Annotated in this window: 61 protein-coding genes and 1 pseudogene (2 of these 62 running past the window's edge); 35 read left to right on the top strand and 27 right to left on the bottom strand. The window is 44.2% G+C overall.

Translation table 11 applies throughout. The features are described from left to right. The 7 genes from AXF12_RS07040 to AXF12_RS07010 form a co-directional block, all read right to left on the bottom strand. A protein-coding gene (locus AXF12_RS07040) for a TonB-dependent receptor (protein ID WP_066429611.1) crosses the window boundary here: on the bottom strand, window positions 1–1895 show its 5' portion. The gene continues 430 nt to the left of window position 1, outside the view; only the first 1895 of its 2325 coding nucleotides appear in the window; its start codon is at window positions 1893–1895; its stop codon lies off the left edge, out of view. A gap of 231 nt (window positions 1896–2126) precedes the next feature. Then, window positions 2127–2423: a hypothetical protein gene (locus AXF12_RS12535; protein WP_394336606.1), complete on the bottom strand. Its 297-nt coding sequence runs from the start codon at window positions 2421–2423 to the stop codon at window positions 2127–2129. 198 nt (window positions 2424–2621) lie between these two features. Beyond that, window positions 2622–4106, bottom strand: a complete 1485-nt coding sequence (cysS, locus tag AXF12_RS07030) for a cysteine--tRNA ligase (protein ID WP_066429606.1) — start codon at window positions 4104–4106, stop codon at window positions 2622–2624. A gap of 59 nt (window positions 4107–4165) precedes the next feature. Further along, entirely contained in the window at window positions 4166–5107 is a 942-nt protein-coding gene (locus AXF12_RS07025; protein ID WP_066429601.1) for a glycosyltransferase family 2 protein, read from the bottom strand. Between the two features lie 4 nt (window positions 5108–5111). After that, window positions 5112–5591: a PIN domain-containing protein gene (locus tag AXF12_RS07020; RefSeq protein WP_066429599.1), complete on the bottom strand. Its 480-nt coding sequence runs from the start codon at window positions 5589–5591 to the stop codon at window positions 5112–5114. Window positions 5592–5597: 6 nt separating this feature from the next. Next, complete coding sequence (locus AXF12_RS07015) at window positions 5598–5870, bottom strand: hypothetical protein (protein ID WP_143324991.1); 273 nt, start codon at window positions 5868–5870, stop codon at window positions 5598–5600. A 77-nt stretch (window positions 5871–5947) separates the two neighbouring features. Continuing rightward, the gene (locus AXF12_RS07010) at window positions 5948–6550 is read right to left on the bottom strand and encodes a thioredoxin family protein (protein WP_066429596.1); all 603 of its coding nucleotides are present in this window, start codon (window positions 6548–6550) and stop codon (window positions 5948–5950) included. A gap of 90 nt (window positions 6551–6640) precedes the next feature. On the opposite strand from AXF12_RS07010, the gene AXF12_RS07005 reads away from it, so the two are divergent. Next, window positions 6641–7153, top strand: coding sequence for an NUDIX hydrolase (locus AXF12_RS07005; protein ID WP_066429593.1), 513 nt, complete (start codon window positions 6641–6643; stop codon window positions 7151–7153). A 20-nt stretch (window positions 7154–7173) separates the two neighbouring features. Next, a complete protein-coding gene (locus AXF12_RS07000; RefSeq protein WP_066429590.1) occupies window positions 7174–8469 on the top strand; it encodes a pentapeptide repeat-containing protein in 1296 nt (431 codons plus the stop codon). A gap of 67 nt (window positions 8470–8536) precedes the next feature. Here AXF12_RS07000 and mgtE read toward each other — a convergent pair whose 3' ends face one another. Continuing rightward, window positions 8537–9850, bottom strand: a complete 1314-nt coding sequence (mgtE, locus tag AXF12_RS06995; protein ID WP_066429587.1) for a magnesium transporter — start codon at window positions 9848–9850, stop codon at window positions 8537–8539. 729 nt (window positions 9851–10579) lie between these two features. On the opposite strand from mgtE, the gene AXF12_RS06990 reads away from it, so the two are divergent. The 13 genes from AXF12_RS06990 (at window position 10580) to AXF12_RS06935 (ending at window position 24292) form a co-directional block, all read left to right on the top strand. After that, window positions 10580–11350 carry a Rossmann-like and DUF2520 domain-containing protein gene (locus AXF12_RS06990; RefSeq protein WP_066429583.1) on the top strand — a complete coding sequence of 257 codons (771 nt, stop codon included), beginning with the start codon at window positions 10580–10582 and terminating at the stop codon, window positions 11348–11350. Then, on the top strand, window positions 11331–11840 hold the full coding sequence (locus AXF12_RS06985; protein WP_066429581.1) for a KdsC family phosphatase: 510 nt from the start codon (window positions 11331–11333) through the stop codon (window positions 11838–11840). Before AXF12_RS06990 ends, AXF12_RS06985 begins: the two co-directional genes overlap by 20 nt. 69 nt (window positions 11841–11909) lie before the next feature. Next, complete coding sequence (locus AXF12_RS06980; RefSeq protein WP_066429578.1) at window positions 11910–12854, top strand: polyprenyl-phosphate transporter; 945 nt, start codon at window positions 11910–11912, stop codon at window positions 12852–12854. 21 nt (window positions 12855–12875) lie between these two features. Then, the gene (locus AXF12_RS06975; RefSeq protein WP_066429575.1) at window positions 12876–14198 is read left to right on the top strand and encodes an MFS transporter; all 1323 of its coding nucleotides are present in this window, start codon (window positions 12876–12878) and stop codon (window positions 14196–14198) included. A 244-nt stretch (window positions 14199–14442) separates the two neighbouring features. Further along, window positions 14443–14565 (top strand): hypothetical protein, encoded by a 123-nt coding sequence (locus tag AXF12_RS12655; RefSeq protein ID WP_257721642.1) that lies wholly within the window; start codon window positions 14443–14445, stop codon window positions 14563–14565. Then, window positions 14553–14903, top strand: coding sequence for a hypothetical protein (locus AXF12_RS06970; protein ID WP_066429572.1), 351 nt, complete (start codon window positions 14553–14555; stop codon window positions 14901–14903). The genes AXF12_RS12655 and AXF12_RS06970 overlap by 13 nt, the downstream gene beginning before the upstream one ends. A gap of 45 nt (window positions 14904–14948) precedes the next feature. Next, window positions 14949–16916: a leucine-rich repeat domain-containing protein gene (locus AXF12_RS06965; protein WP_143324992.1), complete on the top strand. Its 1968-nt coding sequence runs from the start codon at window positions 14949–14951 to the stop codon at window positions 16914–16916. Between the two features lie 16 nt (window positions 16917–16932). Further along, a complete protein-coding gene (locus AXF12_RS06960; RefSeq protein ID WP_066429566.1) occupies window positions 16933–17154 on the top strand; it encodes a hypothetical protein in 222 nt (73 codons plus the stop codon). Between the two features lie 110 nt (window positions 17155–17264). After that, complete coding sequence (locus AXF12_RS06955) at window positions 17265–18179, top strand: LLM class oxidoreductase (RefSeq protein WP_066429560.1); 915 nt, start codon at window positions 17265–17267, stop codon at window positions 18177–18179. Window positions 18180–18218: 39 nt separating this feature from the next. Continuing rightward, complete coding sequence (locus AXF12_RS06950) at window positions 18219–19160, top strand: hydrogen peroxide-inducible genes activator (RefSeq protein WP_066429558.1); 942 nt, start codon at window positions 18219–18221, stop codon at window positions 19158–19160. Window positions 19161–19262: 102 nt separating this feature from the next. Beyond that, window positions 19263–21359 (top strand): carboxy terminal-processing peptidase, encoded by a 2097-nt coding sequence (locus AXF12_RS06945; protein WP_066429556.1) that lies wholly within the window; start codon window positions 19263–19265, stop codon window positions 21357–21359. A gap of 86 nt (window positions 21360–21445) precedes the next feature. Beyond that, window positions 21446–23215 (top strand): mechanosensitive ion channel family protein, encoded by a 1770-nt coding sequence (locus AXF12_RS06940; protein WP_066431851.1) that lies wholly within the window; start codon window positions 21446–21448, stop codon window positions 23213–23215. Between the two features lie 24 nt (window positions 23216–23239). After that, window positions 23240–24292 carry a heparan-alpha-glucosaminide N-acetyltransferase domain-containing protein gene (locus AXF12_RS06935; RefSeq protein WP_066429549.1) on the top strand — a complete coding sequence of 351 codons (1053 nt, stop codon included), beginning with the start codon at window positions 23240–23242 and terminating at the stop codon, window positions 24290–24292. Between the two features lie 64 nt (window positions 24293–24356). On the opposite strand, the gene AXF12_RS12530 is transcribed toward AXF12_RS06935, so the two are convergent. From AXF12_RS12530 to AXF12_RS06885, 14 genes are all read right to left on the bottom strand, one after another. Then, a complete protein-coding gene (locus tag AXF12_RS12530) occupies window positions 24357–25169 on the bottom strand; it encodes a TerD family protein (RefSeq protein ID WP_231909926.1) in 813 nt (270 codons plus the stop codon). Window positions 25170–25190: 21 nt separating this feature from the next. Beyond that, window positions 25191–26114 (bottom strand): hypothetical protein, encoded by a 924-nt coding sequence (locus AXF12_RS12525; protein ID WP_231909927.1) that lies wholly within the window; start codon window positions 26112–26114, stop codon window positions 25191–25193. After that, the gene (locus AXF12_RS12520) at window positions 26084–26644 is read right to left on the bottom strand and encodes an RING finger protein (RefSeq protein ID WP_231909928.1); all 561 of its coding nucleotides are present in this window, start codon (window positions 26642–26644) and stop codon (window positions 26084–26086) included. Before AXF12_RS12520 ends, AXF12_RS12525 begins: the two co-directional genes overlap by 31 nt. Before the next feature lie 298 nt (window positions 26645–26942). Then, window positions 26943–27824 carry a bifunctional 5,10-methylenetetrahydrofolate dehydrogenase/5,10-methenyltetrahydrofolate cyclohydrolase gene (locus AXF12_RS06925; protein ID WP_066431847.1) on the bottom strand — a complete coding sequence of 294 codons (882 nt, stop codon included), beginning with the start codon at window positions 27822–27824 and terminating at the stop codon, window positions 26943–26945. A 73-nt stretch (window positions 27825–27897) separates the two neighbouring features. After that, window positions 27898–28494: a hypothetical protein gene (locus AXF12_RS06920; protein WP_066429547.1), complete on the bottom strand. Its 597-nt coding sequence runs from the start codon at window positions 28492–28494 to the stop codon at window positions 27898–27900. Between the two features lie 21 nt (window positions 28495–28515). Further along, window positions 28516–28824: a hypothetical protein gene (locus AXF12_RS06915; RefSeq protein WP_143324993.1), complete on the bottom strand. Its 309-nt coding sequence runs from the start codon at window positions 28822–28824 to the stop codon at window positions 28516–28518. Next, entirely contained in the window at window positions 28821–29036 is a 216-nt protein-coding gene (locus AXF12_RS06910; protein WP_066429542.1) for a PIN domain-containing protein, read from the bottom strand. Before AXF12_RS06910 ends, AXF12_RS06915 begins: the two co-directional genes overlap by 4 nt. A 53-nt stretch (window positions 29037–29089) precedes the next feature. Next, the gene (locus AXF12_RS12280) at window positions 29090–29263 is read right to left on the bottom strand and encodes a hypothetical protein (protein WP_159429703.1); all 174 of its coding nucleotides are present in this window, start codon (window positions 29261–29263) and stop codon (window positions 29090–29092) included. Then, a complete protein-coding gene (locus AXF12_RS12275) occupies window positions 29260–29433 on the bottom strand; it encodes a hypothetical protein (protein ID WP_159429704.1) in 174 nt (57 codons plus the stop codon). The genes AXF12_RS12280 and AXF12_RS12275 overlap by 4 nt, the downstream gene beginning before the upstream one ends. A 1-nt stretch (window position 29434) precedes the next feature. Continuing rightward, window positions 29435–29692, bottom strand: a complete 258-nt coding sequence (locus tag AXF12_RS06905; RefSeq protein ID WP_074860677.1) for a CPCC family cysteine-rich protein — start codon at window positions 29690–29692, stop codon at window positions 29435–29437. A gap of 20 nt (window positions 29693–29712) precedes the next feature. Beyond that, the gene (gene ffh / locus AXF12_RS06900) at window positions 29713–31044 is read right to left on the bottom strand and encodes a signal recognition particle protein (RefSeq protein WP_066429533.1); all 1332 of its coding nucleotides are present in this window, start codon (window positions 31042–31044) and stop codon (window positions 29713–29715) included. Window positions 31045–31451: 407 nt separating this feature from the next. Next, entirely contained in the window at window positions 31452–32330 is an 879-nt protein-coding gene (locus tag AXF12_RS06895; protein ID WP_066429530.1) for a Ppx/GppA phosphatase family protein, read from the bottom strand. A 23-nt stretch (window positions 32331–32353) separates the two neighbouring features. Continuing rightward, window positions 32354–33406, bottom strand: coding sequence for a 4-hydroxythreonine-4-phosphate dehydrogenase PdxA (pdxA, locus tag AXF12_RS06890; protein ID WP_066429525.1), 1053 nt, complete (start codon window positions 33404–33406; stop codon window positions 32354–32356). Between the two features lie 35 nt (window positions 33407–33441). Continuing rightward, entirely contained in the window at window positions 33442–34365 is a 924-nt protein-coding gene (locus AXF12_RS06885) for a leucine-rich repeat domain-containing protein (protein WP_066429524.1), read from the bottom strand. 66 nt (window positions 34366–34431) lie between these two features. Between AXF12_RS06885 and AXF12_RS06880 the strand changes: the two genes are divergently transcribed. Beyond that, window positions 34432–35385: a GYDIA family GHMP kinase gene (locus AXF12_RS06880; RefSeq protein ID WP_066429522.1), complete on the top strand. Its 954-nt coding sequence runs from the start codon at window positions 34432–34434 to the stop codon at window positions 35383–35385. A gap of 99 nt (window positions 35386–35484) precedes the next feature. Here the strand turns inward: AXF12_RS06880 and bshA are convergent, their stop codons facing one another. The 4 genes from bshA to AXF12_RS06860 form a co-directional block, all read right to left on the bottom strand. Beyond that, entirely contained in the window at window positions 35485–36603 is a 1119-nt protein-coding gene (gene bshA / locus AXF12_RS06875) for an N-acetyl-alpha-D-glucosaminyl L-malate synthase BshA (RefSeq protein ID WP_066429520.1), read from the bottom strand. Between the two features lie 14 nt (window positions 36604–36617). Continuing rightward, window positions 36618–37163 (bottom strand): sugar O-acetyltransferase, encoded by a 546-nt coding sequence (locus AXF12_RS06870; RefSeq protein ID WP_066429518.1) that lies wholly within the window; start codon window positions 37161–37163, stop codon window positions 36618–36620. Between the two features lie 113 nt (window positions 37164–37276). Next, the gene (locus AXF12_RS06865; protein WP_066429512.1) at window positions 37277–38845 is read right to left on the bottom strand and encodes a DKNYY domain-containing protein; all 1569 of its coding nucleotides are present in this window, start codon (window positions 38843–38845) and stop codon (window positions 37277–37279) included. Between the two features lie 164 nt (window positions 38846–39009). Continuing rightward, on the bottom strand, window positions 39010–39597 hold the full coding sequence (locus AXF12_RS06860; RefSeq protein WP_066429508.1) for a hypothetical protein: 588 nt from the start codon (window positions 39595–39597) through the stop codon (window positions 39010–39012). 163 nt (window positions 39598–39760) lie between these two features. Between AXF12_RS06860 and AXF12_RS06855 the strand changes: the two genes are divergently transcribed. From AXF12_RS06855 to AXF12_RS06770, 19 genes are all read left to right on the top strand, one after another. After that, a complete protein-coding gene (locus tag AXF12_RS06855) occupies window positions 39761–40318 on the top strand; it encodes a hypothetical protein (RefSeq protein ID WP_066429505.1) in 558 nt (185 codons plus the stop codon). 220 nt (window positions 40319–40538) lie between these two features. Continuing rightward, window positions 40539–41063, top strand: a complete 525-nt coding sequence (locus tag AXF12_RS06850) for a DUF4199 domain-containing protein (protein ID WP_066429504.1) — start codon at window positions 40539–40541, stop codon at window positions 41061–41063. A gap of 168 nt (window positions 41064–41231) precedes the next feature. Then, window positions 41232–42368, top strand: a complete 1137-nt coding sequence (locus AXF12_RS06845) for a heparan-alpha-glucosaminide N-acetyltransferase domain-containing protein (protein WP_066429495.1) — start codon at window positions 41232–41234, stop codon at window positions 42366–42368. A gap of 180 nt (window positions 42369–42548) precedes the next feature. After that, window positions 42549–44078 carry a helicase HerA-like domain-containing protein gene (locus tag AXF12_RS06840; RefSeq protein WP_066429493.1) on the top strand — a complete coding sequence of 510 codons (1530 nt, stop codon included), beginning with the start codon at window positions 42549–42551 and terminating at the stop codon, window positions 44076–44078. Further along, entirely contained in the window at window positions 44075–44623 is a 549-nt protein-coding gene (locus tag AXF12_RS06835) for a hypothetical protein (RefSeq protein WP_066429491.1), read from the top strand. The genes AXF12_RS06840 and AXF12_RS06835 overlap by 4 nt, the downstream gene beginning before the upstream one ends. A gap of 118 nt (window positions 44624–44741) precedes the next feature. After that, window positions 44742–44885 (top strand): hypothetical protein, encoded by a 144-nt coding sequence (locus AXF12_RS12270; protein ID WP_169792829.1) that lies wholly within the window; start codon window positions 44742–44744, stop codon window positions 44883–44885. A 12-nt stretch (window positions 44886–44897) separates the two neighbouring features. Further along, window positions 44898–46154 (top strand): WD40 repeat domain-containing protein, encoded by a 1257-nt coding sequence (locus tag AXF12_RS06830; protein WP_066429488.1) that lies wholly within the window; start codon window positions 44898–44900, stop codon window positions 46152–46154. A gap of 132 nt (window positions 46155–46286) precedes the next feature. Continuing rightward, window positions 46287–47216: a right-handed parallel beta-helix repeat-containing protein gene (locus AXF12_RS06825; protein WP_143324994.1), complete on the top strand. Its 930-nt coding sequence runs from the start codon at window positions 46287–46289 to the stop codon at window positions 47214–47216. Window positions 47217–47222: 6 nt separating this feature from the next. Next, on the top strand, window positions 47223–47681 hold the full coding sequence (locus AXF12_RS06820) for a DUF4265 domain-containing protein (RefSeq protein ID WP_066429482.1): 459 nt from the start codon (window positions 47223–47225) through the stop codon (window positions 47679–47681). A gap of 4 nt (window positions 47682–47685) precedes the next feature. Continuing rightward, window positions 47686–47961 (top strand): hypothetical protein, encoded by a 276-nt coding sequence (locus AXF12_RS06815; protein WP_143324995.1) that lies wholly within the window; start codon window positions 47686–47688, stop codon window positions 47959–47961. A gap of 53 nt (window positions 47962–48014) precedes the next feature. Further along, window positions 48015–48359: a hypothetical protein gene (locus AXF12_RS06810; RefSeq protein ID WP_066429479.1), complete on the top strand. Its 345-nt coding sequence runs from the start codon at window positions 48015–48017 to the stop codon at window positions 48357–48359. 22 nt (window positions 48360–48381) lie between these two features. Further along, entirely contained in the window at window positions 48382–49026 is a 645-nt protein-coding gene (locus AXF12_RS06805) for a hypothetical protein (RefSeq protein WP_066429476.1), read from the top strand. A 313-nt stretch (window positions 49027–49339) separates the two neighbouring features. Continuing rightward, window positions 49340–50464: a 3,4-dihydroxy-2-butanone-4-phosphate synthase gene (gene ribB, locus AXF12_RS06800; protein ID WP_066429471.1), complete on the top strand. Its 1125-nt coding sequence runs from the start codon at window positions 49340–49342 to the stop codon at window positions 50462–50464. An 8-nt stretch (window positions 50465–50472) separates the two neighbouring features. After that, entirely contained in the window at window positions 50473–51099 is a 627-nt protein-coding gene (locus AXF12_RS06795; RefSeq protein WP_066429468.1) for a hypothetical protein, read from the top strand. Window positions 51100–51650: 551 nt separating this feature from the next. Beyond that, on the top strand, window positions 51651–52637 hold the full coding sequence (locus AXF12_RS06790) for an RHS repeat protein (RefSeq protein ID WP_066429466.1): 987 nt from the start codon (window positions 51651–51653) through the stop codon (window positions 52635–52637). Window positions 52638–52721: 84 nt separating this feature from the next. Next, window positions 52722–53606: a type IX secretion system protein PorD gene (gene porD, locus AXF12_RS06785; RefSeq protein ID WP_066429464.1), complete on the top strand. Its 885-nt coding sequence runs from the start codon at window positions 52722–52724 to the stop codon at window positions 53604–53606. A 6-nt stretch (window positions 53607–53612) separates the two neighbouring features. Then, the gene (gene recN, locus AXF12_RS06780; protein ID WP_066429461.1) at window positions 53613–55271 is read left to right on the top strand and encodes a DNA repair protein RecN; all 1659 of its coding nucleotides are present in this window, start codon (window positions 53613–53615) and stop codon (window positions 55269–55271) included. Next, complete coding sequence (locus AXF12_RS06775) at window positions 55268–55942, top strand: hypothetical protein (RefSeq protein WP_066429458.1); 675 nt, start codon at window positions 55268–55270, stop codon at window positions 55940–55942. The genes recN and AXF12_RS06775 overlap by 4 nt, the downstream gene beginning before the upstream one ends. A gap of 24 nt (window positions 55943–55966) precedes the next feature. Next, window positions 55967–56629: a hypothetical protein gene (locus AXF12_RS06770; RefSeq protein ID WP_066429450.1), complete on the top strand. Its 663-nt coding sequence runs from the start codon at window positions 55967–55969 to the stop codon at window positions 56627–56629. A 60-nt stretch (window positions 56630–56689) separates the two neighbouring features. Here AXF12_RS06770 and nqrF read toward each other — a convergent pair. Continuing rightward, a pseudogene (gene nqrF / locus AXF12_RS06765) lies at window positions 56690–57373 on the bottom strand (NADH:ubiquinone reductase (Na(+)-transporting) subunit F) (it continues 632 nt past the right edge of the window).

Below are 57373 nucleotides of genomic sequence, written 5' to 3'. Positions count from 1 at the left end.
AGCAAACAGAGTTTTCCATCAAGGTCTGCCCCTCTGAAAAAAGCATCTGCCTGAGTATATTGGAATATCGGGTATACCCCTGAGAAGAGCGTACGCGTATCCCCCGTAGGATAGTCGTAAATATAATTTTTGATAAGCTGTGCATACACATCTAAGGTAAACTCCAATAGGTCTGTCTTATGATAAGTTGTTGACACAATCCACTTAATACCTGTTTCTGATTTAAGGTGCTCATCACCCAACTCGTACGTACCTGCCCCGTGATGCAATCCACTGCTGTAAAGCTCATTGACGTGTGGTGCACGCCACGCAAAACCTATGTTAGTGCTCAGTCGCCAATGGTTACCGAAGTGCCCCATCGCCCCTAAGCTATAGGTAAGGTTGTGAAACTCGTGCTCACCTCCATAACGCTGTGCATAACTATCATATCCATCGGCATTAAGATACTTATAATCGTAGCGTAAACCCCCTTCGAGCAACCAACGCTCCCAACTGTACTTCTCCACAGCAAAAGCCCCGTAACCAAGCGATACAAAGTTAGGGATTACAGGCACTACCCCTGTACCAGGCTGATTGTAATTATCCTGACTGATACCACTTACCCCTATCTGCGTATCCCAACGATGTGCCACAGATATATCACTCTGTCGCTGCCAATTCACATCAAGAGAGTGGGTCTTTAAGTCCATATCCAGTGCAGGAATACGTGTACGGTCTAAACGGCGTACATTGAACTCTTGACGCACATCGTCTTGATAGGCATACTGTGCAGTGAGTGTACCTCCAAAAAGCGATAGGTGGCCTTTGGCTTTGAGCAGATGATGTACTATCTTCTGCTTAGGAGCATTGAGCTCGTAGGAAAAAGGGTAAATGGTCAGTGGTCGCCCTATCTCAAAGCGTGCCAGCAAGTCGTCTAAATTACCGATATGCGACCCATAGAACACGCTGCTCTCATTCTCATATCTACTGTAAAAAAGCTCCACTCCCACCTTGTGCTTCTCATAGCCCAAAGCCGCTGAAAAGTCGTGCTCTGCTGCTGCGGTATTATTCAGAAGGTAATTCGCTGTACTCAGGTCGCCCGAACGCTTTAAACTGCCTTGCAGACGCCAAGCCAACGATCGCAACTTCGGTACAGAACTCTCTGCCTTTACAGTCATTGCAGTACGTCGCCCATTAGAGGCAAACGAAGGCGAAAGCTCTCCGTGCAACCCATCACCATAAGGCAGCTTATTAGGTACAATAATCACCACACCACCAAGGGCGTCTGAACCGTAGCGGACAGCATCAGCCCCTTTTACTACGCTAATCTTATCTGCCACCGAAGGGTCTATCTCAGGAGCGTGATCTGCCCCCCACTGTTGCCCCTCTTGGCGTACCTCATTATTGAGGATAAGAATACGATTACTATGCAAGCCGTGAATAACAGGCTTAGCAATAGTAGCTCCCGTCTGTATCATTGATACACCAGCTACAGAGGTTAGCACCTTGGCAAGCTCCTCACCACGTTGTTGTTGCAGCGCAGGTTTGGCAATGGTAGTCACTGCCTTAGTTGCTTCTTCTCTTCTCTCAGCAATAGTACCTACCACTGAAGTGGCGGCTAATTGGGTTACTTCCTCACGCATAGCGATGGTATATACACCTTGCTGAGGAACACTTATATTCCCCTGAAAATCAGTATACCCTAAGTAACTCACCTTAATGGGATAGACCCCCGCTTTCAGTGAGGTAATCACAACGGAGCCTTCCCTATCGGTAATGTAATGTTTGCCTACGAAGTGCACCACCGCCCCTACGAGCGGCTGTTTATCATAGCTTTCCACCCTGAGCTGTAGCGACTGCTGCCCAAAAGACACCGCCGATACTGCACAAAGCAAAAGCACCAAAATCTTTTGCATCTTTTTTAGTGATTAGGAGTTAGTGATTAGGGATTAGCCTCCCTATCATCAACCCATTCATTAATCATCCCAGATTACGCATTAGAACTATCCACAGCAATTAACTACTTGACAATGTGTGAGTACGCTTTCGGATTCCCCTCTCCTTCGAAGGAGAGGATGTTGCTAATAATCAATAAACTATAGAGACTTCACAATCCTACTGCGCAATCTGCAATTATACATTGTGCATTATGCATTATACATTAAAAAAGGTGGTGCTCTAGCACTTGTCTGTGGGTAAAAATGGAGTACTTCGCCGTCTCTAAAGAAGAATGCAAAGCTATCGCTCTGCTCAAAAAACTGATAGATGTAAAAAGACGGCGTGAAGAAATGGTGTAGCTGTACGAAGATACAATCGTGGTGCTGGTCTAAGCCTGCAAAGTGCGCTTTATGATGGCATTTTGTGCCTGTAGCGTGTGCACATAGCTCCTCATCGCTATGGTGATCGTGAAAATACTCACCCAGCGGAAAAGCCACTTTGAGCATCGCTACGAGCAACGCCAAAGCCACCCAACGAATATGTACAGCTTTTCTCTTCATTTGAAAGTGCAAAGGTACGAAGAAAAAAGAATACTACACAAAGGAATAATGTTAATTTTTCAAATTATTTTTATAAAGAAAGTAAAAGAGCTACCATAAATCACTCTATAGTAGCTCTTTCAATTATATAAATTTAAGCAATTTCTAACTCAGGCTGTAGGTAGTGCCGTCCTTGCCGTCTTTAAGCTGAATGCCAAGGGCAAGCAGCTCATCACGTATCTTGTCCGAGAGTGCCCAATCCTTATTCGCGCGGGCTTCCATACGCATACGGATCAGCAGTTGCAGCACCCCGTCTAAGGTGTCGCCACTGGCCTCTTGGCTGGCGACATCCTGCAAACCGAGCACCTCTCCCACAAAGCTATTCATTAGGCTGCGGAGCGTCTCCAAATCGCTGATGCAGAACTTATCCTCGCCATTCTTCACTGCAAAAATCCACTTCACTGCCTCAAAGAGGTGGGCAATGAGCATAGGCGCATTGAAGTCGTCCAAGAGGGCAGCATAGCACTTTTCCTTCAGCTCATCAATGGCAGCCGAAAAGCCCGTTGGGTGTTCCAAATCAGTGGTGAGTGTATTGACTGCTTTAAGTGCCTCCATAAGGCGATTATAGCCCTTCTCAGCAGCAAGCATCGCCTCATTGGAGATGTCGAGCACCGAACGGTAATGGGCTTGCATAAAGCAGAAGCGTATCACTGCGGGTGGGAAAGGCTTTTCAAAGAAACTATTGTCGCCACTCACCAGCTGCATCGGCAATATATAGTTGCCTGTGGACTTGCTCATACGCTGCCCATTCATCGTCAGCATATTAGCGTGCATCCAATAGCGCACAGGGCTCTGTCCGTGTCCCGCCTTGCCTTGGGCTATCTCACACTCGTGGTGCGGGAACTTCAAGTCCATACCGCCACCGTGTATATCAAACTGCTCGCCTAAGTACTTAGTGCTCATTACCGTGCACTCCAAATGCCAACCAGGGAAACCATCGCCCCAAGGCGAAGCCCAACGCATAATGTGCGCTGGTGAGGCCTTCTTCCATAGCGCAAAGTCCTGCGGATTGCGCTTCTCGCCTTGCCCGTCAAGGTCGCGTGTGTTGGCAAAAAGCTCTTCGATATTACGACGCGAGAGTTCCCCGTAGTTCAGTCCTCGGCGGTTGTATTCCAGCACGTCAAAGTACACCGAGCCGTTGCTCTCGTAAGCAAAGCCGTCCGCGAGGAGCTTCTCAGTGAGTTGTATTTGCTCCAAAATATGCCCTGTGGCGGTCGGCTCAATGGTCGGTGGCAGCATATTGAAGAGTTCGAGCACTTTGTGAAAGTCCACCGTGTACTTCTGCACGATCTCCATAGGCTCAAGCTTCTCCAAGCGCGATTGCTTCACAAAGCGGTCGTTATTCACATCGCCATCATCAGTAAGATGCCCCGCATCGGTGATATTGCGCACATAGCGCACCTTATAACCCAAAAAGCGCAGCGTGCGATAAATAAAGTCAAATGACATAAAGGTGCGCACATTGCCCAGATGCACATTGCTGTACACCGTAGGACCACACACATACATCCCTACATTGCCCTCGTGCAAGGGCACAAACACTTCCTTTTCACCCGTAAGTGAATTGAATATCTTTAATTTATTTTCCATATTTACTTATATTTATAATGCGAATAATAAATTAATCACTAATCATTAACCATTAATCATTAAAACGTCTCCACAATCTTATACCGCTTCTCTTTTACCTTGGTGCGCAGTATCATCTCGCCCAAGAAGCCTGCAATAAAAAACTGCGTGCCGATCACCATTGTGATGAGCGCGAGGAAGAACTCAGGTCGGTTGGCAATCAGGCGATGATGCGGGTGGATAAAGAGCTTGTCAATACCCAGATACGCCGCGAAAGCAAAGCCGATGAAGAACATCAGCACGCCCAACGCGCCAAAAAAGTGCATTGGTCGCTTGCCAAAACGCGACAGGAAGCTGATGGTTACCAAATCGAGAAAGCCATTGATAAAGCGACTCATACCAAACTTCGTTTGTCCGTATTTGCGCGCTTGGTGTTGCACCACCTTCTCAGTAATGTTCTTATAGCCCGCATTCTTTGCCAGCACGGGGATATAGCGGTGCATCTCACCATAGACGTCAATGTTCTTCACCACCTCCTTGCGATACGCCTTGAGCCCACAGTTGAAGTCGTGCAACTTCAGCCCTGAAGTGCGGCGCGCTGCCCAATTGAAGAGTTTAGAGGGCAAATTCTTCATAAGCACCGAGTCGTAACGCTTCTTCTTCCATCCCGAGACTAAATCATAGCCCTCTTTGGTGATCATATTGAAGAGGTCGGGGATCTCCTCGGGACTATCCTGCAAGTCGGCATCCATTGTGATCACCACTTCGCCCCGCGCCTTTTGGAAACCCGCATTGAGTGCCTGCGACTTGCCATAGTTCTGCAAAAAGCGAATCCCCTGCACGCGCCCGTTCTCCTGCGAGAGTTCCTTAATCACGCGCCACGAGCCATCGGTGCTGCCATCGTCTACAAAAATAATCTGATACACAAAGTGATAACCCTTCATCACTTCGGTAATCCAATCGTGGAGCTCGCGCAGTGATTCCTCTTCGTTGTAGAGGGGTATGATGATTGATACTTCCATTCGTTTATAGTTTATTTTCTCTTAACTGAGATAAGTACATTTTGAGTTCTTCAGTAGTAATAAAAATATTTCGAAATCCTTTTGCTCTTAACTGATTGACTAATTTTTTGTCAGAACTCCATATTGGAAATCCTGTAGCTAAATGTGTTGCTATAAAGGGTTGATCTTTTATATCAATATCCTTAACCATTGTATAGGCTTTAAGTTTAATATCATCCGAGATTTCTTTTCCTTCAATAAATTCAATATTCTTCTTATAAAACATCCATTCTTCAAAGAGCTCTATTTCATTTAATTTAGTATATTGCAGCACTTTATTCCAATGAATGAATACTTCCTTTTCTAAATAGATAGGAGCTATAAACTTCAAATAAGATTTATTTTTTAATATAGAAGCAATTCCTTGATTAGGTGAGATTAAAGCGCTAATAACAATATTAGTATCTACAATTAAAGTTTTTATGCTGGTAATTAAAGTTTGCATATTTTATTATTTTGGAAATAAGTATTCTTCAATTACCTCTAATTTTTTCTCGTGGGGCGTGGCTTCAATTTTCTTTCGCACCTCTTCCTCTGGAAATCGATTATAAAGAACACCCAACATCATATCCACAGTCATATTATAATCAATGCTATCTGATATCTCCTTAACAGCCTTTTTTTGTTCTGGAGTTAGCTCTTCAAATTCCTGACAATCATTTTCATATATAGATGACTGAGACTTTATTCTTCCGCTTTGTATAGGTGCAAGTACTTCTTCCATAGATTCAATATTGATGGATTTCACATAATTTTGCTGCAAAAGTAGATAATATTTCTGAGATAACCAAAAATCGGTCCTTATATTTCTTCTAATATTTTTATAAAGTCGTTGATAATAGTAAGCCCCTTATCTTGGTTGTACCACTTTTGTAGTTCTTCTTTAAACTCAGGGGTAAGGGCTCCGTGTGCTGCTTTGTAGTCTTCTACCATCTTAGTAGCGGTAGAGGGTCGTGAGCCCCAGCGTGCCAGTACATTTTCTTGCAAGTCGAGGAAGAGCACCACAGGGATTGCCTTTCCGCCATTGGTCAAGAAAAGGTTCATTAAAGGCTCATTATCATCACGGAAAACGATTTTTAAGTTGAGCTTGGGGTTGAGTTCTGTTATCTTATTGATTACAGGCAATATCTGCGCTGCATCGGCACACCAAGTTTCAACAATGACTAAGAGGGTACGACTCCGACGGTACTTTTTAAAGAACTCAGCTTTATCCTCAGGGATTTCAATCGTTTTATCCAAGCGCTTGTAACGCTTTTCATTAAGTGCTGTGTAGTGAATGCGCTCATCGGTTTGCTCAGGACCGCTACTCTTACCCTCTTCGGCGTATTTATCAATCAAATTGCGGTAACTTTGGTAGGAAATTGCGTATAATAAACTCTCTCTTATAATTTTTGTTGTACTCATTTTGAAATATTTTTTGTCAAAAGTACAAAAATATTTTGACACTGCAAGTATTTTTTATAATTTTGCAAATATTTTTAAGACAACAAGATTATGAATACCATTTTTAAGCACTGCCCTAACTGCACTTCTACCAATGTGGAATTCCCTAATAATGTGCGGTTTCTATGCCACGACTGCGGTTTTACGTACTTTCATAATATCGCTGCGGCAGTAGCTGTCATTTTTCGACACGACGACAAGATTTTATTTACTGTGCGCAATGAAGACCCTGATAAAGGGCGCCTTGACCTTCCTGGGGGGTTTATCGATCCTAATGAAACTGCTGAAGAGGCTGCTTGCCGTGAGGTACGTGAAGAAATGGGATTGACCATCACCCCTTCACAATTGCATTACATAGGCTCTCACCCTAATAACTACCCCTATAAATCAATACCTTACCGTACGATGGACTTGTTCTTCGAGTGTGTACTCAGCGACCCTAACGTGCATATCGTCGCTCCTAATGAAATCAAAGCGCTGCAATGGATCGCTCTCAATGAAATCAACTTAGAGGCTATCGGCTTTGTATCAGTGAGAAATACCATCGCAAAGTTAAAAGGGTAGCGGTATAAAAGCACAGAAAAATGAAGAATATCACATTATACATAGATAGTACAAGGTCGAACAAGGATACGATTTTCTTGCGCAATTTGCCCGACGATGGCAGTCTTTTTGAAATCATTGGGATTATCCGCAAGATATACAAGAAAAAGGCTTTGATCATCACCAGAAATGTCAGCTTCAGGGGGCTTACTTATGCTACTATGTCACTGCGAAATATCATATTTAATTTCCCAGTGAGCTTTACCGATTGTATTTTCTTCGACAACGTATCCTTTGAGAATTGTATTTTTAAAGATAAAGTTGATTTCTCAAACAGTAAGTTCAAGAAGAGTGCAAGTTTTGCCCATAGTATTTTTGAGAAAGAAGCTGATTTTACAGAAGCTGACTTTGGCACAAAGGACAAGAAAAACAACGCTTCGGATGTGTTGCAATTGGGTAAAGCGAGTTTTCTCAGCAACGTGTCTTTCCACTACTGCAACTTTTATACCAAGGTCTCTTTTGAGAACACTACTTTTAAGGCGCTAGTTGATTTCCATCTATCTACATTCTACGAACCAGAACAGTTCTATTGGACGGACTTCGCTAATAGGGCGGTCTTTTCGAATGTTACTTTTAAGCGAGAGGTTCAATTCTTGTACAACAAGGTAGACAAGGACACCTACATAAGTTTTGAGAGCAGTGCTTTTGAGAAATGTTTAGATATTTCAAGAGCTAACTTCACTTGTAATGTCAATTTCTGGAATATTTCGGTAAAAGGTGAGAAAGAACTATTCAGGAGAGGCTATTTCTCAAAGTATTACGACGATTTTGGCACTCTTGAAGTCAGAGAGGGGGATAAAGCCCTTTCGGTATACCAGAAGATCAGAGAAAGTTACCGCATTATCAAAGATAATTTCTACAAGAACAACGATAAAATCAACGGACTTGCTTTCTACAAGCGCGAAATGCACCTCTATCAAAAGGAATTAGGGGGCAGTGCGCGTGTGAAGGATAGTACTGTTCTATTCCTCAATAGGATTTCAAATAACTTTGGCACTAACTGGCTAAAAGCCGTTGCATTCACCCTCTTATCAGGTATTATTACTTACGGGCTGGTTATCCTTTCTCTGTACGAGAAAATCTCTTGGGATAGTTACGGCTTGAAGGATATTTTTAAGCACTTTTTAGAAATACTCAATATTGCTGAGTGGGAGGTTCATCCTTTTGGGCTGGCACTCGGCGTATGGGGCTACTTAGCCTTGTTCATCGGTAGAATCTTCATTATCTACGGTTATTACCAAACGATACAAGCCTTCAGAAAGTTCGGAAAATCATAATCAAATAACAAATATCTTAGAATGTGTACCCCTTTCAGCCTGTGTTGAAAGGGGTTTTTAGTATGATTTACAGAAGTTTGCCAGCAAGAAAGAGTGCTGCAATAGTGAAATAGATAATCAACCCTGTTACATCGACTAAGGTTGCCACAAATGGCGCTGAGGCAGTAGCAGGGTCTAAGCCTATCTTACGCAATATAAAGGGAATAAGCGAGCCTGTGAGTGTACCCCATAAGACAATGAAGATCAGTGAGACGGACACTGTAAGCCCAATAGAAAGCCAATACTGCCCATAGTTGTAAAATCCGCTCTGCTGCCATACAAGAATGCGCAAGAAGCCTATAACCCCCAAGATACTCCCGAGCAAGATCCCTGATAGGATTTCTTTCTTCATCACATACCACCAGTCCTTGAGCTTGAGTTCTTGCAGCGCCATTGCGCGGATAATCAGTGAAGCAGCTTGTGAGCCTGAGTTTCCTCCACTGGAAATAATCAAGGGGACAAATAGCGCTAAAACAACCGCTTTTTCGATTTCACCGTCGAAATACCCCATCGCCGAGGCTGTAAGCATTTCGCTGAGGAACAGGATTATAAGCCAGCCAGCACGCTTACGAACCAATTCCAGTAGTGGCGTTTGGGTGTAAGAGAGGTCGAGTTCTTCCATCCCACCGAACTTCTGGATATCCTCAGTGTCACTGGCTTTGATCTTGTCGAGGATGTCGTCGAAGGTGACGATCCCCACCAGCGTGCCGTTGTCGGTGACGATAGGCATCGCCGAGCGGTCGTATTTCTGGAAGATTTCATAGCTTTCCTCAATAGGCAAGGTAGTTTTGATACTGACGAAGGAGTTATCCATCAGGTTGGCTACGAGGGCTTGCTTATCAGCCATCAACACCTGACTGATGTGTAGGTCGTCGATGAGCCTGTTTTGCCTATCGACAATATATATAAAGGTAAGAGTCTCAGCCTTCTTGGCATAACGGCGTATCTGTGTGAGCACCTGCTCGATAGTCCACTCGGGGCGCGCCTGTATGTAGTTGGGGGTCATCAGGCGGGCAATGCTATCCTTGGGATACCCGATCAGGTTCAGTGCCGTCTCTTTTTCTTGAGCATTGAGCAGGTTGATGGATTCTTTGATGATTTGATCGGGGAAGTTCTCCAAGAGCTGAGTGCGGTCGTCAGGAGGCATTTGGTTGAGGATTTCTGCCAGCTCTTTATTGGCTAATGATTTGGCTATATCAGCTTGCAAATCAGGCTCGAAATAGGCAAATACATCCGCCTTTTTATCGGGGGGAAGCATCATAAAGGAGATATTGCGTTCTTTCTCGTTGAGTTGGGCTAATTGCTCAGCGATATCAGCAGGGTGTTTATCTTGTAATTGCATTTTTTAGGTGTTTGTGTCATTAGGCGACTGTTCGTTCTCGCTTCGAAGGTGGTTCGTTTATTTGAGGCTGCAAATTTAGGGATTTTATTTTAATTGGAAAGGTATTTTTTGCATTCATTTTTAAAAAAAGGGAGTAATACAAGTGCAAGCATATTTCAGAGGGGCAACTCATATATTGGAAAGCATCGTACAAGGAAGTGATTTTTATTATATTCTCATTAAAATGATATTATAATTAAAAAATATGTAATTCTTGATAACACTAATATGAGAGTAAAATACTACCTTTTTAGTAAGAATAAAGTATAGGAAATCGTATAGCCATCGTATAGGATTCCTGTAGGGTTTGTGTAGAGTTGCTCTTACCTTGTTCTTACCTTGCTCTTAGGTTCCTCTTACCTTAGGTAGGTTTTTCTTAGTAATCAGTAGGGGAAAGATAGGAATGAGTAAGTAGTAAATTAGGAAGAAAATAGTGTGTTGCAGTATTCTCAGAAATATGCTGCAAAATTACAAAATAATTTATAATGCACAAAACTTTGTAAATATTATTGTGGTCGTCTCTGTAAAGTTTCATCGTTAATACGTCTATATACAATAGTTAAAATATTGATTATTAACAATATGTGATGAATTAGTTCATTTACATTCTATGCGTTTACTCTTAAATATATTCTTTTTTTCTTGGTATATAGATTAATTTATGTATCTTTGCACGGTCAAAGTATAGAGATGATACTAAATATCAGCATTATCGGAGCGGGAAATGTAGCTTATCACCTTGTAAAAGCACTGTGTAAGCAGGCTGAAGTACATCTGGTTCAGTTGTATAGCAGAGGCGAGACACCGAAGGACTTTGAGCATTTTCCCGTGGAAAGGGTACACGACTTTTCACTGTTGAGGTCTGTCGATATCTGTATCCTTGCTGTAAAGGACGATGCGATTGCTGAGGTATCGCGGCAACTGCCTTTTTCAGGAGGCTTGGTAGTGCACACCTCGGGCAATACGCCTATGGAAGCGATTGACCCTAAGCATAGGCGGGGAGTGTTCTATCCATTGCAGTCGTTCTCAATAGGCTCGTCGGTTGATTTTAAGCAGATCCCAATTTGCTTAGAGGCGGAACACAAGAGTGATATGGAGAGCCTGCTGAAGCCTTTGGCTGGGTTGCTTTCTTCTAAGATATACGAGCTAAATGGCTATCAACGGCGTATGCTGCACGTAGCGGCAGTGTTTGCTAATAATTTCACCAATCACCTTATCGCCCTCAGTGAGGATATTTGCAAGGAAAACCATATACCGTTTGAGATTTTGCAACCGCTTATCAGTGGTACTTTTGAGAGGCTGGAACACTTAGCCCCTATGAAGGCTCAGACAGGTCCTGCGAGGCGCAATGATACTCAAACGATCAGCGAACACTTAGGATTACTTTCGGGTGAGAGGCGAAAAATCTATGAGATAATTACAGATTCAATTATAAAAACGTATGAAAGAGAAAAATTATAAGGAGTATTTGAAAGAGATTACTACCTTTGTATTTGATGTGGACGGCGTTTTCACCAACACACAAGTATTTGTGGATAATGAGGGCGAATTGTTCAGAAGTATGAATATGAAAGACGGCTTTGCTATCAAAACTGCTGTAAGTAAGGGCTATAACATTTGTATCATTACAGGGGGGAGCAATGTAGGGGTAAGAAAGCGTTTTGAGGGGCTCGGTGTGTTCGATATCTATATGCTGCGCCACCAAAAGCTGGATACCTTTTTGGAGTATCAGAAGAGCAAGGGGCTAAGAAAGGAGCAAATACTCTATATGGGCGACGATATGCCTGATATCCCACCGATGCAGCACGCAGGTTTGGCTACTTGCCCACAAGATGCCGTACCAGAAGTAAAGGCTGTTGCGGATTATATTTCGCATCGTGATGGTGGACAAGGCGCCGTCAGGGATGTGATAGAACAGGTGCTAAAAGTGCGCGGTGACTGGACATTCTAATTACTAAGACTTACTACTCTCATTTCATCAATGTAAAATACTACCGAATGTTACTCAAACTATTACGTGATGAAGAGAAACTTTTTTGATTACGCACTTATTACCTTAAAAGGCATAGCGATGGGTGCAGCGGATGTCGTTCCTGGTGTTTCGGGAGGTACAATCGCATTTATTTCAGGGATTTACGAGGAATTGGTGGATTCTATTAGTAAGATCAACGCGGAGGCGTTCAGGCTCTTGTTCAAGAAGGGGTTGTCTGCCTTTTGGAAGCATATCAACGGGGCGTTCTTCTTTGCGCTGCTGTTGGGTATTGGCATCAGCATACTGTCGCTGGCTAAGGGGATGAAGTGGCTTTTGGACAATCAGCCTATAATGGTGTGGTCGTTCTTCTTTGGGCTAATGGTAGCCAGCGTGTTCTTCCTTATAAAGGAAATTGAGCATTGGCGTATCGCTACTGTGTTGGCGATGGTGCTGTCGGGTGCCGTAGCTTATGTGATCACTATCTTGCCTCCGCTGGCAGGTAACCATGGGCTTATTTTTATCTTTTTTTCGGGGGCTTTAGCTATATGTGCGATGATACTCCCAGGTATTTCTGGGGCTTTTATCTTAGTGCTTTTAGGGGCGTATCACACTGTTTTAGATGCGCTTAGCAATTGGAATTTCACTGTCATAGAGGCATTTGCTGTTGGGGCTATCATCGGTATTCTGAGCTTTTCGCGTACCCTCAAATGGCTGTTTGCTAAGTATCGCAATCTTACTTTTGCAGGACTTACGGGCTTTATCATTGGGTCGCTCAATAAGGTTTGGCCTTGGAAAGAGGTATTGAAATGGGATACAGACTCGCAAGGAACAGCAATAGCGGCTTGGGAACGCAGTGTTTCGCCTTCGTATTACAGTGAAATTACAGGGAATGCACCTCAATTGCTATTGGCTTTTGTGCTGGCAATCGTGGGCTTCTTTGTAATTTATGCGATTGAGAAATTAGCAATGCGCTCTGCCAATGCAGCAAATTAACACTTAAAATACCTATAGACTATGGCTACACTTTCTCGTGGCGATAAGAAGTTGCTGAACGCTTGGGCAGCGTACGACTGGGCAAACTCGGTCTATTCACTGACGATCGTCTCAACGATTTTCCCTATTTTCTATGCATTGCTTTTCGACAAGGCGGGCACAAAGGAGGTGGAGCTCTTCGGAATGCTTTTTAAGCATACTTCGGTGATTACTTTCATCACAGCCTTGGCTTTTTTGGTGATCGTAGTGCTCTCGCCTATCCTCAGTGGGATTGCGGATTATCTAGGTAATAAAAAGGCATTTATGCGCTTCTTTTGCTATCTAGGATCGGCAGCGTGTGTGGGGCTGTATTGGTTTTCGTTGGAGCATATCTATTTCAGTTTGCTGTGTTACTTTTGTGGGGTGGTCGGTTTTTGGGGGAGTATCGTGTTTTACAACTCCTATCTACCTGATATTGCGCTACCTGAGCAGTACGATCGCGTAAGTGCGCGGGGTTTTTCGATGGGGTATGCAGGCAGTGTATTGCTCCTATTACTGAACCTCGCCTTAGTGATGAAGCCTGAACTTATTGGCTTGGATGAGAGCACAGAATCGGCATTGCTGACGATGCGTATTTCCTTTCTCACAGTGGGGATTTGGTGGTTTGGCTTTAGTCAGATTCCGTTTTACTATCTGCCCAACAATAGGCATAAAGATCGGCAGGCGTCCCTACGACTTCTGAGTAAGGGCTATAAGGAGCTACACAAGGTGTGGCTCTCGCTAAAAGCCTCACCGCGTTTGAAGGGCTTTTTGTTTGCCTTTTTCGTCTATAGTATGGGGGTGCAGACGGTGCTATTGGTAGCTACCTACTTCGGCACAGAAGAGATCGCTTGGGAGAACGAACAGCAGCGCACTACGGGACTTATCATCAGTGTATTGGTAATACAATTGGTGGCGATACTCGGGGCGAGTGCTACGGTATGGGTGGTGCGCCGTATGGGCAATATCGCCACGCTTATCGCTCTAAATGCTGTGTGGATTGCGATTTGCATCGTGGCATATCACATACAGAGCCCGACAGCTTTCTATGTATTGGCAGGCTTTGTAGGCTTGGTGATGGGTGGCATACAGACCCTTTCACGCTCTACCTACTCGGCGTATCTTCCCGCCACAGAGGATACGACTTCTTTTTTTAGCTTTTACGATGTAACTGAAAAACTCGGTATCGTCATTGGTATGGGTATCTATGGGTTGATAGATCAGTTTACCAGCAATATGCGCAATGCGACTGTCTCATTGGTGGTATTCTTCTCTCTGGGAATTGTGTTGCTATGGCGGTTAATGAGAAGAAATAAAAGTGTGTAATATATTAACATCTTGCTAATCTCAGCAAGATGTTCTGTTTTATTAACTAATTGATAAATAGCGTATTGTAATGCTATTTGAAACTTAGAAAGTGTGTAATAGAGCTAAAATAAAGGTACTTTAAAATATTTTTATTTATAAATCAATTAGTTATATTTTTATTATGTTAAAGTTTTGAGTATTCTTTGCTATTATTAGGAATATTTTCATAACTTGCGCTCGTTTTTAAATACCAGATTTTATAATGAGAACAGAAGATATTAAACAGCTCTTTGAAGCATTTGAGAAAGCCGCACAAAAGCAAGCCAATATTGAATTTTGGAGTGCAAGGGAGTTACAACAAAATAAATATATATGCTTAAATTAGTACATTACGCTTTTAAGGAGGAAGTTACTTACGAGAGGTTTGTAGAGTTGATGAACCTAGAGCGGTCTGTATTCCGCGTCAACAACTATGCAGTGCAGTTCCGCCCCAAGAGCAGAGGAAAGGAGGCGCGCATCACCCTTACAGAGGAAGTTGCTGGCGAGTTTTGCTTCTATCACATCAGCTTTGGTGAAGATAAGAAGCCTGTGCTCAAGACACAAGATGACAATGATTATCACTTGGAGGTCTACGAAGTACCGCTATGTGAGGCGCGTATGTATCACAAGGCGGCAGTGCTGTTTGAGAAGTTTTATACTGTTTTGATGAGGTCTGAGGTTTGAGGTATGGGGTATGAGGTAGTGTACGATTTAAAAGAGAAGTAAGAAATGAGAAACATTATTTGGCTATTTTTTGTGGTGTTATTGCTCTCCTGTGGCAAAAGAAGGGTATCACGTGATGCTGAACACATTGAGAGTGCCGTCTTACGCCCTCCACACACCTGCAAAATGCAGCTTACTACCTTCCGTACCCCTACTGATAACTTGCACATTACCCTTGCCGCTTCCCGTGGTGTAGAGGCACAAGCGTGGATAGACCTCAATGGCAACGGACTTCAAGATGCTAACGAGGCAGTGTCCGCTAAAGAAAAAGAGTTCCGCTTTACTCCAACGCAGCAAACAATCACCATCTATGGGGCTGCGAGCGTGTTAAGAGCCGACTACATCGGCCTCACAGAGCTCATCACTAACCAGAATCCTTACCTGGAGGTGCTTTACCTTCCCGATAATGCCCTGAAAAACCTCAATGTCAGTGCCAATAAGCGACTGCACTACCTCAATTGCAGCTTTAATACAGATTTGAAGGCGTTAGACGTGAGCCACAACCCAGCACTCGACACCCTTATCTTCCGCACAGGTATGTTAGAGCAGCTCAATGTGAGCCATAACCCCGCACTTGAGTTCCTCAGCTGCTCGCTTCCCTATCTCAAGCATTTAGATGTGAGCCATAATAAGCAACTGAAAGTGCTACACACCGATTACTGTAGAGGTCTCACCACCCTAAACCTCAAGCACAACAAGGCTTTAGAAGTCTTGGATATTCAGAGTTCCTCTATTAGGGAAATAGATCTCAGCGAGAACAAGCAGCTAAAGTGGTTTCATTGTCAGGATACACATCTAAAAAGGCTTGATCTATCACACAATAAGCAATTAGAGTACCTAAATGTGAGTCAAAATAAGGGTATAGAGCTCAACCTGCAAGCGCAAACCGCTCTTAGAGAACTTGATTGTAGTGATAGCGAGCTAAAGACACTCGACCTAACCCCCTGCACGAGATTAGAAACGCTTAATTGCAGTGAAAATCAGCTTACCACACTCAATTTGAGCAATAATAAGCATCTGGAATACATAGAATGCAGCAAAAATGCCCTCACAAACCTATCACTAAGCGGACTTGCAGCCTTAGAACGCTTGGAGTGCAGCGACAATAAGCTCACAGGGCTATCCTTAGGAGTAGTACCTTCATTGAAGAATCTTAATTGTGCGAATAATCAGCTCACAGCCATAGATATCAGGAAAAGCAAAGAGCTGACCTCCCTAAACTGTGAAGGAAATCAGCTAAAAGAGCTTTTTTTAGAAGAAAGTCCGCAGTTAGAAACACTTTCCTGCGCTAAAAATGTGCTTACAAACCTCAATTTAAGCAAAAATACTGCCTTGAGGTGGTTTGATTGCTCAGAAAACCCACTAAAGAAGCTCGATTTGACCCATAGTAAGGCCTTAAACCATCTCGACTGCTCAAAAACAGGCCTCAGCTATTTAAATGTAAGCCCCTTACCTCATCTTACATACCTCAATTGCAGTGGCAATGAGCTACGCTGGGGGAGTATCCATTTCAGAAAAGACAATGCCCTCGAAACCTTAAACTGTAACGATAATCCGCTGGGTACGCTCAATTTGCGAGGAATGAAGGAGCTGAGAAAGCTATACTGCGATAGCTGTGGCCTAAAAAAACTCGACCTGAGCAAGAACCCACTGCTGTATGACCTCAGCTGTGATGCCAATGCCCTCACACGCTTAGATCTCAGCGTACAGAATATAGATTATCTGAGTTGTGAAAATAATAAAATCAAGTATTTAGACTTACGATCAACCACCTATATCAAGAGTTTCCATTGTGAAGGCAACCCCATTGAGGTGATCGATATACGAGGGCTTAAGGAGTTTTGCCAGATGTGTGATGAGAGTAACAAGACCCTCAAGAAGCTCATTATAGGCAAAGATGGCCCTTGTGCCGACCGTATTTTTATGCGAGATGACGACACAGAGGTGCAGATGATCGTCATTAATAAGAAATGAATATAATTAGTGTATGATGTCATCAGATTTTAGATTTTTCTTAGAAAAACACGGTTTTGCAGTCTCTTCGCGTTTAGCGGAGAAACTCGGTATGCGGGCAAAAGATGTGCGCATATTCTTTATTTACGGAGCTTTTGCAACCTTGGGTGCAGGATTTGGAGTGTACTTACTTTTAGCTTTTCTACTACGTATAAAAGACTTATTTTACACTAAACGCATTTCTGTATTTGATTTGTAAGAGTGCGTGGATTAGTAGGTTATAATTATCAAAGAAAATAATTATCGAAATATTTTTGACATTTCTATTTTTTGTATAACTTTGCATCTTCTAAATGAGAGAGAAAAACTATGATTGACACCAATAAACTAACCGTCGGCATTTTACTGCCTATTGAATCTTACGAGGGGGCTATCCCTAAGATGAAAGACCAAGTTCAGTTGATTCAGCGAGTTGAATCATTGGGCTACGATGCTGTTTGGGTGCGTGATATTCCTCTCTATAATCCTGATTTTAGAGAAGTTGGGCAGATTTACGACCCTTGGATTTACCTATCGCATATTGCAACCTTAACTATCAGTATCAAAATAGGGATTGCGAGTGTAGTGTTGCCTTTGCGGCATCCTCTGCACGTAGCTAAGTCGGCAGCGAGTTTAGATGTGTTGTTCCCGAACCGATTTATGATGGGGGTAGCCTCAGGAGATCGCCCAGTGGAATACCCCGCTTTTAACAAGCCCTTTGAGATGAGAAGTGTGTCGGTGGCTGACCATATGGCAATGCTTAGAGAGCTTTGGTCAAAAGATTTTCCTACATACAACAACGACTATGGCACATTGATGGCAAATGTAGGAGATGTACTTCCTAAGCCATTGAAAAAGAACATCCCGATGTATGTAACAGGACACGTGGGTGGCATCAACTTAGACTGGATAGCAAAAAATGGTGACGGCTGGATTTATTACCCTCGTGAGTTTACTTTCACAAAGAAGATTGTGGAAGAGTGGCATCAGATATTAGAGAGGGAAGCATTACCAAAGAAACCGTATATTCAGCCCATATATATTGATTTGATGGGAGATCCTGACTTTGAACCACAAGCTATAGAATTAGGCTTTAAATTAGGACGTAATTATTTAATAGATATGCTGTTAACCCTACAAAGTATTGGGGTAAATCACACAATGTTAGTACTAAAACATTGTAGCAGGCCTGTAGATGAAGTGCTTGAAGAAGTGGGCAAAGAAGTTCTGCCACAGATAAAATAGCAATTCGATGGGCGTTCGATTTAAATAAGATTTTAGGTTATGACGATTACGCAATTTCAATACGTGCTAGCGGTAGCTAAATACCGCAACTTCACCACAGCTGCCGAGAATAGTTTTGTTACGCAGCCTACGCTGAGTATGCAGGTGCAGAAGCTCGAGGAGGAGCTTGGGGTACAGATTTTTGATCGCTCGAAGAAGCCACTACAACTCACTGAAATAGGTGAGCAAGTGGTACGCCAGGCGCAGATCATCGTGAACGAATCTGACCGTATGAGCGATATCGTTGCACAGCAGAAAGGCTTTGTAGGAGGCGAGTTCAAGGTAGGAATCATACCTACGGTCTCCCCTACTCTACTGCCTATGTTCTTGGCAAACTTCATCAATAAATACCCCAAAGTGTGTTTGAAAATTGAGGAGCAAACCACTGAGAATATCTTGAAGAAAATAGATAATGGAGAGTACGATGCGGGTATTTTGGCAACACCTTTGCAGAAGAACAATATCGTTGAGCTACCATTGTACTACGAGCCTTTTGTGGCGTATATCCCTGTAAATCACCGCTTGGAACACTCCAAGACAATCTATTCTGAAGACTTGGACATCAACGACATACTGATGTTGGAAGATGGACACTGCTTCAAGGAGAGTGTGCTGAACATTTGCAATCAGGATATAGTGGAATCAAAGAGTAAGTTTCAGCTGAAAAGTGGTAGCTTTGAAACGCTTATACGGCTGGCAAATGAAGGCTTAGGGATGACACTCTTGCCTTATTTACACACATTAGAACTCAAAGAAAACGAGAAGAAATGTTTGCATTATTTTGCAGAGCCTTACCCCGCCCGCGAGATTAGCTTAGTACACCACAAAAACGAACTTAAAATGCAGCTCGTCAAGGCATTGCACGACACAATTGCAGGTGTAATACGAGGAGCTATTGCCTTTCAAAATGTAAAGATCATCAGTCCGACAAGAAAAAAATAATTTCTGCCACGAGGCAGAAAGGCACGGTTTTTGTAGAAGGAGTGATTGTCTTATGACACAAAGTATATTTTATAACATTAAAAAGAGAATTTAGTAATAACAATGAAGAATATATCAGCAGTATTATTTTTATTATTCATTTCATTTGCCTCTTGTAGCTTTACTAGCAAGAAGTTTGACGATCCAAGCAAGGATAAGGACAAGGTGCTTTTGGAGATCATACAACATATTCTGGTCAATGCACATTTCAGTCCTGTAGAGATGGATGATGCTTTTTCCAAGCAGATATTTAAGCGCTATTTGGAAGCCTTGGATGGGCAAAAGCGTTATTTTTTGCAATCAGATATCAATGAGTTTAAGAAGTATGAAACTCGCTTGGACGACGATTTGAAGAATGGAGAAATAGCGTTCTTTAACCTTACATACGAACGCCTATTGCAGCGTATGAAAGAAGCGCAAGGCGTTACGAAGGCTATCTTTACCAAACCTTTGGATTTCAATAGCAATGAGAGTATCAATACAGATTTTGAGAAAATCCCTTATGTGAAGAACAAAGCCGAATTGCAGGCACGTTGGAAGCAGGTGATATTGTTTTCAGCCCTCTCTACTTACATCACTAAGCAGAAAGATGAGGCTACTAAGAAAGAGAAAGACCCTAAGTACACCCCCAAGAAAGACGAGGTGCTGAAAAAGGAATCAATAGAGGCGGCAGAAAAAACGCTGAATGATATGTTCTTAGTTTTTAAGGATATCACTCGTGAGGAGTACTTTGGGATTTTCGCAGATATTATTACCTCTAACTTCGACCCTCACTCCAACTATATGGCACCTGAGGTGAAGAAAGGCTTTGACACTGATATGTCGGGCAAGTTTGAAGGTATTGGAGCGCAACTGCAAAAGAAGCCTGATGGGGTAAGCATTACCAATGTCATCTTGGGCGGACCTGTATGGAAAGGGAAGCTCTTAGAGGTTGGCGACCAGATTTTAAAAGTAGCTCAGGGTAGTGAAGAGCCTGTGGATATCGTGGGGATGCGCCTTGAGGATACCGTAAAACTGATCAGAGGTCCTAAAGGATCGGAAGTGCGCTTAACAGTACGCCGCGTAGATGGCACTATTGAGGTGGTATCAATCATTCGCGATGTGGTAGAACTTGAAGAGACTTATGCCAAGTCGGCTATCATAGAGACTGATGGCAAGCGTTATGGGATTATCAACTTACCTAAGTTTTACATTAACTTTGAAGATGTAAATCAGCGTAATGCTGCTACTGATGTGGCTTTGGAAATAGAAAAGCTAAAGAAGGAAAACATTGCTGGACTTATTATCGACCTTCGCAACAACGGCGGGGGCTCGCTGAAAACCGTAGTGGATATAGGGGGGCTATTCATTCCTAAGGGACCTATTGTACAGGTGAAATCCTCACGTGGCAGCCGCGATGTGCTTTCGGATACTGACCCTAAGACTCAATGGGAAGGTTCGCTTGTGATCCTCACCAATGAACTATCGGCTTCAGCTTCTGAGATTTTAGCAGCAGCTATGCAGGACTATAAGCGTGCTATCATCATCGGTGGTAAACAGACCTTTGGCAAGGGTACGGTGCAGACGGTAGTGGATGTAAATCAATTCTTACGCCAAAATAGCTATGGTGATTTAGGAGCTTTGAAGATCACTATACAGAAGTTCTATCGCATCAATGGGGGCTCTACTCAGCTCAAAGGGGTAGAAAGCGACATTGTGGTGCCTGACAAGTACAAATACATTGACATAGGCGAGCGCGATATGACTAATGCTATGCAGTGGGATAAGATTGACCCTGCTAAGTATACCCCTTGGACAAACAATGCTAACTTTAATAAAGCTATAGAGAATAGTAAGAAGCGCATTGCAGCTAATAGCTATCTCAAGCTCATTGATGAGAATGCCCAATGGATTAAGCAACAGCAAAATGATAATGTTTTTCCTCTGAACTACGCCGCTTATAAGAAAGTGATTGATCGCAATGATGAGCAAGCCAAAAAGTTCAAAGCTATTGCTGACTATAAATCAAACTTGAAGTTTGTTTCTATCGCCTCTGATGAAGCAAAAATCAAAAGTAATGAGGACCTGAAACTGCGCCGTGACCGTTGGCACGAAAGTCTGCAAAAGGATGTGTACATCGACGAGGCTGTAAAGGTGTTGCAAGACCTCAATAGTAAGTAACTTTTTTTCATAACTAAATAATTCTAAACATTATTAACTTTGCCAAAGTGGTTACTTTGGCAAAGTTTTTAGATTTAAAGATTTATATGCACTTGAGACGACTCATCTTGCTGATATTCTTCACTATTAGTGCTATGACATACGCCCAGAAGGACAGTGTCTCAGTACAAGCTATAAAGAAAGAATTGGCTGCCCTGAAGCTCTACCGACAAAAGGATTCGGTGCGGATAGCTATGCTGATGAGTGAGATTGAGCGATTGGTGCAACAAGAGAAAGCTGTAAGCAAAGCTACCCTTCAAGTGCAAGTAGATGACTCACTATCTATGGCTGAAAAGCGCAAAGAGGTGGAAAGGCTGAGCCAGCAGATGCGTGGTAAGCCTGTTGTTTTTCAGAATGATACCATCTATTATCTATATGCCTCTTACGGTCCGTACGACATTGATACCCGTGTAAAATACGTTGAAGATAAGCTTACAGAACTCTATGAAGATCCTTATTTTAAAGCCGATTCACTAAAAGTAAAGCCTTTGGGCGAGTACCTCGCTGTGATGTACGGCAACAAAGCCATTGCGGATATTACATCCATTGATGCCGTATGGGAGAACACCACTCAAGAAGAGCTTGCTAACCGCTATTTGGGGTATATCAAGCACGCTATTGTAAAATACCAAGAGCAGAACAGCCTGAAGAATATCCTTTTGCGCATTGGAGAATTGTGCTTGGTGCTTGTGATTGCCATTAGTGTAATATGGGGGATTAACCGCTTATTTAGGTTCTTGAAGAACTTCTGCATCAACTCTAAGAACCGCTTCTTAAAAGGATTTAAAATACGCAACTATGAACTTATAAAGAAGCAACACATGGTGAAGGTGCTCATCAAGTTATTGTTTGTTGTACGCATCATCGTGCTGCTCTTTCTCTTCATTACAATCATACCGCTAATATTTGACATTTTCCCCTCTACCCGACACCTCTCGCGCATTATTCTCGGTTGGATTATAGAGCCTATAAAAGATATATGGTTTGCAGTCATCAATTATCTCCCCAGCCTCTTCAATATCATTGTCATTGTGCTGGTAACGCGCTATTTATTAAAAATAATGCGCTTCTTTGCCTTAGAGATAGAACGGGGTATACTAAAGATACGGGGATTTTACCCTGAATGGGCGCGCACTACCTATCACTTGGCACGATTGATGCTCCTCGCCTTGGCATTAGTAGTGGTATTTCCTCACTTGCCAGGCTCTGATAGCGATGCTTTCAAGGGCATATCAGTGTTCTTAGGGGTATTGATTTCCTTTGGTTCTTCCTCTTCAATATCCAATGCCATTGCAGGGGTAGTCATCAGCTATATGCGCCCTTTTCAAGTAGGCGATTGGATCAAGTCGGGTGATATTATCGGAGTGGTAGTAGAGAAAAACGCTTTGGTAACACACCTAAGAACCTTTAGCAATGAGGATATTACCATACCTAACTCCACCATCTTAAGCAGTGCTACGACTAATTTTTCCTCCATTGGCAAACAACAAGGCTTAGCCCTTAGTGCACGGGTGAAAGTACGCTACGACTATGCTGACAACATTGTAGAAGAGCTCCTACTAGAAGCTGCTTTAAAAACCTGTGGAATATCCAAAATACCCCACCCTTATGTACTACAAATTTCGCTGGGAGAACTTAATACGGTGTATGAACTCAATGCTTATACCCATACCCCCGATGATATGTTCTTCATCAAATCGGACTTAGTGAAGAATATCCAAAATACACTAAAACAGGCAAATATAGAGATCTTCTCTACCCAATATATTGAAATTAGAACTAACAACCAAACATCAGAAGAAAATAAAAAGAGTTAGCCTTTGAGCTACTTACTAAAAGTAATGAAACAACGTTTATTATTTATTGACGTAATAAGAGCCTACGCCATCTGTATGATGCTGCAAGGACACTTCATCACAGCCTTATTAGCCGATCCTTATTGGGATGAGAGCAATATCTTTTTTAGAATATGGCACTACTTTACAGGGATAACAGCTCCTGTATTTCTCACTATTTCAGGATTTATATTCACTTATCTACTCATCCGTGAGGGTGATAGAAGCCACAGAGGCTGGAAGAATCCTCGCGTGGTAAAAGGTATTCGAAGAGGTTTCTACCTCATACTTGTTGCCTGTTTACTTAGGAAAAGTATCCACTATGTTGAAATATTGCATTGTATCGGTTTATCATTGATCTTGATGGTAGGCATTTACATCATTTCCACTAATAGGTTTATCAAGTTAAAGTACATATTACCTCCACTTCTTATTGCCCTTACAATCACAATATTCCTATTTGAAAGCACTTATAACACCCTTTCTTTACCATTCTTACCAAGAATTATAGCTAATTATTTTACGCCTATATATGGTACATTCTTTTCTATATTACCTTGGTTTGGCTATGTATGCTTGGGAGGCTTTATGGGGTCGTTATTTTACTTCTTCAAAGGAGCTAAATACCTCTACCCTACTTTCATTACACTACTGATTGTTTTCGGGTATATATTTCATCACCAATTTACCACGTTTAATTTCCTTTACAACTTAACCTCAATAGAGTTGTTTAATAGAGTAGCTCGTTCAGGTTTCTTATTCCTCAGGATGGGTGATGCCTTATGGGTCTTTGCCTTCTTTGTGATCTTGCGCAATGTGATTACAATGCCTCTTATACAACGCATAGGGGTAAATACACTTTCTATATACGTTATTCACTACATAATGCTATATAGCTTTATACCAAAGTTTAATCTATCGTATTACTTCCATAGAAGTCTTACTCCCGCACAAGCCATTATAGGCGCTATTCTTTTTGTCAGTGTAGTAGTTTTCCTCTCATTTATCTACAACAGAGTAAAAGATAATATCAAAGAAAAAATAAAAGGGAAGGAATAATCTTCCTTTCCCTTTATTTATTTCTCCTTCTTTTAAAGTATTCCTTTTTATGAATTAGTGTCTACTACAACTCCGACAACACCTCCCAAAAATTACGACTATCGTACGTCTTTTCAGCTTCTTCGGGGGTATTAGTAACCCACAACACGCCTTGTCCTTTGGCTTTTGTAGCCAAAAACTGCCCTATGCTCATCTTCTCCGATAGCTTTTTGAGCAATGCCGCCACGCTTTCTTCGCTTAGGCTGTGAAGTGTCTGTCCGCCGAAAGGCATCTCGAGCCAGATAATCTCTTGATTCTCTACATCCAGCAAGCCAAACACCAAACCCTTACTCAGCGGCTGGGTGATGCGCACTTGCTTTATCACTGTCGAAGGGTCATACGCCACGCCTTTGCGCTCAGAGACTTTCATCTTGTATTTAGCGTCCATCCAGCCCACAACCATATTGGGCGAAAGTGCCCCGTTGGAATAGGCATTGCAGGTGAATATCACGTATGTAGCTTTCGCCTTGCGCAGCTCATCTATGTTGATATTGATATACTCCGCCGTGCCTACCTTATCGGGTATCTCACGTATATCACCACTGTGCTGACAGCCTGTGGTGGTTAGCTTGCTGAAACTGCAATAATCCGTGTGCCCATCTCGGTAGAGCACCTCACACGACAAGTCCATATCCAAATGCTGTGCAGGCAGGTCTTTACCCCATTGCATAAAGAGGCGTATCTGTCGCCCCTCAAGAGGAAAACGCATTCCCATCACAGCAGCGTCTAAGTCCTGCACATTCCCCGAGCGGTCGCCTATGGGCACAGGGATATTGTACAACTCAGGAGCGATATACACCGACCAATATTCGGGCGTCTCCTTAGCAAACCGCTCCATAATAGCATACTCGCACAAGTGTCACACCTTACGTTGCATAGCGATGAGTTCCTTTTCGTCATAACCAAACTGCACCCACTTGTTGGCAGGAATAGTAACCCGTGCCCCCGTAAGGGTCTGTACACTGCGCTGAGCCGCTTTGTCGAAGTAAAGCGCGGCATACATATCGAGGGTGAGCACCAAGCGCAGCGGCACCTTATCCACGATAGCTTTAAAGGCTTCAATGGTTTCCTCAGCCCCAAGGGCGAGCATCGTAGCAAAGAGCGAACGCGCAAAGAGCCCTGGTCGCTGCTGCAAGAGGGCAAAAGTAGCCTCAGTATTCGTATGCTGCACTGCCTCATTCACCTTGCCTTGCCACACCTCATACCGCTGGTTGTAGAAGCAATCCAGCAGTGCCGCCAGTGCCTCATAACCTTGTTTTTTAGCATACTCAGCAAGGCGCAACGCGCGGATAAAGCGCACCCACATACGGCGTTTAGGGTACATTGCCTCACAGGCTTGTTCAGGGCGCATCGGCAGCGCATTGAGCCAATACGCCACCCGCGCACAAGTAGGGCGGTCATATTTCAACCGCAACGCCTTCTCAGTATCCACAGCCGCCTTTTGGCTACTATCCAAGGGCCAAAACACGTGCCGATTATTCACGGCATTCTTAGCGATGATAGTACGCGGTTCAATGAGCTGCAAGAAGCCTGTCTTCTTATACCACAGATAGCGCAATATGTCGGTAGGGGTCTTAAATAGCCCTGCTGCCTCTTTGTCGCTGCCTTGTGCAATCAGCGCATCGACTATGAGCATTAGGTTTTCCTTTACCGTTATCTGCGTATCAACAGGAACGCTCAGGTGCGGCAACAGCCGTTTGAGGCTATCCACCTCAGTCGCCCCGAGAGCCACCCTTGACCCTACCAACGCCTTCAATAGGCTTCGGCGTCTGTATCCCTCCAAAGCGTCAGCAGGCGCAATTTACTGCCTTGCCCCTTATAGTGCTTGGTGGAAGTCTCCACCGCACGCCCACAAAACGGACAGCCTGTATAACGCTCAACGGGGAACGTCCCATCAGGGATATAATGCCCACAAGGAAAGTACCCCACCGCACCGACGAACCGCTCCTCATCATCGTCCCAATACGGTGATGGCAACGACTTTTGCGCCTTGAGCACGTTAAAATAGAGTGTAATAAGGTGATCTACGGCACTCTCGCCTGTGGGCTTTTCCCAATCGCGCACTAAGGGCGTCCAGCTCAACCCGATGCCCAGCACCTCCTTTATAGTGCTTACCACCATACGGAAGTAATCCGCTCGCGCCCCGTTCAGCGCGTGCAATAAGGGTTCATCTACCGCAAAGCCATAGCGTTTTAGCTCCTTAACAAGTGCCAAAGAGCCCGCTGTTACTTCCTTTTGCGGCTTCACATCAGCAGGTACATAAAGTGCGTTCTGCCGCAGCGCTACTCGTAATATGTCTTTTACTTTTCCCATAACGCAAAATACTACCTATTGCTATTTTCACAGAAAATATTACTATTGGACTCACCTCGAACACATTTCGAACACATCTCGAACACAGACAACGAAAATCCCAAAAAATATATTTCTATAAATACGTATTTTCTTAGTAAAATAACAGGATTACTCCCAAAGGTATTGAAACAAAAAAGAAAGGAAATTGCGGGAGTGAATGTTATCCAAAAACGTTAGAAGTAACTCCCGCTTGTCCTTTCTGTGTGCAAAGTTATAATTTTTTATAGTACTGTGCAAATTTCTGCATAATTTATTTTCAACTGCCACTATGCCACTTGCGCGCCAGCAGCGTGTTTTTAAGCAGCATCGCAATGGTCATCGGACCCACACCACCAGGCACAGGGGTGATATACGCCGCCTTGGGGGCTACCTCCTCATAGGCGACATCGCCCACTATACGGTAGCCTTTGGGGGCATTCTCGTCTTTCAAACGCGTAATCCCCACATCAATCACCGCAACGCCTTCTTTTACCATATCGCCTTTGAGAAACTCTGGTTGCCCCAATGCCATTACTACTATATCTGCCTCACGAGTAAAATGTGCTAAATCGGGGGTGTGGCTATGGGTTAGGGTTACTGTGGCATTGCCAGCCTCGCCTTTCTGGCTGAGCAAGATGCTAATGGGTCTGCCCACAATGTGCGACCGCCCTACTACCACTACGTGCCGCCCTGCGGTAGGTACTTTATAGCGTTTGAGCAGCTCCACGATGCCAAAGGGCGTAGCAGGGATAAAAGCCTCCATATCGAGTGCCATACGCCCAAAGTTAGCAGGGTGAAACCCATCGACATCCTTACGTGGGTCTACGGCAAGGAGTATCTTTTCTGTGTTGATATGCTGCGGCAAGGGCAGTTGCACGATATAGCCATCTATATCCGCATTAGCGTTGAGTTTATCGAGCTCAGCCAATAACGCTTCCTCACTGATGTCGACAGGCAGTTGCACCAAGGTAGAGCGAAAACCCACCTGCTCGCACGCCTTTACTTTGCTCCCTACGTAGGTCAGGCTCGCACCGTCTTCACCCACCAATACCGCCGCCAAGTGAGGCACACGCTCACCCGCAGCTTTTAGTTGTTGTACTTCCTCAGCAATTTCTGCCTTTATCTGCGCTGAGGTTGCTTTTCCGTCTAATATAATCATTTTAGCTTTGAGGTTTGAGCTTCGAGCTTTGAGGTCAGGTAACAGCCATTCTCTTAAAGCCAAAAGCAGATTATTAATTCTTGAGCCACTTATCTAATATCTTTAGTATCAATTCTTTGTTCTTCTTTATCTTGATAAAAGTAGGCAGCCTCGCTACCGTACTCATACCCACGCGCTCCCGTAAATCTGAGGAGAGATAATCCTGCATCAGGGCGATATGCGAACGGTTGTACGCCCAAAAGAGGTTACCGCGCACACGCTCTTGGTAGTAGTAAGGCAAGCCCGTATCCTCATCGCGCTTTAAGCCATCATTGCGATAGGTAAACTTCCACTGCTTGTCCTCAATACGCGGCTTCATAGTAAAGGTATGATGGCAGTAATTGCACTCCACCCTTATCTTCTCATCTGTACGGCGACTGTAAGGACGTTTCGCCTCTATTTGGTTGCCACACTCAGGACAGTTAAACTTGATATATGCCTTGTGAAGTTGGAGCTCCTTATAGGTTTTCCGAAGGCCACAATGCGGACAAAGGAACGCAAGGGGTTCCTTCTGTTTATTATTGAGTGAATGCCAAGAAAGGAGCGCTTGGGCTTTCTCACCACACTCAGGACAAATTACCGCAATACCCTCGTCCCACTTTATTCGGTGTTCCTTATAACGCTTTTTCATTATTCCTTAGTAAAATTAAACCTATTCCCCATACGTCCTTGCAATCGCCCTATCAATGAGATAGCACAAAAAGCCATAGAACGCCACACTCAAGAGTAACGCCACAAAGGAGGCACAAACCCACCGCCAGCCTTTGCCTTTATCCTTATAGCGAAAATAGCGTACAACGCGGTAGATGAGATACAAAGGTACCCCTACATAAGTTACTACAAACAGACACCCATACGCTGTAAAATACTCCAATGCATATATAGTGGGCACAATAAGCAGCATACACAATAGCACTAACGCCAATGCTAACCTACTGAGTAATAAATCGTATGGTTTCATTGTTTCTTCTTATACCGTTTTGCCTTAAGTTCCTCAGTGCTTACACATATAAACAGCCCCTTAGCTTTTAATCCCTTTCTTAGTTTCTTATCACCTGTCCATATTTTATGCCCCGTTTGAAAGTGCAATGCCAAGAAGTATAGGTCATATTCATCAATATCCTTCACTATATCATAAGATTTTTGATATAACTCCTCTGGAACAATCCGCATTGACAATACGAATCCTTTCTTGCAATAACTTCCATTCCTCTTTAAGTGCCTTTTTACTCAAAGTAGTTAGTTGTTCTATTCTCTTCCAATGCCGTTTTAATCTCCTCTTTAATGAATTTAGGAGCAGTAAACTGAAAATTAGGTTCTTCTTTTAATATTTCAGCAATTATGCAATCTGGGTCAATCAAAGCACTGAACACAATATTCGCATCTGTGATTAAAATCATACCCTACTTATCTTTTTGTCTAAATATTCAAGTACAAACCTATAATTCATATTTCTATTAGCCTGCTCTGACATTTCTTTTAAAGCCTTGTTTACTTCCCTCTTAGGCATACGCTCACTCTTGGGCTTATACCGAGTCTCATCAACTGTTTTTTTCTTTGTCGTTGCCATATTACTTATCTTTATTATTCTTCTGATATGCCGCCCGATATTCCTTCAGCGTACTGCGGTTCGCACTGGAATAGGCGGTCTCTTCACTGCCGTCGTTTTGCCAATAGCACACTGGGCAGATCTCATAAAAAGCCGCCTCGGGGTCTTTGGGTAGGGTGTAATTACCACAACAAGGACAAGGGGCTTTGTTAAGCCGCAATGCCCTCTCTGTTGCCACTTCAATAGCCGTTGTGAGATTATCCGCACTGCAATTATCCATTATAAATTATAAATTATAAATTATCCACGCATTCCTTGCATCATCTGCATCATACGTCTGCCGCCACCGCCTTGCATCATCTTCATCATCTTGCTCATCTGGTCGAACTGCTTCATCAGCTGGTTTACCTCTTGTACGTCCCTGCCGCTACCTTTGGCGATGCGTTTCTTGCGACTGGCATCAATAATAGCGGGGGTAGCGCGTTCTTTGGGGGTCATTGAGTAGATAATTGCCTCAATGTGCTTGAAAGCATCGTCTTTGATGTCTAAGTCTTTTACCGCCTTGCCTACCCCAGGTAGCATACCCAAGAGGTCTTTCATATTCCCCATACGCTTGATTTGCTGTATTTGCTCCAAAAAGTCGTCAAAACCGAATTGGTTCTTAGCAATCTTCTTCTGTAGCTTGCGGGCTTGTTCTTCATCAAACTGCTCTTGGGCGCGTTCTACCAGCGATACCACATCGCCCATACCCAAAATACGGTCGGCCATACGCTCAGGGTAGAAAATGTCAATAGCGTCCATCTTCTCGCCCGTACCGACAAACTTAATCGGCTTATTGACCATCGACTTAATGGTAATAGCCGCACCACCACGCGTATCCCCGTCTAACTTGGTGAGGATAACCCCATCAAAGTTAAGTACATCGTTAAAGGCCTTGGCGGTATTTACGGCGTCTTGCCCTGTCATCGCATCTACGACGAAGAGGGTTTCTTGTGGTTTGATAGCACTATGGATATTTGCGATTTCTTGCATCATCTGCTCATCAACCGCGAGGCGACCCGCCGTATCGACAATCACCACATTAAAGCCATTCCCCTTAGCGTAAGCCACTCCCTTTTGGGCTATATCCACAGGATTGGTGTTGCCTCTATCGGAAAATACCTCCACACCGATTTGCCCACCCACCACGTGCAACTGGTCAATAGCAGCAGGACGGTATACATCGCAGGCAACCAATAGCGGCTTTTTGTTACGCTTGTTCTTGAGAAAATTAGCCAGCTTACCCGAGAAAGTCGTCTTACCCGAACCCTGCAAACCCGACATCAGTATCACTGAAGGGTTGCCCGAGAGGTTCACTCCTGCCGCATCGCCACCCATCAGTGCAGTGAGTTCGTCCTTTACAATCTTTACCATCAACTGACCTGGTTGCAAAGTCGTAAGCACGCTTTGTCCCAATGCTTTCTCCTTTACGCGATTGGTAAAGTCCTTGGCTATCTTATAGTTAACGTCCGCGTCAAGCAGCGCGCGGCGTACTTCTTTAAGAGTTTCCGCTACGTTGATTTCGGTAATCTTCCCGTGCCCTTTCAGGTTGTGTAGGGCTTTTTCTAACTTATCACTTAAATTGTCAAACATATTCTTTATCTTTAATTATGAAATAAAATCTTATCCTAACTCACCAAATCCTCATTCCTTGGATAGCTCGGATTGCAAAAGTACAAAGTTTTTTTCAATTGGCAAAATATATTTAACTTTACCCAATTTTAAGCCTATATATTAAACTTTTACACTTAATTTACCAACAGAAAATATTTCTATCGGCATCACTACGGATGAAGTACGGTATCAGTACGCTACCAGTACGGATGGAGATAAGCATTTTTTAGACAAGTATAAATCAGGTGAAAACTAAAAATACAATATAATAAGAAGAAAACACAGAAAAACAACCAATTTCTATTGTACAAAAAAATACAACCTATTAGATGTTTTATTATCTAATAGGTTGTATTAGTGATGATCTTATTCAGCAGCGAATACTACTAATTGTAAATCGACCTTATGATGCCGTCGGCAAGCCCGATGCGGGGTACGTTTACCACTTTCGCGCCCGACCACTTCATCGCGTTGATGAAGACGGTCAGTGCGTAGATGACCACATCGGCGCGGTCGGGGTTGAAGCCAAGAAGGCTGATGCGCTCCTCGTAAGTGAAGCCCTCCAAATAGGTGAGGTAATCGCGCAGATAGTCGTAAGTGAGGGGTTCGCCTTCCTTTACGCCAGCGTTCTTATAGATTTTGTTGATGTTACCTCCTGAGCCGATCGCCTCAATGGTCTTGTAGGGCTTTGTGTGGGCTTTTATCCAGTGCTTTACCTCGTCCCACACCTCTGGGGTAACCTTTCCGTCGAGCATACGCACGGTGCCGATGGGGAAGGAGCGAGATGCTTCTATCTTTCCACCAGAAAACACGGTGAACTCGGTGCTCCCACCGCCGACGTCGATATAGAGGTAATTTCTGTCGCTTTTGATCACTGCCGAGATGTCGGTGGAGGCAATGATGCGGGCTTCCTCGGCACCATCTATGATGTCGATCTGTACGCCAGAGCTTTTAAGGACGCTCTTTGCCACTTCGTCACCGTTTTTGGCTTCACGCATAGCGGAGGTGGCACAGGCGCGGTATTTTTCTACCTCACTGATCTTCATCAACAGGCGAAAAGCCTGCATTGCGTCCGAAAGTCGCTCGGTATTCTCCTCGGAAATGGCACCGCTGAGGAAAACGTCGGCACCCAAGCGGATGGGCACGCGTACGAGGCTGGCTTTGGTGAATTGCGGTGCCTTGCCAGACTCCTCCAAGACGTTGGCGATGAGCAGCCGCACACCGTTGGAGCCGATGTCGATGGCTCCTAACTTCTTAATATTCATATTTGTTACAATTTCTGATAGTATTATTTCTCTGCTTCCTTAGAGCGTAGGGGTAGCGGGTTCTTGGTGATCTCGGCATACTCCTGTCGGTTGCGAAAAATGTCGATGGCCTCGTAGATTGCCTGCCTGAATGACTGTGCATCGGCAATACCTTTGCCTGCGATCTCATAAGCGGTGCCGTGGTCGGGGGAAGTGCGCACCTTACTTAAGCCAGCGGTGTAGTTTACGCCAGCACCGAAGGCGAGCGTCTTAAAGGCTACGAGTCCTTGATCGTGATAGGGGGCGAGCACGGCGTCGTAGTTGGCATACGTACGGCTGCCGAAGAAGCTATCTGCGGCAAAGGGACCGAACACGAGTATGCCTTCGTCCAGATATAGTTGTTTGAGCGCGGGACGCAGCAGTGTGTCGTCCTCATTTCCTATCACCCCCTTGTCGCCGCAGTGTGGGTTGATGGCAAGTACGGCTATCTTAGGGCGTTGCAAGCGGAAATCTTGTATGAGGGAGTGGTTCATTAGGCGTATTTTCTGGCAAATGCGCTCGTGAGTGATGTGAGAAACGACGTCTTTTAGGGGAACGTGGTCGGTGATTAAGCCAACTTTGAGGTCTTCGCTAATCATAAACATCAAACTTGTGCCTCCCAAGGCCTCCGCGAGGTAGTCGGTGTGCCCCGGGAAGTGAAAATCGTCCGACTGGATGTTGTTTTTGTTGATCGGGGCGGTAACCAACACGTCGATAGCCCCTTCCTTGAGTGCCTTAGTGGCAGCTTGCAAGGATAAGAGGGCATAGTGGCCTGCCTCGACGGTTTCTTCGCCAAAGCTAACGGTAGGTGCCTCGCGCCAGCAGTTAAGTACGTTGAGTTTTCCATCAAGTGCGGCGTCCACACTGTCAATGCCTTGAAAGTTGGTGGTAATATTGAAGTGCTTTCGCTGAAATGACACTAATTTGTTAGAAGCGAAGATAATCGGGGTGCAAAGTTCAAGTATTTGATGGTCTTCGAAGGTCTTAAGTATGATTTCGAGGCCTACACCGTTATAATCGCCGATGGAAATGCCTACTTTTATGGGTTTTTCTTTCATAAGTTGATCTGATGTGTTATGTTATACGGGTATTTTTACTCCTTGGCAGTGTAGAATACGGTGATCTTTGGCAACTTTCGTTGCACTTCGTCGTATTGTGCTGCCGAAAAACTGTTATTATTGATGTAAAACACCCCGACCCAGCGTATTTTATCGATCGTTTTGATAAACTGCTTATAGTCTAATGGGTTATCATTGATATTTACATAGGTGAGGTGGGGATTTTCTGCCAGCGCGGTCGGCAGAGCCACTAAGTTGTTGTGATTGAAGTAAACGTTCTCCAACTTTTGCAGTCCGCCCACGGATTTGGGCACGTCGGAGAGAGCTGCATTGCGAACGGAGAGTTCCTCTAAGAGGGGAAGGCGGTCGAAGGCATCAGGTAGGGCTTTGATTTTGCTTTTGGTGTCGAATTGGCTAATAATCAAGGAGCGCAAGCTGCTAAGTGCGAAGACTTCGGTGGGAAACTCGGTAAACTCTACCCCTTCGAACTTCAATCTTTCTAATTGTGTGAGTCGTCCAATGCCAGCGGGCATGCCGCCAAGGGGATTATAGACGTTCAAGGTGCGTAAAGCGGTAAGGCGAGCGATACTCTCAGGCAACTTACTGAGATTGTTGAGGCGTAAGGTTAGTGACCTGAGCGAAGTATTGTCCTTGTCGAGCTCGGGAAAGGAAAGTATGTCTACCGTTTTTACTTCCAAGGCTTCGAGAGCGGTAGCTTCGGTGAGCAAACGGCGTAGCAAGCCCTCCTCTAAGGTAAAGCTATGGCTGAGTGAGGTGCTAATCTTGATTTCTTTCAGTAGGCTAAGGTCGCTTGCTGCCAGCGACTCGAACGAGGCGAAAGAAGCATCCTTACCTTCGGTAGTTGTTGCGGTAATTCGCAGAGAGGCACTCTGCTGAGCGGCTGTCGATCCTGCTGCTAATAGTAAGCAACACACACTTAGTTGAATAAATTTCTTCATCGTATGCTTGTATTTAAGTTTATTTTACTAATTTTGTATTTCAAACGGCAAAGATACAAATAAAAAATGGAAACGCAGCAAAAATTGCAGTATCACAGTAGAGGAAAATTGCTTCTGACGGGTGAATACGCCGTACTCGACGGTGCTTTATCGTTGGCGATGCCTACGTGTAAAGGACAAGTAATGAACGTATTAGAAGACAGCCCGACTTTTGTATGGGAGAGCTATGACCACCGAGAAAAAATTTGGTTTTCGATGCAATCTTCAGACCTCTTAGCCGAAATTACCGCGCCGAAGGTAGAAGGTCTGCCTGCGGAAGAGGCGTCTACGCGTTTGACACTATGTAAGCTCTTGCGCACACTGCTGGAAATCAATCCGCTGATGGCAAGCCGCCTAGCGCACAGCAAGATTACCACACACTTAGAGTTCGACCGCGCGTGGGGCTTAGGAAGCTCGTCCACACTGATCAATAACCTCGCACAATGGGCTGATGTAGACCCTTACACCCTGCTCTTCAAGGGATTTGGAGGCAGCGGTTACGACATTGCCTGCGCGCGTGCCTCCACTGCCCTACTCTACCGCCTGAGCGATGGGAAGCCTCAGGCATATCCCGTAAGATTTCTCTTTCCTTATAGTGATCACATCTACTTTGTGTACAGAAACCAGAAACAGAGCAGTAAGGAGGGCATTGCTCTTTACAGAAAAGTGAGCAAGAGCAAAACCAAGCTCGCCACTACCCTCAGCCACCTCACCGAACGGCTGTTGCTCAGCCAAACTATCGCCGACTTTTGCGACATCATCGATACGCACGAGCGAACACTCGCCGCCTACTTAGGTTTGCCCACAGTGAAGGAGCAGCTTTTCGCTGACTACCGCGGCAGTGTTAAAAGCTTGGGGGCGTGGGGTGGCGACTTTCTCTTAGCGATTAGTGCGTGTGAGGACACTCCTGCTTACTTTGCCGCCAAAGGCTATCAGACGTGTGTTCCTTACAGTGAAATGATCTACAACAATAAAGGCTGACCACAAGGTCAGCCTTTTGTATTACTGTATCGGTTTGATGCCTATTGCCCGCGCACCCCTCACATTGATAATAGTTGCTTGCGAGAGATCTTATTGACATTACCCCAACACCTCCTCATACAAGTGTTCATACAGCGGTACAATCCTATCCTCATCAAAGCGTTCTGCTACGCGGCGGGCATTCTCCTTAAACTGCTGTAAACGCGCCTTGTCCTCCAAGATGTAAATTGCCTTTGCTGCCATTGCTTCCACATCGCCCACTGGACACAGATAGCCCGATATGCCCTCTTCATTTACTTCTGGCAAGCCTCCTACATTGCTCGATACTACGGGCACCCCTGCTGCCATCGCCTCCAATGCCGATAGCCCAAAGCTCTCACTCTCTGAGGGCAACAAAAAGAGGTCGGAAAGGCAGAGCACGCGGTCGATATCAGCCGTATTCCCCAAGAAGAGCACCTGCTTTTTGATGCCCAACTGCTTGCAGAGCAGGTCAGCACCTTCACGCTCGGGCCCGTCGCCTACCATCACGAGTTTGGCAGGTAGCTTCTCAGCAATACGGGCAAAGACGCGCACCACATCGTCAATCCGCTTCACCTTGCGGAAGTTGCTAATGTGCGTTACTATCAATTCGTTAGGGGCTGCCATCACAGAGCGGCGACAAGGCGACACTTCCTCCTTCTTATGCAGGTTAATGAAGTTCGGGATCACCTCAATGGGCTTCTTCACCCCAAAGAGTCGTAGTGTATCCTGCTTCAAGCTCTCCGATACAGAGGTTACCCTATCTGATTCCTCAATGCTAAAGCTCACCGCCTCCTTATAGGTGGGGTGATTGCCCACCAACGTGATGTCCGTGCCGTGCAAGGTAGTGATCATCGGCAAGCGGATACCCTCCTTAGCGAGCATCTGCTTTGCCATATAGCCCGCATAAGCGTGCGGAATGGCATAGTGCACGTGCAGCACATCGATGTTGTAGGTCTTCACCACATATACCATTTTGCTGGTGAGTGCCAGCGCATAAGGCTGGTACTGAAACAGCGGATACTCCTCCACGTGCACCTCGTGGAAGTGGATATTCATCGCGAGAAAATCAAGCCTCACGGGATAACTGTAGGTGATAAAATGCACCTGATGTCCTTTGCGCGCCAAGGCTACGCCCAGCTCTGTAGCTACTACACCACTACCCCCAAAGGTGGGGTAACATACGATTGCTATATTCATCTGACTACTGATTTCTACTCCCTGACCCTACACGGATTGCCATACGCAACAACCCCTGAGGGAATATCCTTTGTTACCACACTCCCCGAGCCGATCACCACATCATCACCAATGGTAACCCCAGGGTTTATCACCACACCCCCACCAATCCACACGTTGTTGCCAATGGTGATAGGCAAGGCTTTCTCTATCCAGCGGTTGCGTGGCTCCACCTCTAAGGGGTGCAAAGCCGTAAAAAGCGACACATTCGGGGCAATAAGCACATTATTGCCAATGGTGATAGGTGCTCCATCGAGCATCACACAATTGAAATTGGCAAAGAAGTTATCTCCTATGCGGATATTGTAGCCATAATCGCAGTAAAAAGGTCCTTTTATCACCCCATTCTCACCCATAGCCCCGAGCAGTTTGTTAAGGATAGCCCCTCGCTCTGCCTCCTCACTGGAGTGCAGATTGTTAAAACGGAAGAGCAATTCTTCCGCCCGCATTCTCTCTTTTTGTAGTGCAGTATCCGTGGCATCAAACCACTCCCCTGCCAGCATTAGTTCTTTGGCTGTCATTGTATTAGCAATTAAGGACTAAGGATTAAATATTTTCCTCGTCTTACTTCTTTATTTCAAATCTGACTGCAAAGGTACAATATAATACTGAATAAACAATCATTAATCATTCATTATCGTTCTTTAGGCTTCCATTCCTTCCCTATATAGCGATACGTAGGCATCTTATTCCACGAAGCGTGTATAAGCCAATAGCCCTCTTTATTCTTGACGACATCTAAATTTTTAATAGTTCCCTTAGGGCAGTGATCGTAATCATCACCGTAAGACGCCACTACCTCAAAGTCCTCACTCTCCATAAGGCGATAATCGTTACAATACATATAGCCATTAGCTATCTTATAGAAATTAGTAACTACTATTTCTGAGGGGGAACTATCCTCAGTGTTCGCAGTTGCTATGAGCTTACCATCATCATCTTTCAATGACAAACGCCCTTCTAAGAATGCCTTCATCTCAGCGGCAGTGAGCTTGCCGAAAGTAGGCTTTCCATAAAAACCATAGAGAATCTCATTGCCATAAGCAATCCACTCACGTTGCTTATAATGCAAATCTTTCGCCTTCACGGGCTTGTGATAGTCAAAAGGTATCTTATCCCATTTATCCTTATATTCGTCTTCATTAACTTTCTTATAGCTCCACACATACACCCCATTTTTATCATAGCAATAGCCTGAGTCCTCAATAGACACAAACGTTTGAGCATCTACCCCCTTCACAGGCGTGTTGCGCTGGTAGTACACCCGCTTGCCATCGGTGATATAAGCCTCCTCACCCAAACCAAAAGCCCTAATGGAGGCACTATCTCTCACCGCAATAGGCACCCGTAAGTTCCCTTTCAAATCAACGAGTTCACTGAGGTAGTACACTCCATTTTTGTCCATTATATAAGCATTGCCTAAGGGTTTAAGCGTAGGCAGATCAATATAAGCGGGCAACCGCTCACATATCGCATCTGTATGGTTGATAAACAGCCCGTATTTTGAGGTAACCCCCACCGTTTGGCTCAGGGGTTTTACCGCTTCACCTTCGTATTCAAGCACACTCTCCCCCTCATAAAAATACTGCCCATCACAAGGCAGATACCAATTGTAGTCAGGGACAGCCGCCGGCTGAGAGCCTTCTATCCTCTTATCAAAATAGTAGAGATAATCCTTATCCTTAAAGTATATCGCGCACTCCACACAACCTCCCACAGGCTCGAAAGTATCAGGGTCAGATACCGCAACTACCTCTCGGTCTTTATACACCTTTCCGCCAGCACGCCACAGATAGGCACCCGATTTAGCCCCTAAGAGCTTAAACCCACGCGAATTGCGCGTAACGAGCCGCCCACAAAAGTACACCCCATTCTTGTCATACGCAAAAACCCCAAGGGGTTCGTAGTCAAAGTTCGTATAATCAATCTTAAAAGTCGCCGCATCAACGTGCAGCACATATCGCTTATTGTCAAATTGCCCGTAGACCGTATTGCCATTGACCAAATACATATCCCTCAGCGGCAAACAATCAGGAATTTCCAAACTGTTGTCAATTTCCCCAATCCGAAGTGTATCTACCTCACTTGCAGACATATCAAGAACTTCGGTATCCACCTTTTGCCCATTATTGCCCCACCACTGACAGCCTGAGAGTGGCGCACCTGAGAGCAAAACCGCTATTATACATTGTGCTATTTTCATATATCACTAATAATTTACAATTATCCCAAATTACGCAGTGGAACTATCTACCGCAATTAACTACCTAACAATGTGTAAGTACCCTTTCGGCGCGTTAGCCCTCATACCTCACACCTCATACCTCATACCTCACACCTCATACCCCACACCTCAAACCCCACACCTCAAACCTCAAAATAAAGCACACTCTTTATCCCTATCAACCGCAACTCGCGTTGTAGCTGCTTTACGTACACCTCCAATTCCTTCTTACTGTTCTTAAATAGCGTCCCTGGGGTGTAAAAGCCCACCGCAAAATGCCCGTGCCCTCTCACCTTTTTCTCCACCCACATCTCCCCTCTATAGCTGCCAAACGACCTCCGCACATAGAAGATATTAAAAACCACCTTGTCAATCCCTTCAATAGGGTAACGCTTTCCACGAATATTATTCAGCCTAAGCACCTTACCTTCAATGATAAAGGGCGTAGTGTCATACTGCCTATACAGCGAGAGTAGCCACAGCCCACCCAAGATAATAGGCATCACTAAAACAATTGTTATCATCGGGAAAGGCATATCACCAAAGGAGTCTACCATCTTTTTTAAAAAGCTAAAAAGCCATAACTCTCTATCCTTAGGTGGAGCAATAAAGAGCTGATAAGGCACTATGAGTGCCAGCAATACCAGCACTCCAAAAGCTACCGCCAGCTTCCGCTGTAAGTACAATACAGGCTTCTTCTTTTGCCCTTTACCAAAAGTAATATCTCTCATACACAACATCACATTTACAATTCCACGCCGCAAAGATAACACTTTTTTGGTAAATAACATATAACTTTCAGTTCAGCTCTAAAACTAAAAATTTCGCTACCATCGCAAGGCTGGCACAATTTTTGCGGCATTTTTAGTATAATCAAAAGTAAAAATAATACGAATGGCAGAGCTAAAGCACAACATCATTTTAGAAGGAATAAGCGGTAAATTCGAAGGAAAATACGTATTTCGACAGATGAATGGCAAAACTTTCGTCTCTAAAAGAAACAAAATACGCTATATACGTACTGAAGCACAGGACAAACAGCGAAAAGCCTTCACCGAAGCCGTTGCTTATGCTAAAAATGCCATCACAGACCCCAATTTAATGGCTATTTATGAAAAAAAAGCTATTAAAATGAATAAAAAACCCTACCATTTGGCGATTTCCGACTTTATGAGAACCCCCAACATCGACCAAGTGGATATGGACGGTTACCACGGAAAAGCAGGTGATACCATCGATGTTTACGCTTCCTCCTTGGTCAAAATCACCCGAATTACCCTCAGCATTACCAATCCTAAGGGCATACTTCTGGAAAGTGGAGAGGCAACCTGCCATAATGGCGGTTGGCAATACCACACCACTGCCGACAACCCTTCACCGATCGGCAGCCGAATTGCCATCACCGCTTATGACCTCCCCAACCACACCTCCACTGTAATTATTGAGTTGTAGGACAAAAAAACGCATCTGACTTCGTTGTGAGTTCGTTCTGACTTCGATATGTGTTCTGTGTGTGTTCTATGTGTCTCCTATGTTTGTTCTATGTTCCTTCCGTATCGGCAGGCAACCAGCAGCAGGAAGATAGCGCGTCTGCACAAATTTTTCAGAAAATATTTGCACAATCAGAAGGCTTTTTGTACCTTTGCGGTATGAATTGTAAATATACTGTCTTATGGAACAGAATGTAGTTGATATTAAGAGCCTTATACTCCGCTGGGGGTTGTATGCGGGGCTTGCTGCTGTAGGCTTCAGCGTGCTTGTGTTTGTCGCAGGGCTTACCTACAGCGAAAGTAAGGCGGTGGGCTTTATTGTCTCCGCCATTAATTTTGCTTTGAGCATATTGTTTATCTGTCTGGCTATCAAGTCTTTTAAAACTGCCAACGAGGGGTATTTATCCATTGGCGAGGCTTTGAAGGTAGGTGTAGGCGTGGCACTGCTGGCATCGATTATCGGTGGTATTTATCAAGTAGTTTTTGTGAACTACATCGACCCTAATTACGCAGAGAAAGTAATGGAAGTGGCGATGATGCAAAACCCTGATATGACCGATGCTCAGCTTGAATTGATGGAGAAGATAATGTATCCTTCAGCGTGGAAAATCATAGGCGGCAGCCTGTTTGGAGGCCTCTTTGGAGGGTTTATTATCTCGCTCATTGCGGGGGCTATAATGCAACACAAGCGCCCTATGACGTTTTAGGCAGCTGAACCTTCTACGGCTTTTACAGGTAAAATAGCTCTGTATTAAGCAATTAAAGTATTAAAAGTACTTTAAGAGTGCCGTGATATGGGCAAGTTTTTTGTATAAAAATACTTGTATGTTATATATTTTGTGTACTTTTGCAGCGAATTTATAATATTCATCATTTTGGAAAAGAAAAAATTCAGACTTGATTTTATTGATGTGATCCGCGCTTTTGCTATCTGTATGATGCTGCAAGGGCACTTTATTGGTGGCTTGCTGGCGGAGCGTTACCGCGATGATAATAACCCATTTTTCTACCTTTGGCACTATTGTACAGGTATCACGGCTCCTGTATTCTTCACAGTATCAGGCTTTATCTTTACCTTTCTGTTGGTTAAAGAAAGTGATGCTACTAAGGTAGGCTGGCGCAACCCTCGTGTGCTGAAAGGCATCAGACGCGGGCTAATGCTCATCGGGATTGCTTATCTGCTGCGTATGAGTTTCCAGAGTGTAGATGTGCTGCACTGTATTGGGCTCTCGCTGCTGCTTCTCATCGCTACATACCTCGTTTCGTACAACCGCAATAAGAACCTGATGCCTGCGCTGCTACTGGGCACGACACTGCTGGCTTTCACCTTCGAACCTTTCTATAGGAACCTGACTTTTAGCAGTCTACCACTTCCTATTGCCAATTATCTCACAAGGGCACACGGTAGTTTCTTCCCTATATTTCCATGGTTTGGCTATGTGTCGTTCGGGGGATTTATGGGGTATCTGTTTCAGCGTTATAAAGCGCATCCGCACTTGTATCGCAATGCTATTATTATCTTTTTCTGTGCAGGAGCTTTCTTTTTGTGGGGGTCACACTTCCTCAACGAACAGCTGTACTATCTCACTCACGCTAAGTTCTTTGAGCGTATGATGGAGGACTTTTTGTACTTGCGCTTAGGCAATGTGCTGCTCATCTTTGGGTTCTTTGCTTTAATGCGCAACGTGATCACCTCGTCACTTATCAAAAAGATTGGACAGAACACGCTTTCGATATACGTGATACACTGCTTTATCGTTTATGGGAGTATCACGGCACACGGGCTTATCCAGCACTTTGGGGGGCAACTCAGTCCGTATGTGGTGATACCAGGGGCGATTGCTTTTATAGCCGTGTGTGTGGCACTGTCATTCCTCTACAACTGGGCAAAGCCTTATGTAAAGGACGCTATTGCAATGGTACTTTCGGAGATAAAGGACGCTTTGATAGAGCTATATGGTTATCTAACGAGACTTTTCAATAAGGTTGTAGCTCTATTTGTTAGAGAGTAGAAGTTTTTTATTTTTTATATCAATAATTTCACACAAGGGTATGCTTTAAGCCTCCCTTGTGTGTTTTTTTTAAGGTGAATTCTTTTGGCTCTTTCAACTATTTATTGTACCTTTGTGCCCAAGTTAGCTATAGAGTAGCTATTACTTATTTATTTATTTGACAATCAATAATATAAAAGAATGAATAAAACAGATCAATTGAAAGAAACGATTACGGCAGGCTATACCTTTAAGGGCGACTATATCACCCTTGGAGCGGCATTGTACGAAGGTCAGCCACTGACTGGTACATTGGTAAACTTGCCACTGAAGACCCTTAACCGCCACGGACTGATCGCAGGGGCTACGGGTACGGGGAAGACTAAGACACTGCAAGTAATTGCGGAGAACCTTTCCAAGAACGGCGTGCCTGTGCTGCTGATGGACCTCAAAGGCGACCTGAGTGGGATTGCTGAGGCGGGCACGGTGCAGCCTTTTATCACAGAACGAAGTGCTAAGATAGGCATTGACTTTGTACCACAAGCATTCCCTACAGAGCTGCTGACCCTCTCAGGCGAGAACGGCGTACAACTGCGCGCCACCGTCTCGGAGTTTGGTGCGGTGCTGCTTGCTCGTATTTTAGACCTGAGCGATGTGCAACAGGGTGTGCTGGCGGTCATCTTCAAGTACTGCGATGATAAGAATTATCCCCTACTCGACCTGAAAGACCTCAAGAAGATATTGCAATATGCCACCGAAGAAGATAAAGATGAGTTTGAAAAAGAGTATGGTGCCGTAGCGAAGTCATCGACCAGTGCCATTCTTCGCAAGATTGTAGAACTCGAAAACCAAGGCGCAGAGCGATTCTTTGGTGAACGTAGCTTCGAGCCTGCGGACTTGATGCGCACCAATAGCAAGGGCGAAGGCTATGTGAACATCATCCGTCTGACCGACATTCAGGATCGCCCTAAGCTTTTCTCAACCTTTATGCTGAGTCTCTTGGCTGAGATATACACTACCTTCCCCGAAACAGGCGACTTGCCTAAGCCTAAGTTGATGATCTTCATTGATGAGGCACACCTGATATTCAACGAGGCATCAAAGACGCTGCTCAATCAGTTGGAGAACATTGTAAAGCTGATCCGCTCCAAAGGCGTGGGCTTGGTATTCTGCACCCAAAACCCTACCGACATACCTGATGCGGTGCTCTCACAGCTCGGTATGAAGGTGCAACACGCATTGCGCGCTTTTACAGCTAAGGACAGGAAGGCTATCAAACTCACCGCCGAGAACTACCCCACTTCCGACTTCTACAAGACGGATGAGGTGCTGATGTCGCTCGGTACGGGAGAGGCTTTAGTGACAGTGCTGAACGAAAAGGGTATCCCTACCCCACTGGTAGCCACAATGATGCGTGCACCGATGAGCCGTATGGATGTGCTCAGCGAGGCGGAAATTGGTAGCCTTGTAGCGGGTTCGGAATTGGTACGTAAATACGCTGAGGTAATAGACCGTGAGAGTGCTTATGAGATACTCAATAAGAAGATCGCAGAGGCTAATAGTCAGAAGACAGAGGGCAGTAGTGAGAAACCAGAAGTCAGAAACCAGCAGCGAGAGACCAGTAACAACAAAAAGAAGAGCAGTACGGGCAGTGCGATCGTAAAAGCCCTCACGAGTGCTACGTTTATTAGAGGGGTATTAGGAATCTTAAACAAGTTTATCAAGAAATGAGAATATATATAACTGCTTTGGGGCTACTACTGACTCTTATAGCGTGTAAGGACAAGGGTAATGCTTACCTCATTAGTAATGACCAAGTGGGCGTACTGAGGAAGGACACTCGTATCAGTCAGCTCGATTCCATCTTTGCTAAGGACTCTGTGGTGAACTCATCGTTGGAGGGTGAACTGCGCTATGCTAGTGCGGAGCGTACCACTATCCTGAGCAAGGACGGCAAGGAACTACTGGAAATCACCCCTACAAAAGACGATGAGGGGGAGAAGAAAGTAGAGAGTGTGCTGGTGCTTTGTGATCAATATGCAACCGCTGAAGGTATCTCGCTCAAGAGTACGTTTAAGGACATCAAGGCGAAGTATCCCAACCTGAAGATTGACCCTTCGCTGATGAGTATTATCATAACGCCCAAAGGTAAGAACTTCTACTTCACGATGGATAGGTCGTCTGTACGTGATGCAGGATTTGACCTCGCCGAGGAAATCAATGTTGAAGACATTGACGAGACTGCAAAGCCTGTGAGGATAACCGTGAATTTTTAGGATAGCGATCAGGAGACAGGCTAATGATTGAATTATGCAGATATTCAGTAAAGAACAACAAGCCATAGCAGAGCGGATAATGACAATTAGAAGCCTTTAACAAATAAGACTATCAAAGATGAGTTACAACATATCATTTATGGAGCGTGCTCGCAGAGGGAAGGAACTCTTGCAGAGGCAGCAACCCGTTACCTTAGAAGAGGCTCGGGAACAGGCAAGACGAGTCAAGGAAATGAGTCAGTCAAAGCACAAGAAACATTAAAAACCTTAAACAATGACACTAAAAGACGAGAAAACAAAAGCCCTACAAACCGAGTGGTACACCAAGGGCGAGCAGTATGCCAAAGCCGTGAACGAAATGGTAGCCTTTGCAGAGGCTAACGGCTGGGAAAATTGGAAAGGTGAGAACCCTGTGGACGGTCGTGAGGGATTAGCCGCTAAGGTATTTGCCTTGTTAAAAGAAGCTAATAAGAAAGGGGAAGTAACTGCCTTTAGAGAGCACTTCCCGCCTGCGGTAACGCCTTTCTGGGAACTCGCTGAGGAGAAGACAAAACCGATACGCCACCTTTGCTATATCAGTGAGCATAAATTGGCTTTTATAGTTGGGGCACCTTATGAAGGACTACAAGCGTATATAGTAGATAATGGGGTTGTTACACCTCTTGAAAAAGGTATCCCCGCCTTGGGTAAGGCTGTGCAGGGTGAGGTCTTTGCGATACGCAAAAAGAATACTATTACCACCACTAAAGGCTGGCAAGGAGAGGTCATCGCTACTATTGCGATTCCTGAGGAATTAGAGATTGAAAGTACTGTTCAATTGCTACCCTTTAATGATGGCAAGCGCCTGGTATTAGTGAGCTTTGATGGCATCTATATCCTCTCAGAGACAGACCACAAGCGATTACTACCTATCAAGCTGACTAAAGAAGACGTGAAAGAGGGTATCTACATCGATATGCCGCACGCTGCCTTGTCGCACAACAATCAGTACATAGCTGCTGGCGACCAAGATTCAAAGCACCATATCTTTGATGCAGAGGGCAAAGCGATAGGCTATGCTGTGCCTTCCTGTTCTTACCCACACTTTGCACTATTTGCCAAAGACGACAGTCAGGTAGCTTTCAATAGCTGCCATTTCTACAATGGGGTAACTATTGCCGTAAATGCTGCCGACTTTGACAAGAAAAAAGTAGGCAGTAATGACGATGAGGTTACCCTTATTGATGAAGAAATGCGCGTCTACGCAGGGGTTGCCACCACAGAAGGCTATATACTCGGTGATGCCAACGGCTATATAAGAGCCTTTACCAAAGAGGGCAAACTGCTGTGGCGTTACTTCCTCGGGGGCACTATCAGCGGTATGGCTATCTCAGACGATGAGCAAACCCCCTGGGTAGGTACTTATTTCGGTCAGTTGCACCAATTGCAGCTTAATAAAGGCTGGCGCGACACCCACACCATAGGCACCGCCAAACACTATGAGGATTTTAGACTTATCTTCTGGAAAAAAGAACCGATATTAAAGTGGTAAGCTGTGTAACGCCCCATTATCCCAAACTATGCAGTAGCATAACTAAAAATTCATAACAATTTAACAATAAGCAGGTATATTTTGGCGCGTTAGCCCTGAAAGCTGAAAGCTGAGACCTGAAAGCTGACAATTATGGCTTTTCCAAGAAAATTAAAACAGCGTTGGGAGGTGTATCCCACCCTTAAAGATGTGCTCAAGGCAACCGACAACCTGAGCGTCTCCCCCTTTGGCAAGACCGAAGAGGGCTTAACCGATTTTAGAGGCATACAACTAGTGCCTCCTAAGCATAACCCTAACGCCCGAAAGTTAGAAGATAGGTTTCCGAAAGTAGAAAAAATCATATGCAAAGAAGACTTTAAGAATGCCGACTTCTCAGGCTCGCTGTGGTTTGACATAAAATTAGAGCGTGCAGATGGTGAGAATGTAACCTTAGAGAATGTGCGCTTTGCAGGCAGCAAGTTCGATGGCTATTATAGTCACTGGTTTGCGACGGTTATAGGCGGCAACTTTGACAATTGTGTGTTCAAGGGCTTTTCCTTCTTTGACCTTAAAGACTGCCAATTTACGAATATAAAAAAGTCCTCACGCCTCGATTTGAATACAGGGCTTGTTGAAAACTGTCTCTTTGAGGGCTATATCTACAAAGGGATGTTTTACACCACCCTAAAAAACTGTAAGATAGTAGGCACGCTTTACGATTGCCGATTCGCTGTAACCTCATCTGAGGAGCCTATCAAATATGAGAATGTAGACGCCACAGAAGCCAACTTTGTGATATGCAGCGTCTGGCACCACGATTTTAGCGAGCTGAAAACCTCACCCAATACCTGCGTGGTAAAACTCACCGATGCCTTTTTTGAGGCTGCCTTATCCTTAGCTAAAGCCCACCCTACTATGGCAGAGGCATTAGAGAAAGAAGTAAAGATGTGGCTTAAGCCCCACTCCACAAAGCCTTACGACATAGTCGATATCGACAATTTAACAGCCTTAAAAGCCCCTGAGGAGCTAAGCAAGGCGTATTACGAGGTGGTAGTAAAGGCGAAAGAGATTACTAAAGCATAAAAACCTATGGAGAAAATATTAGTACGCTATGAGAGTGATGTACTTGATGAGGTAACTGTCGAAACCCTTTGGGCAGAGGCTACTGACAAGGCAAAAGGACTTTACAAGGTGAAGAACATTCCCTTTTACGGACCGCCTTTTTCTTATGAAGATGAGGTATTTGCTGAGTACGACCCCGATGAGGAGTTTCTGACTTTTCGTAAGGTGGTAACCCCCTCAGGCAACACCACCCTTGCGGTGATGTTATTAGAAGAAATTGTAGAAATAAACGCCGTTATAAGCACCTTAGAACACTTGGGTGCAAGCGTAGAACGTGCCACAGGGAGTTATTTTGTAGCCAATGTGCCTTTTGAAGTAGTGTACACCCCTATTTATACCTACCTAACAGAGCAAGAACAGGCAGGTGCACTCAGTTTTCAGGAGAGCAACCTATCAGAAAAGCATTGGAAAGAAAGTAATGAGTAAAGTTATGAATATTATAGACATTGAAAAAGATTACAAGAAAGCCATAGAAAAAATATGGGATAAAGATGAATATGAAAAATCCAGATGGAATAAAGGAAATTATGAGGATTTTAGAACTATATACAATAATGGTTATGCTGTGCCAAAATCAGTGAGAAAGAATGCTTTATTGTTTATAGGAATTAACCCCTCAATAGGTCACGGAGAGACAAGACATTTTTATGATAATGACAAAGATGCAAATATTTCAAAAAGTTTAAAGCCATATCTGAAGAAGTAGGTATACCTTATACACATATTGATTTATTTCTTGCAAGAGAAACAAATCAAAAGATGATTGAAAAAATGTATAGAAAGGATGAAAAAGATTTGGAAAAGAAGTTCCTAATGGAGCAATTGGCAATAACAAAGGAAATTATTGTAAAGGCGACCCCTTCAATAATTGTAGTCAATAACGCTTATGCAAGTAGAAAGATTAAACAAGGAATATTTCATTGCGAATTTGATAATGAAATAGGTACTTACCGCCTCAATGAAGATGGATTGAATGATATTCCTATATTCTTCATATCAATGCTAACAGGGCAAAGTGCCTTAGATAAAGGTTCTTATGAACGCTTGATTTGGCATATTAAATTCGTTAAAGAAAAGTTAGGTATCAATGTAAATCACCAATAAAAAGCTAATTAACAGCAAAATTATGAGCTTTGCAACAGAAACTAAACAATTAAGAACCTCCTTAAAAGAACAAGGCTTTTTGCAACACACGTGGTCTACTACCAAGCGGCAGTTGTGGCTAAAACCCTTAGATCTTGAGGCGTTGGTCTTTGTGTATGTCTCTTTTTATGAGCACCGACAGGGGGGTAATTTCTGCTACTTGATAGCCTCTCCCCCTAAGCTAAACGGCGATGATTGGCAGTCCAATCCCTTAGCTTATGGCATACAAATAGGCGAGGGTTACGACCAGACCGACCATTTTTACGACCGCTGTATCAGTCGCTTAGAGAACCTGCTGCCGAGTTTCAGCCACCTAAAAGAGGCGGTTATCGCTGAGATGCAGCACCCCAGCAGGATTACCATTGCGGGTATATACCCCGAAGAGGTAGCACAAAAGTCCATCGCGATACTGAGTGCCTTCCGCCTATTGCAGCAAGAGCCTGATTTTGCCGAGCTTTGTGTCCGCAGCAAAGAGGTATGGCGTAAAGAGAAAAAGATATATTGGATAGAGGACACCTTAGCCCAGAAGTGCATCGCGCCTTATGCCGATGAGGTGATGCTAACCCACATAGAGGATTACACCTACACCCTGAGCAATATCCTCGCTACTTATAGCGTGTTTAAATAAAGAAAATATTTAATATGTACTCACAATCTATGCGATCCGCGGCGGCCTTGGAGGCGTGGCTGAGAAAGGCAAAGCTACGAGCGTGGAAAATCCCTACTGTTTGAGCGACCGTAGGGAGCGAGTTTAGGGATTTTCAGCGAGGGGCTTCTGCCTTTCTCGCCTAAGCATCCAGAGCCTTGATTTTTTGGTTCTTTTGTATCAAGACAAAAGAACTTAAAACAAATGGAATTTAACTAACTTTGGATATATCAACTACTAAGGATTTAAATATCAGAATTTAAGAAAAGAAAATAAAATATAACAAACAAAGAAAATGGATAAGATTCAATTAAATACCATTGAGGAGGCAGTTGCCGACCTCAAAGCAGGCAAGGTTATCATCGTAGTAGACGATGAGAACCGCGAAAACGAAGGCGACTTTATCGCAGCAGCAGAGAAGGTTACCCCCGAGATGATTAACTTTATGATTACCCACGGGCGTGGCTTGCTCTGTGCCCCACTTACTGAAAAGCGTTGCGCTGAACTCGATCTCCCGCTAATGGTGCAGAACAATACTGTCCTCCACGAGACGCCGTTCACCGTATCGGTAGACCTCAAAGGACAAGGCTGCACTACGGGGATCTCTACCCACGACCGCGCTAAGACCATCAAGGCTCTTGTAGATCCTGCCACCAAGCCCTTTGACTTAGGAAGACCAGGACATATCTTTCCCTTGCGTGCCAAAGAAGGAGGCGTGCTCCGCCGCACAGGGCATACTGAGGCTGCCGTAGACCTCACACGTATTGCAGGCTTAGCTCCTGCGGGCATATTGGTGGAAATCCTCAATGAAGACGGCACTATGGCACGCTTGCCACAGCTCATAAAGGTAGCGCAGCGTTTTGACCTTAAAATCATCTCTATTGAAGACCTTATCGCCTATCGTATGCGCAAGGATACGCTTATCGTCAAGAAAGAGGACTTTGAGTTGCAAACCCCTTATGGTGAGTTCCGCCTGCGTGCTTATGAGCAGACAACCAACAAGCAAATCCACCTCGCCTTTACCAAAGGCACGTGGACAGCTGACGAGCCTGTGCTCACCCGCGTACACTCTTCCTTTATCAGCAATGAGATATTGGAAGTATTGGCAGGCGATAAAGACAATCCCTTAGAGCGCATCTTTAAGAAAATAGCCGAAGAGGGCAAGGGATCCGTAGTCGTTATCAATAAAGAAGGCTACTCGCAAAACCTCCTCTCGCGCATCACTGAGATAAAAACACAACAAGCAGGCGAACGCAGTCCTAAAGCAGCAACCGACACCCGCGACATCGGTATGGGAGCACAAATACTCACCGACCTTGGTATCAGAAAACTACGCCTCTTGACCAACAACAAAAGCAACTCCGCTTACGTAGGCATCTCAGGCTATGGCTTAGAAATCACCGAAGAAATAGGGTATTAATACAGATTATGAAACACCTCATCTTCACATTATCACTGCTGCTGTGCCAAATATCCTTGGCACAGTGGCAGTATGCCGATAAGAAGATTGAGTACTGCGATATGTACCTCAACGACCCTGACCGCGAAAGCCCCATAATACGCTACAAAATAGACACCAAACTAATGGGGCAACACATCTATATGCTAATGGACAGCAACCAAGTGATGTCCCCCGTAGAAGCACCGTGCTCAATCACAAGAGATTATATAGGAGGTAAGCCACTGCTATCTGTCAATGGTAAGCACGTAGCCTTAGGTGCAATGCCTTTCATTGGAGGCTGCCTTCCCACAAATATATATGGCAAAAAGCACGCTAACGAAACCTACCTCACCCTTAGCTTTTATATGCCTACACCAAGTAAGTCTTATGCCACTACTTACATATTTATATACTTAGTAAACAACAAATTAGTGAAAGCCAAGGCACTCACTTGCGATGACTACTCCCTATCTAAGAAGCAGATACACAAGTATATGAACAACCAATTGAAGAATGTTCCCGAGTATATAGAAAATGAAAATTACTACAACGACCCTGAAAATGAGAAGATAAAGATTTATATGAAAATACCAGAGGAATATCAAAACCTGTAAAATACCCCACCTTCCCCTACCCTACTTTCTTTATTGACAAATACACAACAAAATCAACTATTTATTAACAATAACTCAACACCAAAACTACCCCGAATTACTCCCGAAAAGACATCGAACCCAGATCGAAGACACACCGAACACATCCCGAACACATATCGAAGGATAGTGATAGGATAATAAGAGGATAGTAAGAAGTTAGTAAGAGGATAAGAGGGAATTAATGCTACAAACTATTATTTTTCAAAGACTTTCAAAAGGCAAAAAATAATAAAAAATGCCTAAAAATAATTAACAAAACACTTGCACAATCCAAAAATAAGTGTTATATTCAGAGGAAAGAACCCCTAAATTCACGCTGCAAAATTAGCAACAAAAAACCAAATAAACAAATAATTTTTCAGAAATTAGAAGTTAGAAATTAGAAGTCAGCTGGTTATCAGCTTGTTAGTATTTAGTACTAACCCCTAACCCCCCAAAAAAATTACGCTCTACTCTTTGCTCATTACTCATTATTTTGTAATTTTGCCTCCTCAAAAAAAACAATAAGTATGCAGTTATTTAAAACAATGGAAGAGGATAAAGACCTCGACCTCATTTTGCCTTTGGTAGGCAACGTAAAAAGCATTGTAGAAAAGAGCTATACCGTGAAAATGAAAGGCGGAAAAGTCACTAAAAAAACGCTTTACTTCCAAAACATCCAAGAGTTTAACACCACGGGAAAGCCCATAAAAAAGCATATCACCGTTGTGCTGGGCGAGCGTACCGATGATGTAATCAGCTGGCAGTACAACGAGGAGGGTGCTTTGGTTTTAGAAGAGCGCAAAGCAAAGAATTTCCCCTATAAGCATCTTTACAAGTACGATGAGCAAGGGCGACTTATAGAAGAGCCTTGGGGTGATTTTCAGCGCAAAATAAGCTATGATGCGCTTGGCAATGCCACTGAGGTGTACTATTACAACAAAAAAGGCGCACTCGAATGGCGCAATGTATGGGTCAATGACCCCCACGGCAACGTGATAGAAGAAGTGCGCTACACAGCCTCTGGGGAGCTTATAGGCAAGGAGACTGCCGCCTATGACGCCCAGCACCGCAAAATCTTAGGCGAGGAATTTACCGCAGACGGGCAGCGCACGGAGCGTACAACCTACAAGTACAACAAATTAGGCTTACTCACTGATAGAATACTGATTGTCTACGCCGATGACAATCCCGACGAAATAACGATGCGTATGGTACAAAAGTGCCTCTATGACGACAAAGGAAGACTACTCGAAAACTCTTTTGTCGATACCGCAAACCTCAATGATGAAATGGGTGCAAACTACCTCAATGAGTACCATTACAACGAGGCAGGACTTATGGTGCAAAAACGCATTTATGATATACAGGGATACCTCCCAAAAGACCAACGCCCCACCCGCCCCAATGCACGCGAGGAATACACCTACGACAGCACAGGCAATTGGGTAAAGAAAGTAACCTATGAGAATGGCAACATCACAGAAATAGAGACCCGCGAGATAATATATTACTAATCTCCCCCAAAAAAATTGTATAGTATCCATTGTACATTATAAATTATTTCATACCTTTGCACCTTGATTATCCTTGACACCACGATGAAAAAATATCTATACATAGCCATTGCGCTTCTTATGAGCTATAACGCTCACGCTCAGGAGCTTCAGGCGGTCGTTACCGTCAATACACAACAGGTAAACCTCAGCAACCGCTCCGCGTTTAAGACACTCGAGAAGGCACTTGCGGAGTTTATCAATCAAACCCGTTGGACAACCCTCAAGGTGCAGGATAACGAGCGTATCCGTTGTAACTTTACGCTGGTTATCAACAAATTTGAGGGTACACACTACGATGCTACACTACTCGTGCAAGCCTCGCGCCCTGTGTATAACACCGCCTATCAGTCGCCTACTGTAAACCTCCAAGATAAGGAGGTGAGCTTTGATTATCAGGAGTATACCCCGTTAGCATTCAATGAAAGTGCCTTCGAGAGCAACCTCACTTCGGTCATCGCCTATTACGCCTACCTCATCATCGGCTACGACGCAGCTTCCTTTGCTGAGATGGGCGGCGAGCCTTATTTTGAGAAAGCCAAAAACGTAGTTACGCAGGCACAAAGCAGCTCATACAGTGGCTGGCGCGATGACGGCAAAGCCAACCGTTGGCAACTCACCAACGAATTGTTATCCGAGAACTACCGCAACTACCACAAGGCTTGGTACACCTATCACCGCTTAGGACTCGATACAATGAGCACCAATGAGAAAGCCGCTAAGGGCGTGATACAGAGTGCAGTAGTATCACTCGAACAAATCCCAAGTCTGCGATTGACTTCCTACGCGATGAACCTCTTCTTCAACGCCAAAACCGATGAGCTGGTATCGCTCTTCTCAGGTGGTGCTATTTTCGATAGCAAGCCGCTCAAAGAAGCCCTGATGAAGCTCGCCCCCAACCAAGTTACCAAGTGGAACGAAATTAAATAAGACACTATGCTTACGGCACTTTCTATAAAAAACTTCGCCCTTATTGACGACCTCAAAGTCGATTTTCCAGAGGGCTTTATCATCATCACAGGCGAAACAGGTTCGGGTAAGTCCATTATGCTCGATGCGCTCTCTTTGGTACTCGGTAAGCGCGCCGACCTCTCCGTTTTACGCAATACAGAGGAGAAATGCATTATCGAAGCCGAATTTTCACTCAGTAAGTACGACTTTAAGCCGCTTTTTGATGACTTAGAACTCGATTACGATGCCAATACCATCATACGCCGCGAGATACTCCCCTCAGGCAAATCACGCGCCTTCATCAACGACGTACCAGCAACCTTAGACATCGTTTCCCAACTCGGGCAAATGCTCGTGGATATCCATTCGCAGCACCAGACCCTCTCGCTATCCGAACTCGACTTCCAGTTTGCCATCATCGATGCAATGGCGGATAACAAGCCGCTGCGCGAGGAGTATGCCACGTATTACAAGGCATTGCGCAAGGCTCAAAAGCGACTGCAAGAGCTCGTAGATTTTCAGCAAAACGCCAGTAAGGAATACGACTACAACCTCCACCTGCTCAAAGAACTCAAGCGTGCTGAATTAGAGGAAGGAATGTTGGAAGAGTTGGAAGAGAGCTACGAGGAAGCCGCTAATGCTGAGGATATTAAGGAGCGAGTAGCCGAAAGTATCTACCTATTAGACGATGAGGAGATAGGCATTCTCAATCAGCTGCGCGAACTCAAACGCGCCTTTGCCGCTTTGGCAGACTACAAGCGGCAGTACCGCGAACTGTTAGAACGCATTGAGTCAGCTTTTGTAGAGTTAGACGACATACAGAGCGAAATCGCCTCCATAGATGACCGTATAGAAAGTGATCCCGAAGCCTTGGCAGAGCTCTCCAATCAGTTGAACCTCATTTACAGCCTTCAAAAGAAGCACAAAGTGGCTACCGTTGAGGAGCTTATCCGCATCCAAAACGATTTAGAGCAAGCCGTATCGCAAACCGAGAACATTGATGCCGACCTCGAAGAGCAAGAAAAAGCAGTTGCCGAGGCAAAGCAACTCACCACCGAAAAAGCCAACGCTATACACGAGAGCCGCACCAAAATATTGCCCGAGTTAGACCGCAAGCTCACCACCTTTATGCACGACTTGGGTATGCCCAACGGACGCTTTGCCATTGAGCTTACCCCCACCGATGAGTTCTTTAGCAACGGCACTGATGCGCTGAGTTTCTTGTTCTCAGCCAATAAAGGGGGCAACTTCGGTCAGCTCAAGAAAGTAGCCTCAGGCGGGGAACTCTCGCGTATTATGCTCGCCGTCAAAGCGATAATGGCAGAGCACACTGCGCTACCTACCATTATGTTCGATGAGATTGATACAGGCGTATCGGGGGAAATATCGCAGAAGATGGGCGATATTATGAAGGCGATGAGCATAAGTCGTCAGGTATTTGCCATTACACACCTACCGCAGATTGCCGCCAAAGGCAACTACCATTTTAAGGTGTACAAGGAAGACGTAGAAGGCAAAACCACCACACGCCTTAAGCTCCTCACCGATGAAGAGCGCATTGCCGAGCTTTCAGAGATGCTCGAAGGCAAAAACAGCGGTGCCTCAGCCCGTAACCACGCTATCGAATTACTTAAAAAAGGATGATACAACCCTACATAGATACGGATATTGAGCAGCTGCTCAGCACCTTTAAAGAAGGCGCGGGTGTAATAGATTTCAAGCTCTACTCAGTTGGCACTGCACTCACTTCTCCATATCATAAACATTTGGAAGTGGCAAAGCAGACCCTTATTGAAGTCGCTAAGGAAATTAACTCATACCTTGATAGGGTTGCTGTAAAGAATAAACGTAGGCGTGAGGATTTCTTCACTATGGATTATGATTTTACCTTATTAAAAAGCTCAGGAAAAGAGATAACCGTTAGTGAATTTATAGGCAATGCAGTTACATTAGAAAAACACAAAGAGAGGCTTCAAAGATTACCAGAAAGTGCAATTTACTACAACTATTGCAAGCCCTATAAAGAAAGAACGATGGGGAGCGGTTTCACTTATGCCTTCTTTGAATCTCCTTACGGGATATCTATAAAAAGAAAGCGCGAAGCAGAACGCGATAACTATACAAATGGTAAATTCTTCTTTGAGTTCTGCTACGCCCTATTTACCGACCTCTCACAAATAGAAGTCTACGAGTGGAGTACCGACTGCTCTAACTATTTTGACATAGACAAAGACTGGTGGGGCACTTTCTTTTATACAGTCTACAACCCGCTACGAGATTGTTATATAGGCATTGTAGCCTCAGAGAGTGATTAATAAAAAAGTATCAAATAAATAATTATGAAATGTACTTTAATTAGTATCTCATTACTACTATTATCTTGTAATCAGAATAATAGCTCAAATAACCATAATAATAACAAAAATTGTAATATAGAAGCTGCTAAACAAAGCGTATTAAACCTAAAAGAAGTACAACAAAAAGAAAAACAAATAAGTACACTGATAGGGAAAGATCGAGTTACATATCACACTGATAGCGTCCTGATAAAAGAAAAGAGCTTCTATGAAATACAAATGCGGTGTAATTTCCCTTATAAAAGTCAGAATATCATAACATTCTTAGTAGAAAAGAACCATTGTGAAAATATATTCTTAGAAAGGGTAGATACCCTTCTTCCCTACTCTATTTATCAAAAAGAACAAGAGGCAAATAAACCTAATAAAGCCCACTTTGCTAATTTCTTTCAGCAGTTTAAGGATGACAAACTCTTCCAGTTACAACATTCTGATAGCTCTGTGATGCTCTTTTCAAAAGAAAAAGACAATACTTTAATAGCCACAGAACACCCTGATTTCGAAAGGTATATTAAGCCCTTAGGAGCTTACTCCTTCATCTATTATGAAGATTGTGTCTTGTGCAAAGAGAAAAATACCAATACTATCCTTGTATTTGATAGAGTTAAAAATAACTGGTCTCTTAACAGTATCTGGCAAAAGTAACAATAAAAAAGCCTGTCTTGTAATAAGACAGGCTTTTTATTATATAAAAATATATCGTTATTACCCACCAAAGTCGTCGAAGCGGATATTCTCATCTGGCATACCAAAGTCTTGTCCCATCTTTTGTACTGCCTTGTTCATCATTGGAGGTCCGCAGAAGTAGAGTTCTATATCCTCTGGTGCTTCGTGTTTGCTGAGGTATTGCTCTATCACGGCATTGTGAACAAAGCCTAAGAAGCCATCGCCCTCAGTATCGTGAATATCTTTCTTCACCTTCCAGTTGTCTTCTGGCAGTGGCTCAGAAAGCACAATGAAGAACTTAAAGTTAGGGAACTCGCGTTCCAACTCGCGGAAGTGCTCTACATAGAACAACTCACGCTTAGAACGACCACCATACCAATACGTTACGGTGCGCCCTGTCTTCAAGGTCTTGAAGAGGTGATACAAGTGCGAACGCATCGGTGCCATACCAGCACCCCCACCTACATAAAGCATCTCTGCATTACTGTTTTCATTGATAAAGAACTCCCCATAAGGACCTGAGATAGTTACCTTATCACCTGGCTTGCGCGAGAAGATATACGAAGAAGCTACCCCTGGGTTTACGTCCATCCAGCCACCTTTAGCACGGTCAAACGGAGGAGTGGCAATACGCACGTTGAGCATAATCTCACGCCCTTCTGCTGGGTAAGACGCCATTGAGTAGGCGCGTTCCGCAGGCTCTGGGTTCTTCATCACCAATGG

This window comes from Capnocytophaga haemolytica (assembly GCF_001553545.1).
GTDB classification, from domain to species: Bacteria; Bacteroidota; Bacteroidia; order Flavobacteriales; family Flavobacteriaceae; genus Capnocytophaga; species Capnocytophaga haemolytica.
Note: the sequence above shows the minus strand (reverse complement) of the source record. Positions and strands in the feature narration are given on the sequence as shown.

What these genes read in the sequence shown, in the direction of transcription:
- AXF12_RS12535 (WP_394336606.1), bottom strand. Translation starts at nt 2,423, where the DNA reads ATGCTCAAAGTGGCTTTTCCGCTGGGTGAGTATTTTCACGATCACCAT.
- cysS (WP_066429606.1), bottom strand. Translation starts at nt 4,106, where the DNA reads ATGGAAAATAAATTAAAGATATTCAATTCACTTACGGGTGAAAAGGAA.
- AXF12_RS07025 (WP_066429601.1), bottom strand. Translation starts at nt 5,107, where the DNA reads ATGGAAGTATCAATCATCATACCCCTCTACAACGAAGAGGAATCACTG.
- AXF12_RS07020 (WP_066429599.1), bottom strand. Translation starts at nt 5,591, where the DNA reads ATGCAAACTTTAATTACCAGCATAAAAACTTTAATTGTAGATACTAAT.
- AXF12_RS07015 (WP_143324991.1), bottom strand. Translation starts at nt 5,870, where the DNA reads ATGGAAGAAGTACTTGCACCTATACAAAGCGGAAGAATAAAGTCTCAG.
- AXF12_RS07010 (WP_066429596.1), bottom strand. Translation starts at nt 6,550, where the DNA reads ATGAGTACAACAAAAATTATAAGAGAGAGTTTATTATACGCAATTTCC.
- AXF12_RS07005 (WP_066429593.1), top strand. Translation starts at nt 6,641, where the DNA reads ATGAATACCATTTTTAAGCACTGCCCTAACTGCACTTCTACCAATGTG.
- AXF12_RS07000 (WP_066429590.1), top strand. Translation starts at nt 7,174, where the DNA reads ATGAAGAATATCACATTATACATAGATAGTACAAGGTCGAACAAGGAT.
- mgtE (WP_066429587.1), bottom strand. Translation starts at nt 9,850, where the DNA reads ATGCAATTACAAGATAAACACCCTGCTGATATCGCTGAGCAATTAGCC.
- AXF12_RS06990 (WP_066429583.1), top strand. Translation starts at nt 10,580, where the DNA reads ATGATACTAAATATCAGCATTATCGGAGCGGGAAATGTAGCTTATCAC.
- AXF12_RS06985 (WP_066429581.1), top strand. Translation starts at nt 11,331, where the DNA reads ATGAAAGAGAAAAATTATAAGGAGTATTTGAAAGAGATTACTACCTTT.
- AXF12_RS06980 (WP_066429578.1), top strand. Translation starts at nt 11,910, where the DNA reads ATGAAGAGAAACTTTTTTGATTACGCACTTATTACCTTAAAAGGCATA.
- AXF12_RS06975 (WP_066429575.1), top strand. Translation starts at nt 12,876, where the DNA reads ATGGCTACACTTTCTCGTGGCGATAAGAAGTTGCTGAACGCTTGGGCA.
- AXF12_RS12655 (WP_257721642.1), top strand. Translation starts at nt 14,443, where the DNA reads ATGAGAACAGAAGATATTAAACAGCTCTTTGAAGCATTTGAGAAAGCC.
- AXF12_RS06970 (WP_066429572.1), top strand. Translation starts at nt 14,553, where the DNA reads ATGCTTAAATTAGTACATTACGCTTTTAAGGAGGAAGTTACTTACGAG.
- AXF12_RS06965 (WP_143324992.1), top strand. Translation starts at nt 14,949, where the DNA reads ATGAGAAACATTATTTGGCTATTTTTTGTGGTGTTATTGCTCTCCTGT.
- AXF12_RS06960 (WP_066429566.1), top strand. Translation starts at nt 16,933, where the DNA reads ATGTCATCAGATTTTAGATTTTTCTTAGAAAAACACGGTTTTGCAGTC.
- AXF12_RS06955 (WP_066429560.1), top strand. Translation starts at nt 17,265, where the DNA reads ATGATTGACACCAATAAACTAACCGTCGGCATTTTACTGCCTATTGAA.
- AXF12_RS06950 (WP_066429558.1), top strand. Translation starts at nt 18,219, where the DNA reads ATGACGATTACGCAATTTCAATACGTGCTAGCGGTAGCTAAATACCGC.
- AXF12_RS06945 (WP_066429556.1), top strand. Translation starts at nt 19,263, where the DNA reads ATGAAGAATATATCAGCAGTATTATTTTTATTATTCATTTCATTTGCC.
- AXF12_RS06940 (WP_066431851.1), top strand. Translation starts at nt 21,446, where the DNA reads ATGCACTTGAGACGACTCATCTTGCTGATATTCTTCACTATTAGTGCT.
- AXF12_RS06935 (WP_066429549.1), top strand. Translation starts at nt 23,240, where the DNA reads ATGAAACAACGTTTATTATTTATTGACGTAATAAGAGCCTACGCCATC.
- AXF12_RS12530 (WP_231909926.1), bottom strand. Translation starts at nt 25,169, where the DNA reads ATGGAGCGGTTTGCTAAGGAGACGCCCGAATATTGGTCGGTGTATATC.
- AXF12_RS12520 (WP_231909928.1), bottom strand. Translation starts at nt 26,644, where the DNA reads ATGGGAAAAGTAAAAGACATATTACGAGTAGCGCTGCGGCAGAACGCA.
- AXF12_RS06925 (WP_066431847.1), bottom strand. Translation starts at nt 27,824, where the DNA reads ATGATTATATTAGACGGAAAAGCAACCTCAGCGCAGATAAAGGCAGAA.
- AXF12_RS06920 (WP_066429547.1), bottom strand. Translation starts at nt 28,494, where the DNA reads ATGAAAAAGCGTTATAAGGAACACCGAATAAAGTGGGACGAGGGTATT.
- AXF12_RS06915 (WP_143324993.1), bottom strand. Translation starts at nt 28,824, where the DNA reads ATGAAACCATACGATTTATTACTCAGTAGGTTAGCATTGGCGTTAGTG.
- AXF12_RS06910 (WP_066429542.1), bottom strand. Translation starts at nt 29,036, where the DNA reads ATGCGGATTGTTCCAGAGGAGTTATATCAAAAATCTTATGATATAGTG.
- AXF12_RS12280 (WP_159429703.1), bottom strand. Translation starts at nt 29,263, where the DNA reads ATGATTTTAATCACAGATGCGAATATTGTGTTCAGTGCTTTGATTGAC.
- AXF12_RS12275 (WP_159429704.1), bottom strand. Translation starts at nt 29,433, where the DNA reads ATGGCAACGACAAAGAAAAAAACAGTTGATGAGACTCGGTATAAGCCC.
- AXF12_RS06905 (WP_074860677.1), bottom strand. Translation starts at nt 29,692, where the DNA reads ATGGATAATTGCAGTGCGGATAATCTCACAACGGCTATTGAAGTGGCA.
- ffh (WP_066429533.1), bottom strand. Translation starts at nt 31,044, where the DNA reads ATGTTTGACAATTTAAGTGATAAGTTAGAAAAAGCCCTACACAACCTG.
- AXF12_RS06895 (WP_066429530.1), bottom strand. Translation starts at nt 32,330, where the DNA reads ATGAATATTAAGAAGTTAGGAGCCATCGACATCGGCTCCAACGGTGTG.
- pdxA (WP_066429525.1), bottom strand. Translation starts at nt 33,406, where the DNA reads ATGAAAGAAAAACCCATAAAAGTAGGCATTTCCATCGGCGATTATAAC.
- AXF12_RS06885 (WP_066429524.1), bottom strand. Translation starts at nt 34,365, where the DNA reads ATGAAGAAATTTATTCAACTAAGTGTGTGTTGCTTACTATTAGCAGCA.
- AXF12_RS06880 (WP_066429522.1), top strand. Translation starts at nt 34,432, where the DNA reads ATGGAAACGCAGCAAAAATTGCAGTATCACAGTAGAGGAAAATTGCTT.
- bshA (WP_066429520.1), bottom strand. Translation starts at nt 36,603, where the DNA reads ATGAATATAGCAATCGTATGTTACCCCACCTTTGGGGGTAGTGGTGTA.
- AXF12_RS06870 (WP_066429518.1), bottom strand. Translation starts at nt 37,163, where the DNA reads ATGACAGCCAAAGAACTAATGCTGGCAGGGGAGTGGTTTGATGCCACG.
- AXF12_RS06865 (WP_066429512.1), bottom strand. Translation starts at nt 38,845, where the DNA reads ATGAAAATAGCACAATGTATAATAGCGGTTTTGCTCTCAGGTGCGCCA.
- AXF12_RS06860 (WP_066429508.1), bottom strand. Translation starts at nt 39,597, where the DNA reads ATGAGAGATATTACTTTTGGTAAAGGGCAAAAGAAGAAGCCTGTATTG.
- AXF12_RS06855 (WP_066429505.1), top strand. Translation starts at nt 39,761, where the DNA reads ATGGCAGAGCTAAAGCACAACATCATTTTAGAAGGAATAAGCGGTAAA.
- AXF12_RS06850 (WP_066429504.1), top strand. Translation starts at nt 40,539, where the DNA reads ATGGAACAGAATGTAGTTGATATTAAGAGCCTTATACTCCGCTGGGGG.
- AXF12_RS06840 (WP_066429493.1), top strand. Translation starts at nt 42,549, where the DNA reads ATGAATAAAACAGATCAATTGAAAGAAACGATTACGGCAGGCTATACC.
- AXF12_RS06835 (WP_066429491.1), top strand. Translation starts at nt 44,075, where the DNA reads ATGAGAATATATATAACTGCTTTGGGGCTACTACTGACTCTTATAGCG.
- AXF12_RS12270 (WP_169792829.1), top strand. Translation starts at nt 44,742, where the DNA reads ATGAGTTACAACATATCATTTATGGAGCGTGCTCGCAGAGGGAAGGAA.
- AXF12_RS06830 (WP_066429488.1), top strand. Translation starts at nt 44,898, where the DNA reads ATGACACTAAAAGACGAGAAAACAAAAGCCCTACAAACCGAGTGGTAC.
- AXF12_RS06825 (WP_143324994.1), top strand. Translation starts at nt 46,287, where the DNA reads ATGGCTTTTCCAAGAAAATTAAAACAGCGTTGGGAGGTGTATCCCACC.
- AXF12_RS06820 (WP_066429482.1), top strand. Translation starts at nt 47,223, where the DNA reads ATGGAGAAAATATTAGTACGCTATGAGAGTGATGTACTTGATGAGGTA.
- AXF12_RS06815 (WP_143324995.1), top strand. Translation starts at nt 47,686, where the DNA reads ATGAATATTATAGACATTGAAAAAGATTACAAGAAAGCCATAGAAAAA.
- AXF12_RS06810 (WP_066429479.1), top strand. Translation starts at nt 48,015, where the DNA reads ATGATTGAAAAAATGTATAGAAAGGATGAAAAAGATTTGGAAAAGAAG.
- AXF12_RS06805 (WP_066429476.1), top strand. Translation starts at nt 48,382, where the DNA reads ATGAGCTTTGCAACAGAAACTAAACAATTAAGAACCTCCTTAAAAGAA.
- ribB (WP_066429471.1), top strand. Translation starts at nt 49,340, where the DNA reads ATGGATAAGATTCAATTAAATACCATTGAGGAGGCAGTTGCCGACCTC.
- AXF12_RS06795 (WP_066429468.1), top strand. Translation starts at nt 50,473, where the DNA reads ATGAAACACCTCATCTTCACATTATCACTGCTGCTGTGCCAAATATCC.
- AXF12_RS06790 (WP_066429466.1), top strand. Translation starts at nt 51,651, where the DNA reads ATGCAGTTATTTAAAACAATGGAAGAGGATAAAGACCTCGACCTCATT.
- porD (WP_066429464.1), top strand. Translation starts at nt 52,722, where the DNA reads ATGAAAAAATATCTATACATAGCCATTGCGCTTCTTATGAGCTATAAC.
- recN (WP_066429461.1), top strand. Translation starts at nt 53,613, where the DNA reads ATGCTTACGGCACTTTCTATAAAAAACTTCGCCCTTATTGACGACCTC.
- AXF12_RS06775 (WP_066429458.1), top strand. Translation starts at nt 55,268, where the DNA reads ATGATACAACCCTACATAGATACGGATATTGAGCAGCTGCTCAGCACC.
- AXF12_RS06770 (WP_066429450.1), top strand. Translation starts at nt 55,967, where the DNA reads ATGAAATGTACTTTAATTAGTATCTCATTACTACTATTATCTTGTAAT.